Source organism: Phreatobacter sp. (genome assembly GCF_022843985.1).
GTDB lineage: Bacteria > Pseudomonadota > Alphaproteobacteria > Rhizobiales > Phreatobacteraceae > Phreatobacter.
The window spans coordinates 1-56,635 of sequence record NZ_JALHMP010000004.1; the positions used below are offsets into that span (position 1 = coordinate 1).

The following is a 56,635-nucleotide window of genomic DNA, read 5'->3' on the forward strand; positions in this document are numbered from 1 at the left end:
GAAAGTGACACCACGCCCCGTCCGCGTCGCGAGACCTTCCGCGATTAGATGATCGGCGCGCCGCTCCATCGCCGCGCGCACCTCGGCGCCGAATCCGCCATGGCTGAGCGGGGCGCGGGTCCTGGCGAGCGCCAGCCGGTCGAGCCAGGTGGCGCCGTCCGCGCCGAGCTGCGCCTCAAGCGACAGGTCCGACCGGCCGACGAGCGAGAGGACGGCGCGTCCGTCCTCGCGCGGCGACCAGAGCCGCGTTTCGACGATGCCGCCGGGCAGCGTATCGCCCGTCGCCTCAAGGTCGCGGAAGCGCAGGTGGTGGACCCGTCCGTCGATGGCGTCGATCACGGAATAGGCTTCGCCGGTGAGCTCGTCATGCAGCCCGCGCTCGACGAGCCGGCCGAGGATCGGCTCAGCGGGTGTGGCCTCTATCGCGAAGTCGGTCTGCGCGCGGTCCGGACGGCCCGCCAGCGCGCGGTGCATCGTGCGGATGATGTCGCCGCGATCGGCCATCTCGCGCAGCGTTTGCTCGAGGCCGGGTCTGAGCGCATTATTCCCCTCCGAAAGCCGTCTGGCCTGAGTGAGCCCCGACTTCGTAAATTCCTGTATGACTTTGGCGGCGGGTAATGCTGCGGGGAAGTGCGGGGCGGCTGGCGTGCCCCCACGCAACCACACGACGAACTTCCCCATCGCAAGGGGAGTCAGGACGGCGTTGTCTCAATTCAATTGGAACACCCAGTTGAATGCGAACGCCGAGCACGCTGGATCGGAGATTTAGATGTCTGAAATGGTTGTCGAAAAAATTAGATCGCCGCCGTTTGTCTCAATTCAAATGTAATGTCTCAATTGCACTGTAAATTTTCAATCAGGGCCGCCATGGACGCCGAATGGTGCGGATTGCGGAACGGACGGCGCGTCGTCAGCTGTCCCCCCTCCAGTTCCCCCGCCACGGAGTGGATCATCGAGACCTCGAGGAGTTCGGCAGCGGTCAGCGGTGGCAGGATCGAGGGCATCCGGCTCGCCAGCATCGACTTGCCGGAGCCCGGTGGTCCGTTCATCAGCAGCGCATGGCCGCCGGCCGCGGCGATCTCCAGCGCGCGTTTGGCGCTCTCCTGGCCCTTGATGTCGCGCAGGTCGGCGAGCGGCGCATCCACGGTGCGGATCCCGGGCTTCGGGCGCGACAGGACCTGGCTGCCGCGGAAATGGTTGGCGAGCTGCACCAGGTTGTCCGGTGCCAGCACCGCGACATCCTCGCCCGCCCAGGCGGCCTCAGGACCGCAGGCCGCCGGACAGATGATGCCGAGTCCGAGCGCATTGGCCGCCATGGCCGCAGGCAGGACCCCGGCGACGGGCGTGATCCGCCCGTCGAGGGCGAGTTCCCCCAGCACGACGAAGCCGCCGAGGGCGTCGGCGGGAATGGCCCCGATCGCCGCCATCAGTCCCAGCGCGATCGGCAGGTCGAAATGCGAGCCCTCCTTGGGCAGGTCGGCCGGAGCGAGATTGACGGTGATGCGCCGTCCCGGCAGGGCCAGGCCCGAGGCCACCAGCGCCGACCGGACGCGCTCGCGCGCCTCGCTCACCGCCTTGTCGGGAAGCCCGACGATGTTGAACACGATCTGCCCGGCGAGGACATGGACCTGAACGTCGACAGGCTTGGCCTCGATCCCCTCGAATGCGACCGTCGCGACCCGCTGCACCATGGCCCACCCCCTGAACCATCCTGACGCAAACAGTCATCGGAACAATCCGGGAACATACGGATGTTCCAATTTTGTTCACGCCGGAGAAGGATGGGGTTGAGGATATGGGGCGGCATCCCCCGCAGGGTCCGGTCGATGCGGGTCGTTTCGATGCGAGTCGTTTCGATGCGGGTCGTTTCGATGCGGGTCGTTGCGAATGGGCCGCGCGCCTGCCCTCCGCGTCAGGGCTCGTGCCGCTGCCTGTCCTGGGAGGCTTGCCCGAGGGTGGCCCAGCCGCCGCTGGCCTCGACGTCGGGGAGGTCTTTGCGCAGCGCGAGGTGGCGCAGCAGATAGGCCTTGGACACCAGGTGGGCGGTGACGGGCGCCGTGATGAACAGGAACAGCGTGATCAGGAGTTCGTGGAAGGAGAACAGCCCCAGGACGATCAGGAAGTAGAGCATCGAGGCGATGAGCAGCGCGCCGATGCCGAGCGTCGTCGCCTTGGTCGGCGCATGCAGCCGTCGCATCATGTCCGGCAGTTTGGCCAGCCCGAAAGAGCCGACCAGCAGGAAGAAGGCACCGACGATCAGCAGGCCGGCGATCAGGAGCTCCGCGATCCACGCCATCATCTCGGCCTCACTCGATCACGTTGCCGCGCAGCAGATATTTGCAGAAGGCCACCGTCGACAGGAAGCCGACCATGGCGAAGAGCAGGGCCGCCTCGAAAAAGATCGTGACGCCGAACCAGATGCCGAGCACCACGATCAGACCGATGGAATTGATGACCATGGTGTCGAGCGCCAGCACGCGATCGAGCGCGTGCGGGCCGACCGCCAGGCGATAGAGATTGAGCAGGAGGGAGAGGGAAATCGCCACGAAGGCGATCACGCAGGCTGTCGCGATCATGCGAAGATCTCCATGAGGCGCCGCTCGTAGCGCTCCTTGATGGCATTGACCGTGCCGTCGGGATCGTCGGTCTCGAGGCAATGGACGAGGATCGCCGTGCCGTCGGCCGAGAGATCGGCGCTGATCGTGCCCGGCGTCATGGTGATGGTACCGGCGAGAATGGTGATGGCCTCCGCATTGGTCAACGCCAGCGGAACCCGCACGAACTGGGAGCGCAGGCTGTCGCCGCGGCGGAACAGGACGAGCTGGGCCACCTGGATGTTGGAGACGACGATGTCCCAGAGCACCACGAGCGTGAAATCAATGATCCGCCAGGGGTTCTTGAAGCGCGGACGTTCCGGCCAGTAGGCCTGGGTCACCAGGGGAATGACCAGGCCGAGGGCAAGTCCCAGCACGGCATGGCCGAGAGACACGTCATTGGCCAGCGCCATCCAGACGCCGGCGATGACGAGGGTCAGGATCGGTTGCGGAAGAAAGCGGGTCCCCATCACGGCTTCCCCGCACTGGCGAGCGGGGCGGGCCCGAGAACCGCCCGCACATAGGCACCGGTATCCAGGATCTGGGCCGCCGTCAGCCCCATCTCGCGGCGCACCGGTCCGGCAAAGGCGGTGAGAGCGACGGTGGCACCGAGCAAGGTCGCGAAGACCGCCACCGGCAGCGGCCTGAGCGGCGGCACCGCGGCGGCAGGCCCGCCCTGGGGCGCCGCAGGCTTCCAGAACAGCACGCTCCCGGCGCGAGCGAAGGCGAGGATCGCCACCAGGCTGGTGGCCAGCAGCATGGCCCAGATCCAGGGGGCCGCGCCGCTGTCGCGGCTCGCCTCCATGATCATCAGCTTGCCGAGGAAACCCGAGAGCGGCGGCAGGCCGGCCATGGCGATGGCGGCGGCGAAGAACAGCCCGGACAGCAGCACCGGATGGCCGACGGCGGCGGGAACGAGACGGTCCTCCGCCCCGCCGCGCTGCGGCACGAGAATGTCGACAAGCAGGAACAGCGTCGCGCCGGCCATGGTGGAATGCAGGACGTAATAGAGCCCGGCCCCGATGCCGCCCGCATCGAACAGGCCGAAGGCGACGAGCAGCGACCCCATCGACCAGACCACGGCGAAACAGGCAAGGCTGAGCAGGCTGCGCGCCGCGAGCATGCCCAGGGCCCCGACGACGAGGGTCGCCAGGGCGGCGGGCAGCATCCAGGGCGTGACGATCCCCGCCACGGCGCCCGCATCGGCCCCGAAGATCAGCGTGTAGACGCGCAGGATCGTATAGGCACCGACCTTGGTCATGATCATGAACAGCGCCGCCGACAGGCCCGGAGCCGCCGCATAGGCCGTCGGCAGCCAGCCGTGCAGCGGTGCCACCGAGGCCTTCAGCGCGAAGACCATGAAGAGAAGCACCGCGCCGACGCCGAGCAGCGCCGTGTCGCCCGCCCCCACCGCTGCCACCTTGCGCGCCAGATCCGCCATATTGAGCGTCCCGGTCACGGCATAGATGGTTCCGACCGCGAACAGGAAGAGCGTCGAACCGATGAGGTTGATCGTCACATATTGGAAGCCCGCCTTCAGGCGTTGCGCCCCGCCGCCATGCAGCATCAGGCCATAGGAGGCGATCAGCATGACCTCGAAGAAGACGAAGAGGTTGAACACGTCGCCGGTCAGGAAGGCGCCGTTGACGCCGAGCAGCTGGAACTGGAACAGCGGATGGAAATGCCGCCCGCGCGTGTCCCAGCCGGCGGTGGCATAGAGCACGATGGCCAGGGCCAGCACGGCGAAGAGCAGCACCATGGTGGCCGACAGCCGGTCGAGGATCAGCACGATGCCATAGGGCGCCGGCCAGGCACCGACGAGATAGGGCCGCACCGTGCCGTCCTGGGCCAGACCGTAAAGGCCGATCGCCACCGCCAGCAGCGCCAGCGTCGCGGCGATGGAGACGACCCGCTGGGCCGCCAGATTGTGGCGTGCGGTCAGGATCAGCAGCGGCGCCACGAGGGCGGGCAACACCAGGGGAGCGATGATCCAGTGGTTCATGGCTGTCTGCATCACGGCCGCGCCTGGTCGGTTGTGACCTGCGCCGCGGCGGTCTCGTCGGCCGCGGCCGGGCTGTCCTCGACGGAATCGGAGCCGGTCTCCAGGAAGCTGCGGAGCGCCAGCACGACGACGAGGGCGGTCATGCCGAAGGAAATGACGATGGCGGTGAGCACAAGCGCCTGCGGCAGCGGATCGGCATAGCCGGCCGCGCCCGCGGCATAGATCGGCGGCTGGTTGACCGCCAGCCGGCCCGTGGCGAACAGGAAGAGGTTCACCCCATAGGACAGGAAGACCGTGCCGATGACGACCGGAAAGGTCTGGCGCCGCAGCACGAGATAGACCCCGACGGCCGTCAGGAGGCCGATGGCAGACGCAACGAGCACCTCCATTCAGCCCTCCCTCGGCAAGGATCCGCCGGCTTGCGGCGCGGCCTGCGGCAACCGGATATCGCTGGGCCCATCGGGAACCGGGCTGCGCTCGGCGCGGGCCTCGATCCGCGAGATCTGCGCCAGCGCCAGCAGCACGGTTCCGACCACGGCCAGGAAGACGCCGGTGTCGAAGGCCATCGCCGTGGCGAGCTCGATCTGGCCGATCAGCGGAATGTCGAAATAGCCGAAGGAACTGGTCAGGAACGGTCGACCGAACACGAAGGACCCGAGCCCCGTCAACCCGGCGATGATGACGCCCGCGCCGACCAGCGTATGACCGTCGAACCGGGCCCTCTGATGGCTCCAGGCATAGCCGCTCGCCATATATTGCATGATATAGGCGATGGCGACGACAAGTCCGGCGATGAAGCCGCCACCCGGCTGGTTGTGACCGCGCAGGAAGATGAACACGCCCACGGTGAAGACGAGCGGCAGCATGGCACGCGTCGCCACCACAAGGATCAGCGGATGGGCCTCGGCCGATTCCAGCCCCTGCCGCATGGAATCCAGGCGGCGGGCGGCAGGCCCGCGCAGGGCCGTGTCGAGCAGCGCGAAGATGGCCAGCGCCGCAATGCCCAGCACGATGATCTCGCCATAGGTATCGAAAGCGCGGAAGTCGACGAGGATGACATTGACGATATTGGTGCCGCCACCCCCCGGCTTGGACTGGGCGATGTGGTAGTCCGAGATCGTCGAGAAGTCGCGCGTCAGAATGGCGAAGGCGAGCGCCGCCACGCCGAGCCCGGCGGCCACGGCAATGGCACCGTCCCGGACTTTCCGCGCTGTCTGCGGTTCGGCAGGCGCCGTCTTCGGCAGCAGGTTGAGCGCCAGCAGCAGCAGGATGGTGGACACCACCTCGACGGAGATCTGCGTCAGGGCAAGGTCGGGAGCCGAGAACTGGATGAAGGCCAGCGAGACGATCAGGCCGACGACACTGGTAAGGACCAGGGTCAGAAGACGGTTGCCGTGCTGGATCACCACCACGCCGGCGGCGGCGATCAAAGCGCCCCAGGCCACCAGTGCCACGACATGCACGGGCAGCATGGCGCGCGTGCCGACCGCGTGCGGGAAATGGGTGAAGGCCCACAGGCCGATGACCAGCACCGACACGGCGATGATGGCGATGGACCGGGGCAGCGATTCCACATTGGCCCGAAGGGTGAACCAGCGTGCCGCGGCGACGGCGGCCGTGATGACGGCCTCGAACATCGCCTTCGCCTCGGGGCGCGGCCAGGCGCTGCGCAGCCGCGCCAGGCCGCCATGGCCCTGGAACGCCAGCACGCCGCCGATGACCGCCGCGATGCTCATGAACAGGGCCGGCGTGAAGCCGTGCCACAGCGACAGCGAATAATAGGGCAGCGGCGCGGCGCCGATGACCGCCTGGGCGGTGCGCGCCACGATCGGCCCGGCGATCAGCGCCGGCAACAGCCCGATGGCGACGACCAGCACCACCAGCAGCGCGACGGGCAGCCACATGCCGATGCCGGGATCATGCGGGTGGTGGGGATAGTCATGGCGCGCGGGCCCGGCAAAGGTGCCGACGGCGAGCCGCACCGAATAGGCGACCGAGACGAGGGCGGCGAGGGTCGCACCGACGGGAATGAGCCAGCCGAGGCCGGCGAGCGACCCGGAGACCGAGGCCTCCAGCATCATCTCCTTCGACAGGAAGCCGTTCAGCGGCGGCAGGCCGGCCATCGAGGCCGATGCGATGCCGGCCAGAACGGCGGTGACCGGCATCAGCTTGGCGAGGCCGCCGAGCCGGCGGATGTCACGCGTGCCGGCCTCGTGGTCGACGATCCCCGCCGCCATGAAGAGGGCGGCCTTGAAGGTCGCGTGGTTGAGGATGTGGAAGACGCAGGCCACCGCGGCATAGGGCGTGCCGAGGCCGAGCAGCATCACCATCAGGCCGAGATGGCTGACGGTGGAATAGGCGAGGATCGCCTTCAGGTCGTCCTTGAACAGGGCGATCCAGGCGCCCACCAGCATGGTCACCAGGCCGACGGGGACGACGATGGAAAACCACAGGTCGGTCCCGGCGAGAACCGGCCACAGCCGCGCCAGCAGGAAGACGCCCGCCTTCACCATGGTCGCCGAATGCAGATAGGCGGAGACCGGGGTCGGCGCCGCCATGGCATGCGGCAGCCAGAAATGGAACGGGAACTGGGCCGATTTGGTGAAGGCGCCGGCGAGGACGAGGGCGAGGATCAGCGGATAGAGCGGCGAGGCCTTGATCACGTCGCCCTTGGTCAGGAGGACGCTCAGCTCGTAGGACCCGCCGACATGGCCGAGTAGCAGCATGCCCGCGGTGAGCAGCAGGCCGCCGCCGCCGGTGACCACCAGCGCCATGCGGGCGCCCTGGCGGCCGGCCGCCGCATGGCCCCAGAAGCCGATGAGCAGGAAGGACGAGAGGCTCGTCAGCTCCCAGAAGATCAGCATCAGGATGATGTTGTCCGACAGGACGATGCCGACCATCGCCCCCTGGAACAGCAGCAGATAGGCGTAGAACCGGCCGATCGAATCCTGGCGGCTGAGGTAATAGCGGGCATAGACGATGATCAGCGCGCCGATGGCGAGGATCATCGTGGCGAAGAACAGCCCGAGCCCGTCGGCGAAGAAGCGGAAGGACAGTCCGATCTCGGGAACCCAGGCCGTCCCGGCAAGAACCGTCTCGCCGCGATAGACGGCCGGCGCATCGAGCAGCAGCAGGGCGAGGCTGGACAGCGTCACCGCCAGGGTCACGAGCATCGTCGTGTCGCGGCCGGAGCGGGCGAAAAGCGGCGGCAGCAGCGCCCCGAAAAGGGGGATGAGCGGCACGAGAATGAGGTTCATCGGCTGCGCGGTCCCATGGCGGCGGCAGTCCCGAGATCGTTGTGTTCAGCCCCCATCCGGCCCGCAGCTCCCCTCTCTTTCCCGATCCGCGATCTCTCTCGCGACTAAGGCGTTGCCGACTCACCGGCGTCAACCCCCGAACGGCCGCTGCTGCGCGATTGCCACAGAGTTTCGCCGCCGACGATTGTGGCATTTGGCTGCATGGCGCGACCGGGCCGCCTCAGCGCCGTTTCTCGATCGCCTCCCAGACGGTGGCGGCGATGTCCGGTCCGCCGAGCCGGCGGATGGCGCGGATCCCGGTCGGCGCGGTGACGTTGATCTCGGTCAGGTTGCCGCCGATCACGTCGATTCCGGCGAGGATGATGCCGCGCGCCTTCAGCTCGGGCCCGATCGTCTCGCAGATCTCCCGCTCGCGCGCGCTGATCTGCGTGGTCTCCGCCGCGCCGCCGCGCACCATGTTGGACCTGAGGTCGTCGGCTGCCGGCACCCGATTGACCGCCCCGGCAAAGACGCCGTCGACCAGGATGATGCGCTTGTCGCCGTCGCGCACCGCCGGCAGATAGTGCTGGATCACCCAGGGTTCGCGCGTCAGCGCCGCGAAGGTGTCGAGGAACGAGCCGAAATTCTCGTCGCCGTCGCGGATGCGGAACACCCCGGCGCCGCCATGCCCGTAGAGCGGCTTCATGACGATGTCGCCGAGCTCCTTGCGGAAGGCCCGGATCGCGTCGAAGTCGCGGGTGACCAGGGTCTTCGGCATCAGCTGCGGGAACTGGGTGACGAAGATCTTCTCCGGCGCATTGCGCACGCTCGCCGGGTCGTTGACCACCAGCGTCTTCGGATGGACGCGCTCGAGGAAATGGGTCGCGGTGATGTAATGCAGGTCGAAGGGCGGGTCCTGCCGCATCAGGATCACGTCGAATGTGTCGAGGCTGACGCGAGAGCCTTCACCGAGGGTGAAATGGTCGCCCTCGACATCGCGGACGGTAAGCGGATGGGCAAGCGCCGAGGGCACGCCGTCGCGCAGGGCCAGGCTGTCGGGGTGATAGTAGAAGACCTCATGGCCGCGCCGCTGCGCCTCGAGCATCAGCGCGAAGCCGGAATCGCCCTTGATCTTGATCGATTCCATGGGGTCGGTCTGGACAGCGACCTTGAGGCTCATCGGGCATTCCTTTCAGACATCGGCGTCGAACGCGCCCTGTATATGGCGCGGCCAGCCGCCGTGCGATACCAGGATCAGGTCGTAGCGCCTATCGCCGCCCGCATGGCGGGGATGGCGGGCGAGGAAGGCCTCGGCCGCGCGCGTGATGCGCCGCCGCTGCGCCGCCGTCAGGGCGAGTTCCGCGAGGTCCAGCGAGCCGCGCGCCTTGACCTCGACGAAGACCACCGTGCCGCCGCGCCGCGCGACGATGTCGATCTCGGCGCCGGGCATGCGCCAGCGCCGGGCGAGGATGCGGTAGCCCTTGGCGACAAGCAGGACGAGGGCGGCCGTCTCGGCGATCCGTCCGCGCCCCCAGGCGGCGGAGCGCTTCGGGTCGGCCTCGCGCCTCACCCCGGCTCCCGCGCGAGCAGCAGCGCCCGCTGGTAGAGATCGCGCTTCGGCAGCCCCGTGGCCGTCGCCACAGCCGCCGCGGCGTCCTTCACCGACCCGCCGGCCAGCGCGGCCCGCAGCATGGCCTCGATATCCGTGTCCGCCGGCGGCGGCGCTTCGCCCGGCGGGCCGACGACGACGACGATCTCGCCCTTGGGATCGGGCGCGGCGGCATAGTCCGCGGCCAGCGCCGACAGGGTCCCGCGCCGCACCTCCTCGTGCAGCTTGGTGAGCTCGCGGCAGACCGCGGCCTGGCGGTCGCCGAGCTCCGCCGCGAGGTCGGCCAGCGAAGCCGCAAGGCGCGGGCCGGTCTCGAAGAAGACCAGCGATCCCGGCACCGCCGCCAGCGCCCGGACCCGGCCGCGCCGGCCGGCCGTCTTCGGCGGCAGGAACCCGGCGAAGAAGAAGGCGTCGGTCGGCAGGCCGGCCGCCACCAGCGCCGCCATCACCGCCGAGGGCCCCGGCACCGGGATGACGCGGTGACCCGCCTCGCGCGCCGCCTCCACCAGCTTGAAGCCGGGATCGGAGACGAGCGGCGTTCCGGCATCGGAGACAAGCGCGACCGATTCGCCGGCCGCGAGCCGTGCCAGCAGTTTCGGGCGCATCTCCGCCGCATTATGTTCGTGATAGGGGACGAGTTTCACCGCCAGGGCGAAGTGATCGACCAGGCGGCGGGTGACGCGGCTGTCCTCGCAGGCGACCAGGGAGGCCGCCGCCATGGTCTCGACGGCGCGCAGCGTCATGTCGCGCAGATTGCCGATGGGGGTTGCCACCACATGCAGCCCCGGCTCCAGCGGGCGGGCCAGAAAACGCGCCCCGCCAAGGACATAGTGCCGGTCGGAGGGCTGCGGCGCGGGAATGTCGGTCATGAGCGGGTCTCTTTCCGCGACCATAGGCGGTGCCGGCACCTCGCGTCCATGCCCGCCGGACAGGCAGAAACAGGCACCGCGCAGCAGGCTGTTGCCCTTTGGTCACGCAAAAGCCGCCCTTGCGGTTTGACCTTGCCCCTCGCTCGCGGCTATTCCGGTGCAAGGGCGGGGCGTTCAGGGCGTGTGGAGGCTATCGGACATGGCGGAAGCGGCGAAACGGCGCGGTGGGACCGCGAACGCAACGACCCTGCGTGGCCTTCTGATCGGAGCGGCCGCGCTGGCGCTGGCCGCCTGTTCGGGCGCCAATGTGCAGGGGCCCATCCCGACGACCGGTCCTGGACCGGTGACCGCCGCGCCGCCCGGCACGACCATCGGCACCGGCTCGGTCAAGGTGGCGCTCCTGCTGCCCCTGTCGGCCGGCGGGGCCGCCGGCAATACGGCGACAGTCCTGCGCAATGCGGCCGAAATGGCCGTGGCCGAATTCCAGGGCCCCGACATCACCATCCTGGTCAAGGACGACGGCGGCACCGCCGCAGGCGCCCAGGCCGCGGCCCAGGCGGCGATCCAGGAGGGAGCCGAGCTCATTCTCGGACCGCTTCTGGCGGAAGCGGTGCGCGGCGCGGCGACCGTGGCCCGGCCGGCCGGCCGGCCCATGATCGCCTATTCCACCGATACCAGCGTCGCCACGCGCGGCGTCTACCTGATGAGCTTCACGCCGCAGAACACGGTCGACCGGATCGTCCAGCATGCGGCCCAGGCCGGCAAGCGGTCCTATGCCGCCTTCATCCCCGATTCGGCCTTCGGCCAGGTGGTGCAGGGCGCCTTCCAGGAGGCGGTGAGCCGCTCCGGCGGGCGTGTTGTCGCCATCGAGAAGTTCCCGCTCGATCCGAACGGTGTCAACGCCGCGGCGGCGCGCCTGTCCGGCATTGCCGGCCAGATCGATGCGATCTTCGTCCCCGATCCCTATGACGGCGCGGCGATCCAGGCGCTCTCCACCGCCGGCATTGATACCCGCAGCGTCCAGGTTCTCGGCGTCGGCCCCTGGGTCGGCAATGCCGCCGCCGCCCGCGCCGCGCCGACGGCCGTCTATGCGGCGCCCGACGAGGCCGGCTTCCGCAGCTTCTCCGAGCGTTACCGGGCCCGTTTCGGCCAGGATCCGGCGCGCATCGCCTCGCTGACCTACGACTCCGTCTCGCTGGTCGCCGCCCTGGTGCGCACCCAGGGCTCGCAGCGCTTCTCCGAGACGATCCTGACCAATTCCTCCGGCTTCAACGGCGTCGACGGGCTGTTCCGCTTCCGGGCCGATGGCACGCCGCAGCGCGGTCTGGCCGTGCTCCAGGCCGGCGGGCGGGTGGTCAGCCCGGCGCCCCGCAGCTTCACCGGCGGATCGTGATCCCGCAGGCGGGGCCATAGCGGGACTCGGTTGCAGGTGGTTGCGCGCCTAGCGCCGTGACCGCCGCTCGGTCGCCACGGCAGACAAGCCTATCTTTTCCACAAGGCCCGGAAAAAGGCGCCCAAGCCTCCAAGCGAGCCGCGCCCTGCCAGGCAGGACGATCACCGGCCTGTTTCGCTCCAGCGCGACGAGAATGTCCTTGGCGCAACTCTCCACAGGATAGGGCGGGCCGGCGAGCGCGGTGAGGAAACGTCGCGCGTCGGGGGCCCAGCCAATGCCGAGATCGCCGGGGTTCGGTGAATCCAGCAGCGGTGTTTCCACGGCCGCAGGGCACACCACGCTCACCCTCACGCCGCGCGCAGCGGCCTCGATGCGCAGGCTCGTGCTCAAACCCACCACGGCGTGTTTGGTGAGCGCATAGGGCGTGAACAGGGGGGCCGGCCCCAGTCCAGCCAGCGACGCCGTATTGACGATATGGCCGAACCCTTGGGCGCACATGATCGGGTAGGCCGCCAGCACCCCATGGAGAACGCCATAGACATTGACGTCGACGATGCGCCGCCACCCCTCGAGAGGGATCTCATCCGCCTCCCCCGCGAGGCCGATGCCGGCATTGTTGAACATGTAGTCCAAGCGGCCGTGCCGGGCGGCAAAGTCCTCGACTCGTCTCTTCACCGCGTCGGCATCGCGGACATCGAGCGCAAGGCTGCTCGCATCGGCGCCACACTCGCCCGCCACGGCTTGCGCGGCCGCTGCGTTGGTGTCGGCAACACACAGCGCGGTGCCGCGCGCGGCCAGAGCCCTGGCCAGGGCGCGTCCGATCCCCGAGCCACCGCCCGTGATGAATGCGACCCGCCGTGTTGTCGTTCCCATGCAGATCCTCCAGCAATCATGGTCTCGGGAAATCCGGAACCGGTCACCGCTGGCGATCGGTTGACGATCCCCGCGCGAACGGGCCGGAAGGCCTCCCCCGGTCGTTCTTCACGCCGGCAGAGCAGCCGTCAACGCACCACGGCACCGACAGTCGGTATGCTCAGCCCAGGGTCAGCTTCACCGCGACGCCGAGCACCGCCATCACGGCGATCAGCGGAATGAGCCCGAGCTTGACGCGGAAGGCGAGCACGAAGGCGATGACGGCAAGCGCCGCCGCCTTCCAGTCCAGCGCCAGCGGATCGACGGTCGGCAGGCGCAGGGGCCCGATGGCGAGGGCCCCCACGGCGCCAAAGAACACATGCAGGCCGAACCAGATGGCGAGGTAGAGGATCACCCCCACCACCGCCGCGGTGATGCCCTTGAGCGCCCCGGCGAGCAGGCGGTTGTGCCGGAGGTCCTCGACGAAGGGGGCTCCGGCGAAGATGAACAGGAAGGACGGCGCGAAGGTCACCCAGGTGGTCATGGCCGCCCCGAGGATCGCCGCGGTCATCGGCGAGAACGGGTCGGACGCGCGGAAAGCCGCGAGAAAGCCGACGAACTGCGTGACGAGGATGGTCGGGCCGGGCTTGGTCTCGGCGAGGCCGAGCCCGTCAGCCATCTCGATCGCGGTGACCCAGCCCTTCTGCTCCACCGCCGCCTGGGCCAGCCAGACGAGCAGGGCATAGGCGCCGCCGAAGGTGATGACCGCGAGTTGCGAGAAGAACAGGCCGATCTGGGTCAGGATATGGCCGGGGCCGAGCAGCAGCGCCGCGAGCGCCACCGGTGCCAGCCAGACGGTGCCCCAGACCAGCGTGTTGGTCACAAGCGTGGCATAGCGTCCGGGGCTGGGCCGGCTGGCCGGGACGGCCTCGGCCGGCTGGGGCAGCAGGAAGGCACCGAAGGCCGCAGCGGCGGCGACGATCAGCGGATAGGGCACCTGGAACAGCAGGATGGCCAGGAGCGAACCGGCGATGATCGCCTTCAGCACGGCGGCATCGCCCACCCGCTTCGCCATCTTGATGACCGCCTGCACAACGATGACCAGCACCGCCGCCTTGATGCCGAAGAAGATGCCGTCGACGATGGGAACGCCGCGGGCGGTCACATAGAGCATCGACATGGCGAGCACGATGAGCGCACCCGGCAGCACGAAGAGCAGCCCCGCCGTCAGCCCGCCGCGCACGCCGTGCAGGAGCCAGCCGATATAGGTGGCGAGCTGTTGCGCCTCGGGTCCCGGCAGCAGCGTGCAGTAATTGAGGGCGTGCAGGAACCGCTTCTCGTCGAGCCACTTCTTCTCCTCGACGATGATGGTGTGCAGCATGGCGATCTGCCCGGCCGCGCCGCCGAAGGACAGGAAGCCGACCCTGATCCAGACGGCGAGCGCCTCCGAGAAGGGCACCGGGGCGGCAGGTGGCGGCAAGGTTTCGTGCACTGTCATGGAGCGGGATCCGGATCGGAACGGGGCAGGCGTCTCCTAGAGCCCACCATCCATGACGAAACCATGACATCCAAGACGACGGTTGCGGCGCGCCCCCCGGAAAGACAGGCCGCAGGCCCATCGCGCCACCCCGTCGCACGGCTCCCATGCGGGTGGACCGGGACGATGTCCGGTCAAATCGGCTAGTGCTCTTCGGATGGCAACAGATGGAAAGAGGGCGCCGCAGCCGGACGCCGGCGAAGAGGGCGCGGCCGAGGTCCCGGCCGCCGCCGCCCGCGCGCGCCTCAAGGGCATCGGCCTGATGTGCGCGGCGCTGGCCTGTTTCGCCTGTCTTGATGCGCTGGCCAAATGGCTCGGCACCCATATGGACCCGATGCAGGTGGTGTGGGCCCGCTACACCGCGGCGCTCTGCATGATCCTCATCATCTTCAATCCCCTCCGCCATCCCGGGGTCTTCGTCACCCGCCGCCCCTGGATCCAGGCGATCCGCTCGGCGCTGCTCTTCGGATCAACGGCCGTCAACTTCATCGCCCTGCAATATCTGCAGCTCGACCAGACCGTCGCCATCATGTTCGCGACGCCCTTCATCGTTGCCATTCTGTCGGGGCCCTTTCTCGGGGAATGGATCGGCCTGCGCCGCTGGATCGCGGTTGTCGTCGGTTTCCTCGGCGTGCTGGTCGTCACCCAGCCATGGAGCGGCTCGCTGCACTGGGCCATGCTGCTCACCTTCGCAGGCACCTGTGTCTATGCGCTCTACAACATCCTGACCCGCATGCTGGCGGGTCACGATTCCGCCGCCACGACCTCGATCTATTCCGTCGCCTTCGGCGCTGCGGTCGCCACCGTCATCGTGCCCTTCATCTGGACGGCGCCGACCTCGCTCGCGGTGGTCCTCGCCATGATTGCCATCGGCGCTTTCGGGGCCTTCGGGCACTGGCTTCTGATCGTTGCCCACGGCTATGCCGCGCCGGGAATCCTGGCGCCCTTCATCTACACCCAGATCGTCTGGATGACGGCGCTCGGATGGCTGGTCTTCGCCCAGGTGCCGGCGGCCAACACCCTCGCCGGGGCGGCCATCGTCATCGCCTCCGGGCTCTATCTCCTCTACCGGGAACGCGTCGTTGCACGGGGCGGACGGTAACCCGGAACTGCGACAATCCGTCGCATAGGGGGTTACCGGCCGGCAACCGACACTTCGCCTGACGTTGGGTCCGGGTTGACCAGCGGGCAAGGTCGAGCCAGCCGCGGGGGATTGCGGTCATGCGGACGGAAACGGACAGGGGCGGAGACCTTTTCATCGTCGATGACGACGCCGCGGTGCGTGACGGACTCAGCGTCGTCTTCGAGCAGGCTGGCTACCGCGTCGTCGCCTTCGCCGACGCGGCCTCATTTCTCAACGCCCTCCAGCAACGCCACCCCGACGCCATCCTCCTCGATGTCTGCCTGCCGGGTGCCGGTGGCGTCGAGGTTCTGCGCCAGATCTCCCAGCGCCGTTTCGAGGGGCCGGTGGTGATGATGTCCGGCCGGGCAGACATCCCGATGGCGGTCGCCGTCATCCAGGCAGGGGCTGCCGACCTCGTCGAAAAGCCGCTGGACGGCCAGCGCGTCGTCCATCAGGTCGGGCAGGCCCTGGCCGGCCATGCCCGCCGGGCGGCGGAGCGGGCCGATCCCGTCTCGGCCCTCGGCCCTGGAGGCGCCAGCCTGCTGACGCCGCGCGAGCGGGACGTCCTGCAGGAACTCGTGCGCGGCGCCTCCAACAAGGAGGCCGGTCGCAGCCTCGGCATCAGCCCGCGCACCATCGAGGTGCACAGGGCCCGCATCATGGAAAAGCTCGGCGCCAGGAATGCCGCCGATCTGGTGCGCGTCATCTATGACGAGCGTCGCCACGACGCCCGTTAACGGGCCGGACGGGCACCAGTCCCTGGTCGCCTCCTGGCCTGAAGTGCCTGAACCCCGCAATCGGCACCAGCGCCGTGATCCGGGCCCGACCGGAGCGGCGGGACCGGAGGGCCGTGCCGGCAGGAGGCCTGCCATGGCGCCGGAACCGATGATCTATGCCCGCCTTCAGGGCGACGTCCTCGAGGTCGTCACCGACCGCCTGACCCTCCGAACGGAGACGGGAGCGCTGGTCGCCATCGAGGACCATGTGCGCCAGTTGTTTGCCCGCGTGGCCGACATCCGGATCATGACCCTCGACGAGGTGCCCTGGCCCCTGTCGCGCCATGTCATCGCCCCGCCCCTGCAGCGTGCAGCCTGAGGCCGGACCGCCCGCTGTTAGACGTCCATCAACAGTTTTCAAGAGAATAAGCAGTTCCCACAGAGCGCCGTAGTGATTTGGTTACAACTGCAATCTAAAGTAGAATTATTACAAAGGGCTTTGCCCGATAAAGGCGGGCCGATGAGACAAACGACCTGTAGATCCCCTCGTCCTCCCGAAAGAGCTTCAGCATGTCTTCCGTAACTGCCCGTGACACGCAAGGCTTCGTCGAACAGCTCGGCCGGCTCGGCGTCGAGAAGGACAGCGAGAAGCGTCTCGCCCTGCTGCGCGGGGTCGCCGACCTCTATCTGACCCATCCCGTCAGCCCGACCGTGGCGGAGGAATATCTCTTCTCGGAGATCGCGACCTCGGTGATGCGCAAGCTGCGGCCCGAGCAGCGGCCGCAGATCAGCGTGGCGCTGAGCGAGAGCGAGCGGGTCCCCCACAGTCTGGCCCTGGCCCTCGCCTCGGATGCCGATATCGCGGTCGCCAGTCCGATCCTGTCGCGGTCGCCGGTGCTGACGGAGACCGATATGGTCGCCATTGCCGAGACCAGCGGCGACGAGCACCTGCAGGCCATTGCCACGCGTCCGTCGCTGACCGCGCGCGTCACTGACGTGCTGATCGACCGCGGCAGCAACGTCGTGCTGCGCAAGGTGTCGGGCAATGTCGGTGCCGAAATCTCCGACAAGGGCATGATGAGCCTTCTCACCCGTGCCGGCGACGACGCCGAAATCGGTCTCGCCCTGGCCGACCGCGGCGATCTCTCGCCCGCCGTCCTCGACCAGCTCAACACGATCATCTGCACCCAGGTCGCCGCCGGATCTGCTGAAGGAGACGCGGGCGATGGCATCGCCGCGCTGAGAGCCCGCGCCCAGGCGCTGATCGCCGAGGAACTGCGCAAACGCAGGGCCAATATCGGCAGTACGGACCGGGTCATTGCAGCGGTCGAAGCCGGGACCATGTCTCTCGACAGCGGCGTCGAAACCCTCGTTGCCGGAGGCCGTCTGCTTGACGTCGCCCAGGTCATGGCCCACTTCCTGCGGCTTGAGCGGAACTTCGTCTTCCAGCAATTGGCGGCGGGGGACATCAACACGGTCGTCCTGACGTTTCGCGCCCTCGACATCGCCTATGCCAATCTGGAGACGACGTTGGTGATGCGTGCGAGCAAGCGGCGTGGGACCCGCGAGACCGTGTCGCGCGCCGACTATGAGGCCGTGTCCCAGGCGGATGCCCAGCGCGCCATCCGCTTCCTCAAGGTCCGCATGACCGTCGGCAAGGGCGCCCCGGCCGCGGCCGGAAGCGCCGCCTGAACACCCGGCATCGGCCGCGACGACGGCGCGGTGGCCATGGTCCATGCTTCGGTTTAAACAGAGGCCGGCGGTCAGCGCCGCCCCATCCGTGTCGACCAAGGCCAGTCCCGCATGTTTCCCAAGCCGCTCGCCAGCCTGACGCCCAATACGGCGGCCTATGAATCCCTGCCCATGGTGAAGCCGACCGGCTTCCGCGAATACGACGCCCGCTGGTTCTTCGGCGACGAACTGAACCTGATGGGTGTCCAGGCCGTCGGCATGGGGCTCGGCACCCTGATCGGCCGCATGGGCGTTCCCCGCGAGATCGTCGTCGGCCATGATTTCCGCGGCTATTCCGCCGCCATCAAGATGGCGCTCGTCACCGGCCTGATGGCGGCGGGCTGCAAGGTGCACGACATCGGCCTCGCCATGTCGCCCATGGCCTATTTCGCCCAGTTCGAGCTCGACGTGCCCTGCGTCGCCATGGTCACCGCCAGCCACAATGACAATGGCTGGACCGGCGTGAAGATGGGCGCCCAGCGCCCCGTCACCTTCGGCCCCGACGAGATGAGCGCGCTCAAGGCCATCGTCCTCGCCGCCGATTTCGACCTCGCCGGCGGTGGCTCCTACCATTTCGTCGAGGATTTCGCCGCCCGCTACATCCGCGACCTCACCACCCGCCCCAAGGTGACCCGCAGGCTCAAGGTCGTCGCCGCCTGCGGCAATGGCACGGCCGGCGCCTTCGCCCCGCAGATCCTCGCAGCGCTCGGTGTCGAGGTGGTCCCGCTCGATGCCGAACTCGACCATTCCTTCCCGCGCTACAATCCCAATCCCGAGGACATGAAGATGCTTCACGCCATGGCCGTGGCGGTGAAGGCGCATGGCGCCGATGTCGGCCTCGGCTTCGATGGCGACGGCGACCGCTGCGGCGTCGTCGACAACCATGGCGAGGAGATCTTCGCCGACAAGATCGGTGTCATGCTCGCCCGCGACCTGTGCAAGGTGCACGGCCCGTCGCAATTCGTCGTCGACGTCAAGTCGACCGGCCTCTTCGCCGCCGACCCCGAGCTGAAACGCCTCGGCGCGACGACCGACTACTGGAAGACCGGTCATTCCTACATCAAGCGCCGGGTGCGCGACCTGAACGCCCTCGCCGGCTTCGAGAAGTCCGGCCACTTCTTCTTCAACGCCCCGGTCGGCCGCGGCTATGACGACGGCCTCGTCACCGCCATCGCCGTCATCGACATGCTCGACCGCAACCCCGACAGGTCGATGGCCGATCTCTATGCCGCGGTGCCCAAGACCTGGGGCTCGCCCACCATGTCGCCGAAATGCGCCGACGAGGTGAAATATGGCGTCGTCGACCGCGTCGTGAAGCGTTTCCAGGACATGCAGGAACAGGGCGGCCTTATCGCCGGCCATCCCATCTCCAGCCTCGTCACCGTCAACGGCGTGCGCGTCACCACGCCCGACGGCACCTGGGGCCTGGTGCGCGCCTCGTCCAACAAGCCCGAACTGGTCGTCGTGGTCGAGAGCCCGGTCTCGGAGGCGCGGATGCGGGACATGTTCCACGCCGTCGACGCCGTGCTGCGCGAGAACCCGGAAGTCGGCGCCTACAACCAGACCATCTGAGCGGTCACGCGGTCAGATGGCTGAAATCTTCACCAGCCGTTAACCATGGCGTGACAGCTTCACGGCGAGACCGGGGAGCCGTCCGTGAAGCTTGTGTCCGTCAGCCAGAACATGCAGCGTCCGAACGGGCTCTCCGAACTGGAGATCCTGCGCAACGTTACCGCCGGCTTTGCCGCTTTCGGCAGTGCGGTGCGGGCCAGCGCCATTTCCGACGCGCAGAAATCCAGGGTCCTGGCCGAACTTGCGGATGCCTCCAACCGCATGATGGACGCCACCAACGCCTATCTCTTCGCGCTCGGCGAGGCCCACAAGGCCATGGATGCCAAGGCAGCGAACACGCCGCTGCTGAAGATCGCCGACTGACCGGAAATCCGCGTCGTCACCATTTCGTCGCAGCGACGTCATGGCACTGTAGAGCCAGTGCGGCACGTGATCTTCTGTCGAGACATCCGGCGATTCGGCCAGGAGGTCGCGCCCGGAGGCCCTCATGGTCGATCAGGTCACGCACAGCGCCATTCCCTTCGCCCGTCACTTCAACCCCGCGCTCTGGGCCGACCAGAGCCGCAAGATCATTCCCATCATGCGGGCCTATGGCGGCATCCGGCCGCGTGACGCCAGGGCCGCCCTGCCGCAGACACTCGGCCGCATCGGCAGCCTGGAGGTGCGCCTCGCCGCCAATGCCGCCGAGGTGCGGCGCGCCCAGAAACTGCGCTGGCGCGTCTTCTACGAGGAGATGAAGGCGATCGCCGACGGCGCCTCGCGCCTCGCCCGCCGTGACATCGACGCCTTCGACGCCATCTGCGACCACCTCGTGGTCATCGATCACGCCGTTCTCGAGCGCCAGCCCTTCGGCCAGCCGCGCCCCGCCATCGTCGGCACCTACCGCCTGCTGCGCCAGGACATCGCCGACCGCCATGGCGGCTTCTACACGACGGGCGAGTTCGACCTCTCCGGCCTGCTGCAGCGCCATGCCGGCAAGCGCTTCCTCGAGCTCGGCCGGTCCTGCGTGCTGCCGGCCTATCGCAACAAGCGCACCGTCGAACTGCTCTGGCACGGCATCTGGTCCTATGTCCTCACGCACGGGATCGACGTGATGTTCGGCTGTGCCAGCCTGGAGGGCACCGATCCGCGCGCCGTGTCGCGTGAACTGTCCTTCCTCCATCACAATGCCCGGCCGCCGGCCGAATGGGCTGCCGCCGCCCTGCCGGCGCGCCGGGTCGAGATGGGGCGGCTGTCTCCCGACGCCATCGACATGAAGAAGGCGCTCCATGCCCTGCCGCCCCTCATCAAGGGCTATCTGCGCCTCGGCGCCTATATCGGCGACGGCGCGGTGATCGACCGCCAGTTCAACACGATCGACGTGCTGATTGTCCTCCCCGTGGCAGCCATCCACCCGCGCTACATCGACCATTTCGGGCCGGGCGCCGAGCGCCACGCGGCCTGATGCAGCCCGGCCCTGTCGTCCGGGGGGCTTAACCGCCGCCGCGAGGCTGCTATCGTTCGCCCAAGAACGATAGGAAACGCCTGCCATGTCCGACATGCCCGCCCTCGGCCCCCGCCTCGCCGCCGATGGTTCGGTGATCCCCGCGCCGATGTCCCGGCGCGTCATGAACCTCGCCGACCTCTTGCATGGGACCGCCAGGCGCCTGCCGGACCGTCCGGCCCTCGTCTGGCGCGACCGGACCTGGAGCTGGGGCGAGATGGCGGCGCGGGTGACCGCCGCCGCCGTCGGCCTCAGGGCCCGCGGCATCGGCAAGGGCGACCGCGTCGTCTGCCAGGCGCGCAACAGCAACGCCATGTTCGAGGCCATGTTCGCGGTCTGGACCATCGGCGCCATCTGGGTGCCCACCAACTTCCGCAACACGCCGCAGGAGGTCGCCTATATCGCCCGTGCGGCGCGGGCCAAGGCGCTGATCTGCGAGACCATCTTCGAGGGCCATGCCGCGGCGGTGAAAGACGGCGACCCCGACCTCGCCCTGACCGTCGCGATCGGCGCGGCCCCCTTCGCCGCCATCGACTGGGAAACGCTGATCGCCGAAGGCGCGCGCCAGGGAGCCCCCGGGCCTGTCGCCGCCGTCGACTACGACGATCCCTGCTGGTTCTTCTTCACCTCCGGCACGACCGGTCGCCCGAAGGCGGCCGTCCTCACCCACGGCCAGATGGGCTTCGTCGTCACCAACCACCTTGCCGATCTGGTGCCCGGGACCACGGAGCACGACGCCTCCCTCGTCGTCGCCCCGCTCTCCCATGGCGCCGGCATCCACCAGCTGACGCAGGTCGCCCGCGGCGCCCGCACGGTCCTCATCGCCTCCGAGCGGCTCGACTGCGAGGAAGCGTTCAGGCTGATCGCGGAGCACCGGGTCACCAACATGTTCACGGTGCCCACCATCCTCACCATGCTGGCCGGACACGAGGCCGCCGACCGGCACGATCATTCCAGTCTCAGGCACGTCATCTATGCGGGATCGCCCATGTACCGGGCCGACCAGCAGATCGCGCTGAGCCGCCTCGGCCAATGCATCGTGCAATATTTCGGCCTCGGCGAGGTGACCGGCAACATCACCGTCTTCCCCACCCGCGAGCACGATGTCGACGACGCGGTGCAGGGGCGCATCGGCACCTGCGGCTACCCGCGCACCGCCATGGACGTCCGCATCTTCGACGAGAAGGGGGTAGAGCTCGCGCCCTTCGCGACCGGCGAGATCTGCGTCGCCGGCCCCGCCGTCTTTGCCGGCTATTTCGACAATCCGGAGGCCAATGCCAAGTCGTTCCGCGACGGCTTCTTCCGCACCGGCGACCTCGGCCACAAGGACCCGGAGGGCTATGTCTACATCACCGGCCGGGCCTCCGACATGTACATTTCCGGCGGCTCCAACGTCTATCCGCGCGAGATCGAGGAGGTGATCCTCACCCATCCCGCGGTCGCCGAGGTGGCCGTGCTCGGCGTGCCCGACCGGCGCTGGGGCGAGGCCGGTGTCGCCGTCCTGGTGGCCCGGCCGGGGGCCACGGTGGCCGAGGGCGATATCCTGCAACATCTCGACGGCAAGCTGTCGCGCTACAAGATGCCCCGCCAGGTCTTCGTCTGGGAGGAACTGCCGAAGTCGGGTTACGGCAAGGTGCCGAAGAAGCTCATCCGCGAAATGCTGATCGACAAGGGCGCGGTCAGTGCGGAGGGGTGAGGTTTTGCGCTGATTGGCCTGGGCACGTCCGGCCAGCTCCGCGTCATGCCCGCCCTTGTGGCGGGCATCCACGACGTGACCACCGCCGTGCGAAGGAAGTTCGTGGATGCCCGGGACAAGCCCGGGCATGACGGGCGGTGGTTCCAGCGGGCGTCCCGCGAGGCCAAGCCTGCCCCCGGGGACAACTTCACCCCCGTCCCACCATCCCCGACGCCCAACTCCTTGATCCCAAGCGCTTTTCCCGCCGCCTCCCGAAAAAGCGCAGGTTGTTTCTCCCCGTTTCCCGCACCGCCCTTATCCTCCCCGCACCTTCCGTCCTCGTCGAGGCATCGTCCGGTGGTGCGGGCGATGGGGCGGAGGGGCGGTTCCCCTTGCGGTCGGGTCACCAGCCCGTCCGCTAAGGGCGTCGCCGGGACCACCGCCCCTTCGGGCCCTTGAGGCGCTGCCGCGCCGGGGGTGACCGTTGCGCGAGGAGCATCGCTAGAGGCGGCGAGCAGGACCGGCGGGTGGGGGCGACCCTCTCCGCCGGGGGCCTCCGGGGCACGCGGGAGACCCGCGTCTCCGGCAAGGCCAGGCCACGGGCCGTCGCCGGGTCTGCCCCCCGACGGCCTCACGCCCGGGAGGCTGGCGGGGCGCCTTGGCCCCGCCCTCCCGCCCCGCTCGCCCCGGACGCGCGGCCCGGTGAACGCAAAAAGCCGCGGTGAAGCGCCGCGAGGCGCGCCGGCTCGCGTGGAGGTCGTTTCTCGGGCGACCGGGATCAAGCATCCCGGTTGTGAGGGGCCCGGATGAAGCATCCGGTTTTTTGGGCGGCCGGGATCAAGCATCCCGGCAGCCCGGATGCTTCATCCGGAGATCCAAAAGTCCCGAGGAAACGGATTCCACGCGAGCCGGCGGGCTTCGGCGATCCGAAGTCCGGTTCCGCGGGGTGACCCGCGGGGCCAGGAGGCCTCATCGCCTCCGCGCCTGACGGCGCTTCACCCCTCGCGCTCCCCTCCGGGAGCGCGGGGACCGACGGAGCAAAGCCCGGCCTTTGCGGCGCGGGAACGGGAAGGCATGGGAGGATGCGGGGCACCACGGTCAGGACCTGCACGGCAGAACGGGCCGGACGCTCCCCCACCTCTCCCCGGCGGCGAGAGGTGGGGGATGCGCGTCGTCAGACCGGGCGGCGCCTGCCGCGTACGCTCACCCGAACCGCGCCTGCAGCACCGCGAACAGCGCCCGCGCCGCCTGCATCTCGCCGCCGGCGGGGCGGCCGGGCTTCTCGGCCGGAGTCCAGCCATAGACGTCGGCATGCAGCCAGCTCTGCGCCTTCTCGACGAAGCGGTCGAGATAGAGCGCCGCCGTGATCGAGCCGGCAAAGCCCCCCGTCGTGACATTGTTGAGGTCGGCGATCTTGCTGTCGAGGCCGCTGGCATAGGGCTTCCACAGCGGCAGCCGCCAGACCGGATCGCCCACCGCGAGACCGGCGGCCGTCAGTTCCGCCGCCAGCGCGTCGTCATGGGTATAGACCGGCGGCAGGTCCGGCCCGAGCGCCACGCGCGCCGCTCCGGTCAGCGTGGCGAAGTCGGCGAGGATCACCGGCGCCTCCTCGTCGGCCAGCGCCAGCGCGTCGCAGAGCACGAGCCGCCCTTCGGCATCGGTATTGCCGATCTCGACGCTGAGCCCCTTGCGGGTGGGGAACACGTCGCCCGGCCGGAAGGCGGCCCCCGAGACGGCATTCTCCACCGCCGGCACGAGCAGGCGCAGGCGGACCGGCAGCTTCGCCGCCATCACCATATGGGCGAGGCCGATGGCCGCGGCCGCGCCGCCCATGTCCTTCTTCATCAGGAGCATGGCGGAGGAGGGCTTGAGGTCGAGCCCGCCGGTGTCGAAACAGACGCCCTTGCCGACCAGCGTCACCTTCGGATGTTTCTCGTTGCCCCAGACGAGGTCGATGAGGCGCGGCGCGCGCGGCGAGGCGGCTCCCACCGCATGGATCATCGGGAAATTCTGCCTGAGGAGGTCGGCACCGACGATGGACGTGACCTTGGCGCGATGGCGCTTGGCGAGGTCGCGGATCGCCGCCTCCAGCTCCGCCGGGCCGAGATCGTTGGCCGGCGTGTTGATGAGATCGCGGGCGAGCGTCGTCGCCTCGGCGGCCCGGCTGACCGCCGCGCCGTCAACGCCCTCCGGCACGACCAGCAGGGCGGGCTTCGCGGTCGACGCCTTGTAGCGGGCGAAGCGGTACTGGCCGATGATCCAGGCCAGTGCCGCGCGTTCGCCGTCGCCGGGATCATTGGCGAAGCGATAGAGGCCCGGCGGGATCTGGCCCGGCAGCTTGCCGACCAGCAGCGGATCGCGATGGGCGGCCGCCTCGGTCTCGATGCCGAACAGCACGGCGGCGATGGCGCCCTTGGCGTCCGGAACCACCGCGGCCTTGCCCGCCTTCGGCTCATAGCCCGTCGCGTCGAGATAGGCCTGCTGCGGCGCCTTCAGCTTCGCCTTGACGGCGGCATAGGTGGCGGCCGTGACGAAGGTCACGGGCGTGGCACCGGCAGTGCCGGGCGGCCTGAGAAGCGGGTGCATGGGAATCCTCTGCCACAGCGATGGCGGCAGGCTAGAACCGCGCGGTGGCCCCTGTCACCCCGCATGTGGCGTGACGCACCGGAGCGCACCCGTCATGGGTCACCCGCGGGTGCGACGCGGTCGCGGTCCTGGCCCTGCACAGGCGGCGTGCAGGGCGCAATGGGCCGGGGGAGCCCTCATGCCCCGCGCCCCGGCTCACGCCCGGAGCGTCCCGCCGGTCTTCTTCGTCACCTCGGCGACGATCTTCGCCGCCACGGCGTCGATCTCGGCATCGGTGAGGGTCTTGTCCCGCGGCTGCAGCGTCACGGCGAGGGCGACCGACTTCTTCGCCGCATCGATGCCCTTGCCCTCATAGACGTCGAAGACCTCGACACTGGTGATGAGCTGCTTGTCGACGCCCTGCGCCGCCTTGACGAGATCGCCCGCCTTCACCGCCCGGTCCACGAGGAAGGCGAAATCGCGCTCCACCGGCTGGAAGGGCGAGAGCACCAGCTGCGGCTTGGTGCGGGTCGGGCGCACCTTCGGCGGCGGCAGCTTGTCGAGCAGGATCTCGAAGGCCAGCAACGGCCCCTTGACGTCGAGCGCTTCGAGGACGCGCGGATGCAGCTCCCCGAAGGCGCCGAACACCGTCTGCGGACCCATCTGGAACGTGCCGGAGCGGCCGGGATGGAACCAGGCCGGACCGCCCTGCACCACCTGGATGCCGGCCATGGGCGCGCCGACGGCGGCGAGAACCGCCATGGCATCCGCCTTGATGTCATAGATGTCGGCCGCCGCCGTGCCCTGCCAGTGGCGCCCGGCGCCAGTCGGCCGTGCCAGCCCGCGGCGCAGACCGGTGGCGGCCATGAACTGGTCGTCCGGCTTGTCGCCCCTGAACACCTGGCCGACCTCGAACAGGGCGACATCGCCATAGCCGCGGTCGGCATTGCGCTGGGCGGCGGTGGCCAGCCCGACGAGCAGCGTCGGCCGCATGTCCGAGAGGTCGGAGGCGATGGGGTTGGCCAGCGCCAGCGCCGGCTGGCCGCCGCCGAACAGCTCGGCCTGCGCCTTGGCGATGAAGCTCCAGGTCACGGCCTCCACCATGCCGCGCCCGGCGAGGGTGCGCTTGGCCATCCGGGTGCGCTTCTGGATGAGCGTCAGCACCGGCTTGGGCACCGTGCCGCCACGGTCGAGCGGGGTCGAGGGCACGCGGTCGACACCGGCGATGCGCATGACCTCTTCCGTCAGGTCCGCCTTGCCGTGAATGTCGGGGCGCCAGGAGGGTGGCGACACCTTGATCATCGGACCATTGCCGGAGACGGAGAAGCCGAGCGCCTCGAGGATGCGCCTCTGCTCGCGATCGGAGCTTTCAAGGCCGGTGAGGCGCCTGGTCTCGGACAGCGGAAAATTGATGATGAAGCCGGTATCGGGAACCGCGCCCGCCACGGTCACCTCGGAAGGCTCGCCGCCGCACAGGTCCATGACCAGCCTCGTCGCCAGTTCGACGCCGGGCAGCATGAAGTTCGGATCGACGCCGCGCTCGAAGCGGTAGCGCGCATCGGTGACGATGCCGAGGTTGCGCCCCGTGCGGGCGATGTCCATCGGGTCCCACAGCGCCGACTCGATCAGCACGTCCGTCGTCGCATCGTCGCAACCCGAATGTTCGCCGCCCATGACGCCGGCGATGGATTCGACACCGTTGTCGTCGGCGATCACCGTCTCGTGGCCGGTGAAGCCATAGACGCGGCCGTCGAGGCCGAGCACGGTCTCGCCAGCCTGCGAGCGGCGCACGACGAGCGCGCCGGCGACCTTCTTGGCGTCGAAGACATGCAGCGGCCGGCCACGGTCGAAGGTGACGTAATTGGTGATGTCGACCAGCGCATTGATGGGGCGAAGGCCGATGGCCTTCAGCCGCCGCTGCATCCAGTCCGGCGAGGGACCGTTCCTGACGCCGCGCACCAGCCGCAGCGCGAAGGCCGGGCAGAGCTTCTCCTCGCCCTTGGCGAGGGCGAGCGTCACCTTCTGCGGGTTCGGGAAGGCGCCCTTCACCTGCGGCACCACGTCGGATTTCAGCTTGCCGAGACCGGCGGCGGCGAGATCACGGGCAATGCCATGGATCGAGGTGCAGTCCGGCCGGTTCGGCGTCAGGTTGATCTCGATGACCGGATCGGAGAGCTGCGCCCAGTCGGCATAGCGGGCGCCGAGCGGCGCATCCTCCGGGAGATCGATGATGCCGTCATGGTCTTCGGAGATTTCCAGTTCGGCCGCCGAGCACAGCATGCCGCGGCTCTCGACACCGCGGATCGTCCCGACGCCGAGCGTGATGCCCTTGCCCGGGATGAAGGTGCCGGGCGGCGAGAAGACCGATTTCATGCCGGTCCGGGCGTTCGGGGCGCCGCAGACGACCTGGACGGGCTCGCCCGAGCCGGTATCGACCATGCAGACCCTGAGCCGGTCGGCATTGGGATGCTGCTCGGCCGAGATGACATGAGCGATGGTGAAGGATGCGAGCTTGGCGCCGGGATCGTCCAGCGCCTCGACCTCGAGGCCGATGCGGGTGAGCGTTTCGGTGACCTCGGCGAGGGAGGCCTCGGTGTCGAGATGGTCCTTGAGCCAGGAGAGGGTGAATTTCATCGGATGTCTCCCTCAGCTCGACAGGCCGCCGGCCAGCGACGGCAGGTCGAGCGGGCGGAACCCGTAATGCGACAGCCAGCGCACATCGGCCTCGAAGAACTGGCGGAGGTCGTTGATGCCGTATTTGAGCATGGCGATGCGGTCGATCCCCATGCCCCAGGCGAAGCCCTGGTAGATGTCGGGATCGAGGCCGCAATTGCGGATGACGTTGGGATGGACCATCCCGCAGCCGAGGATTTCCAGCCAGTCTTCGCCCTCGCCGAAGCGCACCTCGCCGCCCTGGCGGTTGCACTGGATGTCGACCTCCATGGAGGGTTCGGTGAAGGGGAAGAACGACGGACGGAAGCGCATCTTGACGCTGTCGACCTCGAAGAAGGCCTTGCAGAACTCCTCGAGGATCCATTTCAGGTGGCCGATATGGCTACCCTTGTCGATGACGAGGCCCTCGACCTGGTGGAACATCGGCGTATGCGTCTGGTCGCTGTCGCAGCGATAGGTCCGCCCCGGGCAGATGACGCGGATCGGCGGCTTGTTCGACAGCATGGTGCGCACCTGCACCGGCGAGGTATGGGTCCGCAGCAGCATCCGCTCGCCGTTCGGCTTCGGATTGAAGAAGAACGTGTCGTGCATCTCGCGGGCTGGATGGCCCTCGGGAAAGTTGAGCTTCGTGAAGTTGTAGTCGTCAGTCTCGATGTCCGGCCCCTCGGCGATGGCGAAGCCCATATCGGCGAAGATGGCGGTGAGCTCATCCATCACCTGGCTGATCGGGTGGATGCGGCCGGTCTCGGTCGGGCTCTCGCGCACGGGGAGCGTCACATCGACCGTTTCGGCGGCCAGGCGCGCGTCGAGCGCGGCGCTCTTCAGCACCTCGCGGCGCTGGCCGAGGGCCTCGGTGACGCGATCCTTGACCTGGTTGATGGCCGCGCCCGCCGTCTTGCGCTCCTCCGGCGCCATCTGGCCGAGGGTGGCGAGCAGGGCCGAGAGCGAGCCCTTCTTGCCGAGGGCGGCGACCCTGACCGCCTCCAGCGCCGCCTCGTCGGCAGCGGCGGCGATCTGCGCGGTCAGGTCAGTTTCAAGCGTTGCAAGATCGGTCATGGTGAGATCACGCGTGAGGGAGCTGGGATCGTGTGGCGGCTGGGGCCGGGCGCGTCAAGCCGCGAACGAAAAAGCCCGCGCCACCCTCGGGGAGGGTCGCGCGGGCCGAATTGTCAGACTTCAGGAGGGAGAAGTCAGGCGTTCGCCGGCAGCGATCCCTTGGCCTTTTCGACCAGGGCCGCAAAACCGTCCGGCGCCGTGATGGCGAGGTCGGACAGGACCTTGCGGTCGACGGCGATGCCGGCACCGATGAGGCCGGCAATGAAGCGCGAATATGTCAGGCCGTGCTCGCGGACAGCGGCGTTGATGCGCTGGATCCACAGGGCGCGGAAGTTGCGCTTCTTGTTGCGGCGGTCGCGCGTCGCATACTGCATCGACTTGTCGACGGCAGCCTTCGCGGCGCGGATGGTGTTCTTGCGGCGGCCCCGGAAGCCGGAGGCGGCCTTGAGGACTTTCTTGTGCTTGGCGTGGGACGTAACGCCCCTTTTGACGCGGGCCATGGCTGATCTCTCTTACAATTTCGTGGGGGTGCTTCTCGAACCGGGCCGATCAGCCGTTCGGGAGGAAGTACCGCTTGACGTTGTAGGCATCGGTTTCGAACATGGCCGTGGTGCCGCGATGCTCGCGGATCTGCTTGTTCGACCGCTTGATCATGCCGTGGCGCTTGCCGGACTGGGTGTACATCACCTTGCCGGTCGCCGTGATCTTGAAGCGCTTTTTGGCGCCCGACTTCGTCTTCATCTTGGGCATTTGGCTCTCTTCATTCGTTGCGAGGCGCCCATCTGCCGGTCCGAAGACCGGCGGGGTTCCTCTGAAGGCTCAAGGGTGAGCTTTCGGGATCGCCACGGCAGCCCTGATCAGCCGGTCGATCCGAAGGCCGGGCCTATACAGGAGATGCGCCCGCCCGGCAAGAGCCCGGCGGCAGAGCGCTCAGCGGCGGGCGGAAGCCTTGGCATAGGCAGGCACCAGGACGGCCGGGACGCGGCGCCCTCGACCCGGTCCCGCGTCATTCTCCTTGGGCAGCAGCATGACGGCGACGCCCATCTGCACGCTGGCGAAGGTCAGCCCCAGGAAGAAGGTCAGCACGGAGACGGCCAGCGGCGCGATATCCGACCGGGATACCAGGGTGGCGAAGCCGCCGATGTCGAGAAGGATGAGGGCGCTGACGAAGAGGCCGGCGACGCCGAAGCCGATGACCGCGTGGACGAGAAGGAACTGCAGGAGCTTCGGCATGGAGGCCTCCCCGGGCAGGATGTGGCAAGGCCGGCATCCGCGGGTGAAACGGGGGGAACAGACTTCTGTTCCCATGAATGCTCCTACGCCACAAGCGGTGGCACCGATCACCCGGCTTGCAAGGCGGGCACGGCTGGCGGAATGGTAGCGGCCGCAACCGGAGAAGACCTCAATGCCCAAGGGATACTGGATCGCCCGTGTCGACGTTCACGACACCGAGGCCTACAAGAACTACGTCGCGAAGAACGGCATCGCCTTCGCCAAGTTCGGCGGTCGCTTCGTCATCCGCGGCGGCAGGTTCGAGACGCTGGTCGGCAGCAGCCGCGCGCGCAACGTCGTCATCGAATTCCCGAGCTACGATCAGGCCCTCGCCTGCTGGCACTCGCCCGAATATCAGGCGGCGCGCGCCGAGCAGAAGGGCGGCGCCGAGATGGATGCCATCGTGATCGAGGGTTACGACGGCCCGCAGCCAAACTGAGGGACGGTTCGCATCCCTTTCCGCCATGGCCGGGCACGGCGGCCCAGGGGCCGCCGGTCGTGGCTTGTGACCGCCGGCCATCCATGACTTGGACACCGCCGTGTGAACGCATTCATCATGCCCGGCACAAGGCCGGGCATGACGGAAAAGTCAGTCTCGGAAGGGCCTCAGCCCCCCGTCGCCTCGATGACGTCGTCGAGCGTGCGCAGGCCGGGGCGGGGCGAATTGACCAGCACCGCCATATTGCCCGGCGCGTGCTTGTTCGCCTGCATCAGCGCATGGGCGGCCGGGATCTTGTCCCAGGGGAAGAGCTCGCTCATGCAGGGATCGACGCGCCGGTCGAGCACGAACTGGTTGGCGGCGGCCGCCTGTTTCAGATGGGCGAAATGCGAACCCTGGATGCGCTTCTGCCGCATCCAGACATAGCGCGCGTCGAAGGTGATGTTGAAGCCGGACGTGCCGGCGCAGAACACCACCATGCCGCCGCGCTTGGCGACGAGGCAGGAGACCGGGAAGGTCGCCTCGCCCGGATGCTCGAAGACGATGTCGACGTCCTTCTTGCCGGTGATGTCCCAGATCGCCTTGCCGAACTTGCGCGCCTCCTTGAGCCAGACATTGTATTCATCCGTGCCCACTGTCGGCATCTGGCCCCAGCAGGCGAAGTCCTTGCGGTTGATGACCCCCTTGGCGCCGAGCTGCATGACATAGTCGCGCTTGGTCTCGTCCGAGATGATGCCGATGGCATTGGCGCCGGCAGCGGCGACGAGCTGCACAGCGAAGACGCCGAGACCGCCCGATGCGCCCCAGACGAGCACGTTGTCGCCGGGCTTCAGCGTGTGCGGCGGGTGGCCGAACAGCATGCGGTAGGTGGTGGCCAGCGTCAGCGTGTAGCAGGCGGCCTCTTCCCAGGGCAGGTGCTTCGGCTTCTCCATGAGCTGGCGCGACTGGACGCGGCAGAACTGGGCGAAGGCCCCGTCCGGCGTCTCGTAGCCCCAGATCCGCTGGGTGGTCGAGAACATCGGATCGCCGCCATTGCATTCCTCGTCGTCGCCATCGTCCTGGTTGCAGTGGACGATGACCTCGTCGCCGACCTTCCAGCGCTTGACCTTGGAACCCACCGCCCAGACGATGCCCGAGGCATCGGAGCCGGCGATATGGAAGGGATGCTTGTGGCCGTCGAGCGGCGAGATCGGCTGGCCGAGGCCCGCCCAGATGCCGTTATAGTTCACGCCGCCGGCCATCACGTAGATGAGGACCTCGTCCTCGCCCAGCGACCAGGTCGGCACGACCTCGACCTTGAAGGACTGCTCCGGCGGGCCGTGCCGGTCCTTGCGGATGGCCCAGGCGTACATGTTCGCCGGAACGTGGCCGAGGGGGGGAACCTCGCCGAACTCGTAGAGATCCTTGACGGGACGCGACTGCGGGGTAGGAGCGACGGCTGCCATTGGGTTACCTCGGGTGTCAGGCGCCTTCTCAACGGGGCGCTTCAGGACCGAGTATGTGCAGTGCAACATGGATGTGCAAGCGCGAATTGGCGGCCCCGAACCCGACATTCTAAGCCCTTTGGCTGATCCAGCCCCCTTGTCCGCGGCATTCGGAGCCCGGTCCCGGCACCTCCGCGGCGGTATTTTTTTGGCGCAGGAGGGACCTGCCGGGCATGCGGTGCGTTAGCCCTTCAGGGAGCTGATGAAGCGGGTCCCCAAGGAGAACCACATCATGCCCGTCGAAAGCCTGCTCATTCTCGTTCTCATCGGCGCCGTCGCCGGTTGGCTCGCCGGACTCATCGTCAAGGGGTTCGGCTTCGGGCTGGTCGGCAACATCGTCATCGGCATCCTCGGCGCGCTGATCGCCACCTGGCTCTTTCCGCGCCTCGGCGTCTCGCTGGGCGCCGGCATCATATCGGCCATCATCAGCGCGACCCTCGGTGCCGTCATCCTGCTGGTGATCGTCGGGTTGATCCGAAGGGTCTGAGACCGCGGCCTGACGCCTCCCGGGGGCTGTCGGGGGCATTCCCCTTTCGCTGCATTGCAATAAGCCGCCTGCCGGCACAGAATGTTCGCCAATAACCCGCTCGGGAGGCGACATTGCGCACCAAAGAGACGCGCGACAAACCCTGGCTGATCCGCACCTATGCGGGTCATTCCACGGCCGCGAAATCCAACGCGCTCTATCGCGCCAATCTCGCCAAGGGGCAGACGGGCCTCTCGGTCGCCTTCGACCTGCCCACCCAGACCGGTTACGACGCCGATCATGTCCTCGCCCGCGGCGAGGTCGGCAAGGTCGGCGTTCCCGTCTCCCATCTCGGCGACATGCGCACGCTCTTCGACGGCATTCCGCTGGACGCGATGAACACGTCGATGACCATCAATGCCTGCGCCGCCTGGCTGCTGGCGCTCTATGTGGCGGTGGCCGACGAGACCGGTGCGCCGCGCGCCAAGCTCTCCGGCACGACGCAGAACGACATCCTGAAGGAATATCTCTCGCGCGGGACCTACGTCTTCCCGCCCGAGCCCTCGCTCAGGCTCACCAAGGACACGATCCTGTTCACGACGGCCGAAATGCCCAAGTGGAACCCGATGAACGTGTGCTCCTATCATCTGCAGGAGGCCGGGGCGACGCCGGTGCAGGAACTCGCCTTCGCGCTCGCCAATGCCATCGCCATCCTCGACACGGTCAAGGCCTCGGGCGAAGTGCCCGACAGCGATTTCGGCGAGGTGGTCGGCCACATCTCCTTCTTCGTCAATGCCGGCATGCGGTTCGTCACCGAAATGTGCAAGATGCGCGCCTTCGTCGACCTCTGGGAGGAGCTCGTCGAGACGCGCTATGGCGTCACCGACCCCAAGCACAAGCTGTTCCGCTACGGCGTCCAGGTGAACTCGCTCGGCCTCACCGAGCAGCAGCCCGAGAACAACGTCTACCGCATCCTCATCGAGGCGCTGGCGGTGACCATCTCCAAGAAGGCGCGCTGCCGCGCCCTCCAGCTTCCCGCCTGGAACGAGGCGCTCGGCCTGCCGCGCGCCTGGGACCAGCAATGGTCGCTGCGCCTCCAGCAGATCCTCGCCTATGAGACCGACCTGCTCGAATTCGGCGACCTCTTCGACGGCAATCCCGTGGTCGCCGCCAAGGTCGAGGCGCTGAAGGCCGAGGCCTCCGCCGAGATGAAGCTCATCGAGGAGATGGGCGGGGCCATCGCCGCGGTCCCCTACATGAAATCCAAGCTCGTCGAGAGCAACACGCGCCGCCTCGAGGCCATCGAGAGCGGTGAGCAGGTGGTCATCGGCGTCAACCGCTTCACCGAGACCGAGGTTTCCCCGCTGACCACCGGCGAGGGCGCGATCATGGTGGTCGATCCCGCCGTGGAAGCCCAGCAGGTCGAGAGCCTGAAGGCCTGGCGCGCCGGCCGTAACGCCAGGGCCGTGGACAAGGCGCTCGCCGACCTGCGCGCCGCCGCCAGCGAGGGCCGCAACGTGATGGAGCCGTCCATCGCCGCGGCGAAGGCCGGCGTCACCACCGGCGAATGGGGCCAGGTGCTGCGCGAGGTCTTCGGCGAATACCGCGCCCCGACCGGCGTCGGCCGCGCCGCCCGCGCCGAGACCGGCGAACTCGCCCCCATCCGCGAAGAGGTGGAAAAGGTCTCGCGCCGGCTCGGCCGCCGCATCAAGTTCCTCGTCGGCAAGCCCGGCCTCGACGGCCATTCCAACGGCGCCGAGCAGATCGCGGTGCGCGCCCGCGACTGCGGCATGGAGGTCGTCTACGAGGGCATCCGCCTCACCCCCGCCGAGATCGTCAATGCGGCGCTGGAGGAAGGCGTCCACGTCGTCGGCCTGTCGATCCTCTCCGGCAGCCACATTCCCCTCGTCACCGAGGTAATGGAGCGGATGCGCGCCGAGGGGCTCGACGACGTGCCGGTCATCGTCGGCGGCATCATCCCGCCCGAGGACGAGCTGGTGCTGCGGCAGGCGGGCGTCGCGGCGGTCTACACGCCGAAGGATTTCCAGCTCAACACGATCATGGCCGACATCGTGAGGATCGTCGGCGAGGGTGCGAAACAGGCGGCGTGACCGGGATCCTGGCCGGACGGTGACGGTCGCCACTCCCCCTGCCATCACCCCGCCATCGGTCGAGATGAGCTGAGGCGCACAGAACGACGCAAACGTCAGCGCACCGCCCGCCGCCCTCCCTTGATGACCTCCGCGGCGATCTGTGCCAGCTTCGCCGCCCCCTGTGAGACCGCCCGCCATGCTCCCATCCCTGCGCGACTACGACGCCCTCGTCCGCGATTTCCGCTGGCAGGTCCCTGCCCGCTACAATATCGGCACAGATGTCTGCACCCGCTGGGCGCTCGCCGAACCGGACCGCGTCGCCATCCTCTGGAAGAAGCCGGACGGCCGGGTGGAGCCGGTCACCTACGGCCGGCTGGAGGACGCCTCCAATCGCCTCGCCAACGTGCTCGTGGCGAAAGGCGTGAAGCGCGGCGATCGCGTGGCCCTCGTCCTCGCGCAGGGGGCCGCGGCCGCCATCGCCCATGTCGCCATCTACAAAATGGGCGCCATCGCCGTGCCGCTGGCGGCGCTCTTCGGCATCGATGCCCTCGCCTTCCGCCTCGGCAATTCCGGTGCGCGCGCCCTCATCACCAATGCCGAAGGCGTCGGCAAGCTCGCCCAGATCCGCGATGGCCTCGGCGAACTCTCCGTGGTCCTCTCGGTCGACGGCGCGGCCGACGGCGTCGGCAGTTTCTACGGGTCGCTGGAGCAGGCCTCGGGCGCCTTCACCCCCGTGGACACCGCCGCCGACGACCCCGCCATGATGATCTACACCTCGGGCACCACCGGCCAGCCCAAGGGTGCGCTGCATGGTCACCGCGTCCTGCTCGGCCACCTGCCGGGCGTGGAGATGCCGCACGAGTTCTTCCCGCAAGCCGGCGACCGCATGTGGACGCCGGCCGACTGGGCCTGGGCCGGCGGGCTGCTCAACGTGCTGCTACCCTCCCTGCATTTCGGCGTGCCGGTGGTCGCCCACAAGTTCGAGAAGTTCGACGCGGACGAGGCTTTCGCACTCATGGCCGAGCTCGAGGTCCGCAATTCCTTCGTGCCGCCCACCGCCCTGCGCATGCTGCGGTCGATCGACGATCCCCGCTCCCGGCACAAGCTCGTCCTGCGCACCCTCGCCTCGGGCGGTGAGGCGCTGGGCACGCCGACCTATGACTGGGGCCGGGCCGCCCTCGGCCTGACCATCAACGAGTTCTACGGCCAGACCGAATGCAACCTCGTCCTGTCCTCCTGCGCTGCCATCGGTGTGTCCAAGGCAGGCGCCATCGGCAAGCCCGTGCCCGGCCATATGGTCGGGATCATCCGCGACGACGGCACGACCTGCGCGGTCGGGGAGCGCGGCCAGATCGCCGTGCAGAGGCCGGACCCGGTCATGTTCCTCGAATATTGGGGGCGACCGGCGGCGACACGCGACAAGTTCATCGGCGACTGGATGGTGACCGGCGACCAGGGCCTCCGTGACGAGGAAGGCTATATCCACTTCTTCGGCCGCGACGACGATGTCATCACCTCGGCGGGCTACCGCATCGGGCCCGGTGAGATCGAGGACACGCTGCTGAAACATCCCGCCGTGTCGTTGGCGGCCGCCGTGGGCAAACCCGACGCGTTGCGCACCGAGATCGTCAAGGCCTTCATCGTGCTGAAGGACGGCGTCGAGCCTTCGCCTGAACTCGCCGACCACATCCGCGACTTCGTGAAGACGCGCATGTCGGCCCATTCCTACCCGCGCGAGGTCGAATTCATCGACGCGTTGCCGATGACGACGACGGGCAAGATCATCCGGCGCCTGCTGCGCGACCGGCCCTGAGGTTCAGCGGCGCAGCAGCCGCTTGGCCAGGGCCTTGCCACCGGCAAGGCCGCGGCGGCAGGCGATCGCCGCATGGTAGCGCCAGCCCGGGCGGCCTTCCTGGACGGCGATGAAGCGCGTCGCCAGGGCCATGCGCCCCGGCCAGATGCGCTCGATCATCGGATGCCCGGGAATCGCACAGGAATCGACCAGTTCCACGCCAGGAATGGCGATGGCGGCCTGGCCGATCGCGTGGGACAGTAGAAGGCCGGGAGAATAGCGGGCGAAGGCCTCGTCATAGGTGGTCTTGAGGTACCAGGCCCGCGTGCCGGCCGACAGGACGAGCCCGGCGGCGATCGGCCTGTCGTCGAGCAGCAGCATGTCGATCCGGGCAGCGCCCGTCTCCGCAAGGCCGCCGACAGCGTCCTCGAAGAAGACCTGTGTCGCCGGATCGGTCGCCAGCGCCGTGCCGCGGCGGCCCTTCCAGCCCTCCGCCTCGAGCGCGAGGAAGGCGGCGATGGCCGCCGCCGGGTCGTGACCCGTCACCGTCGAGACGGCCACCAGGCGGCCGCGTTCACCGAGGCGGCGCGCCAGACGGCGATGCTCCTTGGACAGCGGCGGTGGAGGCGCCGTCAGCACTGCGCGGCGATGCGCATCGAGAACCTGCATCCTGTGCCCGGCGGCCCGCGCGTCGAGCGCCGCGGCGAAGGGCCCCGCATCGAGGAGCGGCGCGTCGAGGGCGGCGATGCCCTCTTGTGCCAGAAAGGCGAAGAGCGCGGCGGCGACCACCGCGGCTTCGCCCGACCGCACCAGCGGCATGCCGTAGGGCGCATAATCGTGGGTCCAGAGCGTGAAGACCGTGCGGGCGAACCCGAGCCGCCCGGCGACCAGGCCGATGGGCTCACCGTCCCGCGACACCAGCAGGGCCCCGAGCCCACGCGGCGATGCAATGCCACGGGCCGCCAGGGCGAAGGCCGGGGCGAGGAACACGTTGGGCGCGGCGGCGGCTGCGAGGTCTTCCCATTCCGGCCGGATGGACGCCCAATCCATGGCCGGGACCCAGTCCGCGCTGACGGCGCCCATGCCGGCGGAGCCGAGGTCCGGCTGCAGCGGCGCCTCGATGGCCGCGACGGGGGGAGCCGCGAGGGTGTCGGGCGACGCCGTCATGCGACAGCCGGCTTGGCCCAGAACCGGGCGGAGAGACCGAGGCGCGCGGTGGTGACCCAGATCAGCAGCACCGATTCGAGCGTCAGCGCCACGGCGGTGGCGATGGCCGCGCCCATCATGCCGAGGGGCGGGATCAGCAGGAGACACAGGATGACGGCCACGGCGAAGGCGACGCCGTAAATGAGCGCACAGGCCGTCTGATGGCCCGACATGGTGAGGAGGCGTTCCACCGGGCCGACCGCCGCGCGCGCCAGCAGGCCGACGGAGACCACGAACATCGCCGGATAGCCCTTCACGTAATCCGGACCGAACATCATCAGGAACGGCTTGCCCAGAGCCAGGATCAGGATCGTCGCCGCGAGCGAGGGGAAGAAGGTCCAGCGGATGGAGGCGCGCAGGAAATCCGCGAGCTTCTGCCGGTCGCCGGCGACGTGATACTCGCTGAACCGGTGCGCCGCCGCCGCGGCCACGGCGAAATAGACGAAAGCGACCAGCGCCAGGGTCTTCACCGCCGCCCAGTAGACGGCGACCTCCTCGGGGCCGCGCAGATATTTGAGCAGAATGACGTCGGTATAGGTGAGGGCGAGATAGAAGGTCTCGACCAGGAAGATGGGCAGGCTGGTCTTCAGCCAGAACATCGGCTCGGCCCGGCCCGGTCCGGCAGCCACCTTCACCGCGAGGCGCCGGTTGAGCAGCACGAACTGGATCATGGCGGCCAGCCACGTCGCCACCACGGCGCAGGCCATGGCCGTCACCGCCGTGCTGGCGAAGCCGGCGACATGGCCGGCGGCCATGCAGCCGAGCAGGATGACGGGACGGATGAGATAGGGGGGGCCGAGGGCGAGGTCGGTCCAGTTCCACGACCGGGCGATGCCGTCCTGGATGTCGGTGAGGACGAACATCGGCAGGCAGAGCGCCGCCAGCGCCAGCGGCATGACCATGGCGCCGGTGAGCAGATGCCCGAATTGCCAGAGGATCACGAGGCCGATGACAGCCACCGCGGTGGCGATGATGACGCCGAGGCGACGACCGCCGCCGAGGAAGCCCCTGAGACCGTCCTGGTCGCCGCGCTCGGCATAGACGGGCACGAAACGCTGGGCGGCCGAGGCGAAGCCGGCATTGGCCAGATGCCCGATCAGCAGCACCCAGACCCAGACCGAGACATAGATGCCGAATTCCGAGCCGCCCATCCAGCGGGCCATCAGCACCTGGCTGACATAGGCGATGCCGGCGCTGAGGACGCGAATCAGAAAGGCCGCGCCGGCCATGCGCTGGGCGATGGATGCATCGGAACGGTCCAGGAGAAACGAGCGGACGCGCGCGGTGATCCCGGCGGGCGACAGCAGCGTCTTGGCGCCGCGCCCCATCTGCGCTTCTTCCGAACCCATCACCGACAAGGCGGATGTCCCTGATGACGCATCGGTACGATGATCCGATCACGAATATCGAGGCATAAGGGATGGGCGCTTAAGAAACGGTTCGACCAGCGCAACCGCCGGCAATGGCGCAGGAAAGAGGCCGGCCACGGGAGCAGCCGGCCTCGTCACATCGGTGGTGGATGAGGATCAGGGCCGCGGCGTTGCCGGGGCAGCGGGCCGCGCCGGCGCCGGCGCCGGCACGAAGCGCTCGACCTGGGCTTCCGAACGCAGGCGCTGGACAAGATCAGCCTGGACGCGGCGGGTCAGGAAGTCCTCGATCTGCCCGCGCACCTGTTCGAAAGTCGGGATCGGCCGCTGGCGGCGCTCCTCGACCTTGATGATGTGCCAGCCGAACTGCGACTTGACCGGCGCCGCGGACAGTTGCCCGGCCTGCATGGCGAAGGCGGCATCGGCGAATTCGGGGACCATCTGGCCCTTGGTGAAGAAGCCGAGGTCGCCGCCATTGCGCGCACCGCCCGGATCCTTGGACTTTTCCTTGGCGATGGCCTCGAAATCGCCGCCGCCACGGATCTGGGCGATCAGCGCCTTGGCCTCCTCCTCGGTCTCGACCAGGATATGGCGGGCGCGAACCTCCTCCTCGGGCGTGATGCGGGCGCGCTGCTCGTCATAGATCTTGCGCATCTCCTCTTCCGTGACGCGGGCGCGCGTCTCGGTGTTGAGCAGGGTCTCGACCAGCAGCTTGTTGCGGTAATAGGTCATCTTCCGCGCGAAATCAGGACCGTCCTGGATGTTGCGCTGCTCGGCCGCCTTGGCGGCGAGGGTCAGGTCGATGACAAAGCTGAGCAGATAGTCGCGCTTCTGTTCGGGATTCATCTGGGCGGTGGTCTGCCCGCCGATATCCTCTTCGGCCGCATCCAGATCGGCCTGGCGGATCTCGACGCCCTGGACGCGGGCGAGAATGCCATCGGCGGGTGTCTGCAGCGCCGGCGGGGTGGCCGGCTGGGCCGCGGCGGGCGGGGTGGCCGGCGGTGTCTGGGCGGCCAGCGGCCCGGCAAGCGCTGCGGTCATGGCGGCCAGGGACAGGAACATGCGGACGGTCATGGCAGGATCGAGCCTTTTGTCACGGGAATGCGTGCTTGACGGGCACGTGTGGCGCTTTGAAGGACGGCGGTGCGACAGCACCGGGCGGAAGACGCGTGCACAACTCCTGACGGGTCTCGCCTGTCGTGGCAGCAATGCCCGTTTCGGCTTGAATTGACAACCCTTGGTACCGTCCATATCTGTCGCGGGTCGCTGGACTGCTGCGGATTTCCGCGCGTCCGTCGACCACATCCCACCGGGATCAGAGGATGGGGCGCACGGGGCGCTCCGCCCCCCGCCTAGTGGGGCTGAAGGGCTTGCGTGAACCATCGGAACGGTCGGTGCGACCAACGGTTCCGATGACTCTCTCCTCCCCCGCCCCAAGTGAAGGAACGCACATGCTCGGCGCGCTCGCCCGCAGGATCTTCGGTAACGGCAACGATCGCCGCATCAAGGGATACCGCCCGCGGATCGATGCCATCAACGCGCTGGAGCCCGAACTGGCCGCGCTGTCGGACGAGGCGCTGCGCGCCCGCACCGACGCGTTCAGGGCCCAGCTGGCCGCCGGCAAGACCCTCGACGACCTGCTGGTCCCCGCCTTCGCCACGGTGCGCGAGGCGGCCAAGCGGGTGCTCGGACAGCGCCATTACGACGTCCAGATGATCGGCGGCATCGTGCTCCACGAGGGCGCCATCGCCGAGATGAAGACCGGCGAGGGCAAGACGCTCGTCGCCACCCTCGCCGTCTATCTCAACGCGCTCGCCGGCAAGGGCGTCCACGTCGTCACCGTCAACGACTATCTCGCCAAGCGCGACGCCGAGTGGATGGGCAAGGTCTACGGCTTCCTCGGCATGACCACCGGCACCATCGTCCACGGGATGGACGACCAGCAGCGCCACGACGCCTATGCCTGCGACATCACCTACGGCACCAACAACGAATACGGCTTCGACTATCTGCGCGACAACATGAAGTACTCGGTGCAGGAGATGGTCCAGCGCGGCCATTTCTACGCCATCGTCGACGAGGTCGATTCGATCCTCATCGACGAGGCGCGCACGCCGCTGATCATTTCCGGCCCGCTCGACGACCGCTCCGACTTCTACGCCACGATCGACCGCTTCATCCCCGTCCTGAACAAGGAGGATTACGAGGTCGACGAGAAGCAGCGCACCGCCTCCCTCACCGAGAGCGGCAATGAGAAGATGGAGAAGGCCCTGGTCGAGGCCGGCTATGTCAAGGGCGACCTCTACGACGTCGAGAACGTCTCCACCGTCCACCATGTCAGCCAGGCGCTGAAGGCCCACAAGCTGTTCCAGCGCGACAAGGACTACATCGTCCGCAACGGCGAGGTGGTCATCATCGACGAGTTCACCGGCCGCATGATGCCGGGCCGCCGCTATTCCGAGGGTCTCCACCAGGCCCTCGAGGCCAAGGAGCGTGTCCAGGTCCAGCCGGAGAACCAGACGCTGGCCTCCATCACCTTCCAGAACTATTTCCGCATGTACGGCAAGCTCGCCGGCATGACCGGCACGGCCCTCACCGAAGCCGACGAGTTCATGGACATCTACAAGCTGAAGGTGGTCGAGATTCCGACCAACCGCGGCATCGCCCGCCTCGACGAGGACGACGAGGTCTACAAGACCGTCCAGGACAAGTATCAGGCGATCATCACCGAGGTCGAGGCCGCCCGCACCAAGGGCCAGCCGGTGCTCGTCGGCACGACCTCCATCGAGAAGTCCGAGACGCTGGCGGAAATGCTGAAACAAGCGGGCTTCAAACAGGTCGATCTGGAGGACCCCGCCGCCTTCGCACCGCTCTACGACGGCGACCAGGGCACGCCGGGCGAGCGCGTCTTCGCCGTGCTCAATGCCCGCTATCACGAGCAGGAGGCCTTCATCGTCTCCCAGGCGGGCGTTCCCGGCGCCATCACCATCGCCACCAACATGGCGGGACGCGGCACCGACATCCAGCTCGGCGGCAATGCCGACATGCGCATCTCCGTCGAGCTCGCCGCGCTCGAGGACGGGCCGGACAAGCAGGAGAAGGCCGAGGCCATCCGCCGCCAGGTCGGCGAGCTCAAGCAGCGCGCCCTCAAGGCCGGCGGCCTCTACATCATGGGCACGGAGCGCCACGAGAGCCGGCGCATCGACAACCAGCTGCGCGGCCGTTCCGGCCGCCAGGGCGATCCCGGCCGTTCGAAATTCTACCTCTCCCTGCAGGACGACCTGATGCGCATCTTCGGGTCGGACCGCATGGAGGGCATGCTGACAAAGCTGGGGCTCAAGGAGGGCGAGGCCATCGTCCATCCCTGGATCAACCGGGCGCTGGAGAAGGCCCAGCAGAAGGTCGAGGCCCGCAACTTCGACCTGCGCAAGAACGTCCTCAAATACGACGATGTCGCCAACGACCAGCGCAAGGTCATCTTCGAGCAGCGCATCGACCTGATGAGCCAGCAGGATCTCTCCGAGATGACGCGCGACATGCGTCATGGCGTGATCGAGACCCTCGTCCACACCTATATCCCGCCGGACGCCTATGCCGAGCAGTGGAACACCGCCACGCTCAAGGAGGAGATCTACCGCGTCCTCAACCTCGACCTGCCGATCCCGGACTGGGCGAAGGAAGAGGGCATCGCCGACGAGGAGGTGATCGAGCGCATCACCAAGGCGGCCGACGAGATGATGGCCTCCAAGGCCGCCCGCTTCGGCCCCGACATCATGCGCCAGATCGAGAAGGCGGTGGTGATGCAGGTGCTCGACCACCTGTGGCGCGAGCATATCGTCCAGCTCGACCACCTGCGCCAGGTCGTCGGCCTGCGCGGCTATGCCCAGCGCGACCCGCTCAACGAGTTCAAGTCGGAGGCCTTCCAGCTCTTCGAGGGCCTGATGGCCAAGCTGCGCGAGATGACCACCCAGCAATTGGCGCTGGTCGAGCTGCAGGAGCCGCCGCCGATGCCGGAGCTGCCGCCGATGACGGCGCACCATATCGACCCGATGACGGGGATGGACGAGTTCGCCCAGATGGGCGCCGCCTCCGGCGGATCCTTCCAGTCCTCCGCGGGCGGCGGCTCGCAGGTCGCCGAACGCAACCCGAACGATCCCGGCACCTGGGGCAAGGTCGGCCGCAACGATCCCTGCCCCTGCGGTTCGGGCAAGAAGTACAAGCATTGCCACGGGCAATATGTGTGAGACGGGAGGGCGCCGTCCGCGGCGCTCGTCCACCCGGGGCGATCCCGCCGAAAGCCGCTGCGCGGCGCGACGGACGCCTTGACCGGAATGCCGGCGCGCCCTAAAAGGCGCGCTCGCGGGCGGGGCTGTAGCTCAGATGGGAGAGCGCTGCAATCGCACTGCAGAGGTCGGGGGTTCGAATCCCCCTAGCTCCACCAGCCCGCTGTCCTGACATTGTCGACGCTTAGTACGGGCCTGCCGGCTTCCGGCGGAACACCCATTGCCCCTTTGCACCGCAGCATGAACCGGAGGGCACCTGCCGTTCGTATCCCCTGCTCTGCATCGGGGATGGGAACCATGACGTTCTTTTCGGGCTATCTGGCCGCGCTGATCGTCTTCGGCATCCTCGACGCACTCTGGCTGTCGACCATGGCCCGGCGGCTCTACCGGCCGACCCTCGGCAGCCTGCTCCTTGACAATCTGCGCTGGGCGCCGGCCGTCATCTTCTATTTTCTCTTCCCCCTCGGCGTGGTGCATTTCGCCGTCATGCCGGCCTATGCCGCCGAGTCCCTGACCCTGGCGCTGGTCAATGGCGCCTTCATCGGGCTCCTGGCCTATGCGACCTATGACCTGACCAATTACGCCACGCTGCGCGTCTGGACGCTCACCCTCACCCTCGTCGACATCGCCTATGGCACGGTCGCAACCGCCCTCGTCGCGGGCGGGGCCTTTGGCGCCCTGCGGTTTCTCGCCTCGGCCGGCTGGCTCTAGGCGCCGGCCCCGGCCGGGATCAGCGGGCCAGTTTCAGTCGGTAATGGCTGACGCCCCAGCTGTCGCCGCCGGCATGGCCGAACAGGCCGCTGGTGGCGAGGAAGAAGAGCCGCCAGCGCCGGCGCCACAGCGCCAGCTGCGCGGGCCCGTAGACGGCGCTGAGGATGGGGTCGACCTCGCCGATCCGCGCGTCGAACAGGGCGAGCCAGTCATCGGCCGTGCGGCGGTAATGCTCGCCGCTCCAGCGCCATTCCTCCTCGACGGTGAAGAGATCGCCGAACTGGCGGATCAGGCCGTGGCCCGGCATCAGCCCGCCGGTGAAGAAGTGCTGGGCGATCCAGTCGGTCTTGTCCGCCGCGTCGAAGCGGTAGGACCCGGTCCGGTGGGTGAAGACGTGAATGAACAGACGCCCGTCCGGCTCCAGCCAGGAGGTGGCGCGCTCCAGGAGGGCGCGCCAATTGGCCATGTGCTCGAACATCTCCACCGAGACGATGCGGTCGAAGCGGCCCTCGGCCGAGAAGACGTTCATGTCGGCGGTCACGATGGCGAGATTGGTGATCCCTTGCCGGGCGGCCTCGGCCTCGATGAACCGGCGCTGCCCGTTGGAATTCGACACCGCGGTGATCGTCGCTCCGGGAAAGCGGCGGGCCATGGCGAGTGACAGGGATCCCCAGCCGCAGCCGAGTTCGAGGATTCGCTGGCCATCGGCGAGGCCGGCATGGTCGATGGTCAGGTCGAGCGCCCGCGTCTCCGCCTCGGCCAGGGTCGTCTGCGGCCCGTCATAGAAGCAGGAGGAATATTTCCGCTGGGGACCGAGCACCCGGACGAAGAATTCGGCCGGCAACTCGTAATGCTGCGCATTGGCTTCGTCCGTGTGCATCGCCACGGGGAAATCCGTCATCGCAGAGGCGAATGCCGCCTCATCGGACGCGCTGTGACCGGCGAGCCGGGCATCCGTCCGGCCGACGAGCCAGGCGATGGCGGCACGCGTGAGGGCATCGGGAACGGGGGTCCGTTCCCCCCAGGAGATCAGGGCAGCGATCACGGTGTCAGGCTCCGGTCCGGCCGGGCGGCCAGGGGATGAAGGCGCTGGTCCGCGCCTGATAGGCGGCGAAGACCGCTCCGTGCTTGCGCAACATGTGGTCCTCGAGCGGGGGAATGCCGGAGATGCGGGTCAGCAGCAGGGTCATGAAGGCCGGCGCGAGCAGGGCGAACCAGCCGAAGGGATAGCCGCTCCAGGCCAGGGCCATGACCGCATAGGAAGCCCAGAGCACGCATTCGAAGAAATAGTTGGGGTGGCGGGAATAGCGCCACAGACCGACGTCGCAGATGGGCCCGCGCTTGGCCTTGTCGGCGACGAAGCTGGCAAGCTGGCGGTCGGCAATGGCGCCGCCGGCCCAGCCCGCGATGAAGACGAGGAGGCCGAGCCCGTCCTGCCAGCCGAGCGGCTCGGGCCGGTGGGCGGCGAGAACGATGCCGAGGCCAAGCGGCACGCTCGCGGCGGCCTGGATCTGCAGGAAGCGGAACATCTGCCAGGACGCATCCGCGCCCCAGTCCTGCCGCAGCTTGGCATAGCGCGCATCGTCAGTGATGCCGCGCGTGCGGCCGGCAATGTGGAGGCCGAGCCGCAGCGCCCAGGCGAGTGCCAGGGCCGCGACCATGAGACGGCGCTCCAGCGGCCCCTCGCCGAAGGGCAGGAGGGCTGCAGCGACGGCGGTGATACCGACGCCAAAGGTCCAGGTGACGTCGATCCAGCCGGAATTGCCCGTCCGTTTCTCGATCAGCCAGGCCCCCGCCATGATCACGCTCATGGCGGCGACGAAGAAGACCAGGGCCGCGAGGAAGCTCAGCCCCGTCACAGGCGGACGAAGGGTTGCAGCAGACGTCCGACGACGCCCTCGAAGCGGACATTGCCCGTCAGCGCCACGATGCAGGTGCACCCCTCGACCGGGTCGACCATCGGCGTGTGGGCGTGGCGATCGTCGGCCTCGTCGAAATCGCCCGCGGCATAGCGGCCATATTCGTGCTCATAGGCACCGGCGACGATGGTGGTCCATTCCGCGCCCGTGTGGCGGTGCGCCGGCAGGCGGGTTCCCGGCTGGGCGCGCAGCATGAACACACGGGTGTCGGAATAGGGCACCTCGACGCGCCGCAACGCGACACCGCGGCCGACACTCTTCCAGCGGCCGAGCGTGTAGGGCGCGAGAACGTGCAGCCCGGCGGCATCCGGCGGCGCGGCAGGCCGCGGCGGCAGCTCGATGCCGCGATGCGGCAGGGCCACCGACAATGTCCGCGCGTCGGCGGCCATGGGCTCCGGCTCGATCGAATCGAGCAGCGCGCCGCTGAGCGCCTCGATCTCGGCGAGGTCACGGCGGGTTTCCCGGTTGACCTCGACATGGGCGGCGACGACGAGGGCGAGGCCCTCGTCCAGCCGCCCGGCGGCGAAGGCCGCCAGGGTTTCGTCGGACGGGCGACGCGACATGCTCATCGCAGATCCTCCAGGGAGCCGCGCATGCGCGCCATGGCGAGGCGCAGGCGCGACTTGACGGTGCCGAGTGGGATGGACAGGCGTTTGGCCACGTCCTGGTGACTGAGACCTTCCATGAAAGCCAACTGGACGACTCGCAACTGATCGGGGGACAGGGATGTGAGAGCGGCCCTCACGCGGGAGTCGCGTTCGCTCCCGTCGAGAACCTGGTCTGGCTGCTCCGGCTCTTCGCCCTGGAGAATCTCGAACACGTCCGGCAGACGGGACCGCTTTTCACGACGGGCGGCGTCGATCCTGAGATTGCGGGCGATGGCCGCGATCCAGGTCGAGGCTCCCGCACGCGAGGGATCGAACAAAGCCGCCTTGCGCCAGACCATCAGCAGCGTTTCCTGCGCCAGCTCCTCGGCGAGGTCCGCCGGGGTGCCCTGGCGCATCAGCAGGGCTTTCACCCGCGGCGCGAAATGGTCGAAAAGTTTGACGAACGCTTGCCTGTCGGACGATTGGGCAATCGACTGGATCAGGGCATTGGCATCCATCAGGGCGGCACCGGCACGTCTGCGCGGCCCGCAGGAAGGCGGGGCCGACATTTCAGAATGTATCGCAAGAGCAACCATCATGTCGCCCTTTACGCCGGCCCTGCGGCACTGGATCAGTTGCAGCGGAACCAGGAAAAGCGGAGGCTCGGTCGGCGCTGAACCGTCGGGCCTGAGCCAGCGTAAAGCACCCATACAAAGAGCGAAGTCAAGGATCCGGCATGCAAGAGGGTGGTCAACGGCGGCAACGGATCGCTGTGGTGGGGAGTGGCGTTTCCGGTCTGTCGGCGGCATGGCTCCTGGCACAGGCGCATGATGTCACCCTCTATGAGAAGGACGACAGGCTGGGCGGCCACGCCCATACCGTCACGGTCCCCGGGGCCCAGGGCCAGGACGTGGCGGTCGATACCGGTTTCATCGTCTTCAACGAGGCGACCTACCCCAATTTCTGCGCGCTGCTCGACCATCTCGACGTGCCCTCCCTGGCGACCGAGATGTCCTTTGCCGTCTCGCTGGACGGTGGCCGGCTGGAATATGCCGGGACGGGCCTCGCCGGCCTCTTCGCCCAGCGCCGCAACATTGTCAGCCCGCGCTTCTGGTCGATGCTGCAGGATCTCCTGCGGTTCTATCGCAGCGCCACGCGGGATGCCGCCGAGCTGGAAAACGATCCCATCTCGCTCGGCGACTACCTGAAGGCGGGCCGCTACGGCCAGGCCTTCCGCGACGATCACCTGCTGCCCATGGCGGGGGCCATCTGGTCGGCGCCCTGCGCCGAGATCCTGTCCTATCCCGCCAGCGCCTTCATCCGCTTCCACGACAACCACGGCCTGCTCAGGCTCTCGGGCCGGCCAGCCTGGCGCACGGTGACCGGCGGCAGCCGGGCCTATGTCGCCAAGCTGCTCGCGGGCTTCTCCGGCGAGATCTGCCAGAACCAGCCGATCGCCCGCATCCGGCGCACCGCCGAGGGCGTCATCCTCGACGGTGAGGCCGGCTGGTCCCGCCCCTTCGACCAGGTGGTCGTGGCGACCCATGCCAAGGAGGCTCTCGCCATGCTGGCGGACCCCTCGGCCGAGGAACGCGCGCTGCTCGGCGCCTTCCGCTACAGCCGCAACCTCGCCGTGCTCCATACCGACGAGGCGCTGATGCCACGGCGGCGCGCCGCCTGGTCGAGTTGGAACCATATCGGCGACCGGCGCGTGCCCGATGAACCCTGTGCGGTGACCTACTGGATGAACCGCCTGCAGCACCTGCCGATGGACAAGCAGTTCTTCGTCACCCTGAACCCGCCGCGCCCGCCGCGCGAGGAGACCGTGCTGCGCACCCAGGTCTACGAGCATCCGCTCTTCGACAATGCCGCCATCGCGGCGCAGTCGCGCCTGTGGTCGCTGCAGGGCCAGCGCCACACCTGGTATTGCGGCGCCCATTTCGGCGCCGGGTTCCACGAGGATGGGCTGCAGGCCGGCCTCGCCGTCGCGGAAGAGGCGGGTGGGCTCCGCCGGCCCTGGACGGTGCCCGACGAGTCCGGGCGGATCGTGCGCCACCCGCCAGCCATGCCCATGACGGAGGTGGCGTGAACGCGCCCGCCTCCGCGCTCTATGTGGGGCGGGTGGACCACAACCGCGTGCGGCCGCGCGCCCACGCCCTGGCCTATCGCGTCTTCTGGATGCTGCTCGACCTCGACGAACTCGACGGCCTCGGCCGGGCCCTGCGCGTCTTCTCCTGCGACCGCGCCAACATCTTCTCCTTCCGCACCGCCGATTACGGCGACCGCTCCGGCAACGCCCTGCGTCCGCAGGTCGAGGCCCGCCTGTCCGAAGCGGGGATCGTGACGGAGGGCGGGCCGATCAGGCTCCTGACCATGCCGCGGATCCTCGGCTACGGCTTCAACCCGATCAGCGTCTTTTTCTGCTACCGGCCCGACGGCACGCTCGCCGCCTCGCTCTACGAGGTCCACAACACATTCGGCGAAATTCATTCCTACGTCGCAGCGGCGGACGGCGCGGCGCGACCCATCGTCCAGGACAGCGACAAGGCCTTCCACGTCTCGCCCTTCCTGACGCTGGGCCTCGACTACCGCTTTCGCCTCCTGCCGCCGGATGACAAGGTCGCCCTCCACATCGCCGTCAGTGACGATGACGGGCCGGTGCTCTTCGCCTCGCTCGCCGGCGACCGGCGGCCACTCACCGACCGCAACCTGCTCAAGCTGCTCCTGACCCATCCGCTGCTGACGCTGAAGGTCACGGCGGCCATCCACTGGCATGCCCTTCTGCTCCTGGCCAAGCGCGTCAAGCTGATCCGCCATCCCGGCCCCCCGGCCGCCGACGTCACCGTCGGACGCCAGTCGGTCTGACCCGTTCAGCGCTGGCGCAGGCTGCCGGGCGTGACGCCCTCCATGGCGCGGAACATCTTCACGAACTGCGTGCTGCTCGAGAAGCCCACCCGCGTGGCGACCTGCGCCACCGGCAGGCTGGTGGAGGTCAGCAGGCGCTTGGCCTCGTTCATCCGCAACCGCAGCAGATAGTGGTAGGGCGTGGCCCCGAAGGCATCGCGGAACGAACGGATGAGGTGGAAGCGTGAGAGCCCGACCAGTTGCGCCAGATCGTCGATGGCGACGGGACTGGCGATATTGGCCCGCAGATAGTCGTCGAGCACGGCCATCCGCGAGCCGGAGCTGAAGACGTTCTTCTCCGCAGCGACGTCGAGGCGTGACAGTTCGAAGACCCGCGCCGCAATGAACAGCGCGATGGACTCGGCCCGCAGGTCGGCGAGGCTCTCATCCTCCGTCAGGATCCGGTCGAGCCGCGTCATCGCGTCGATGAGATGCTTGTCCTCGAAGAAGAGCCGCGGCCTGACTGCTGGCGTGGCGGGGCCCCGGTCGAGATCCGGAGAGAGTTTGCGCGGATCGAAGAACAGCATGGTGATGTGGCCCGCATCCGAGGGGCCGACGGTCCAGGCCTGCGCACCGCATCCCGCGGGGATCTGGGTCAGTTTGCCCCTGAGATCGCGGAGTGATGAACTGGGAGTGTCGTCGATGCGCGTCTCGCCGTCGCGCCGCACGAAATGGTGCAGAGCGAGATAGGTCTCCGACGGACGGCTCGCATAGCTGATGCTGTAATCCGTCAGCCGGCGGCTCGTCTTGGCGACGAAACCGGGCCAGGATGCAACGACGCTGTGTTCAAACCTGCCGCCGCTGGCGGGGTCCAACGACTTCAGAATCATGGCCTATCCATTCCTTGAGAAGCAATCGGCGCGCGACTGATTCACAGGTGGGACGACGGTGTCATCATGCACGATTATTTAGCTGGCAGGAACCTGTATGCAAGCCGGATTCGTCACCGTCTGCGGGCGAGGTGATCGCCGGCCAGCGCGCGGGCCGGCTCCCGTCAGGGACGCTCCGGCCCCTTCGGCTTGCCGCCGCCCTTGGCGACGAACAGCTTGTCCTTCCAGTCCAGCGCCTTGACGATCTTCGACCCGAGGCTGAGCAGTTGTACCAGCCTTTCCGTCTCCAGCCGCTCGATGTCGTCGTACCACCCGGTGACGAGTTCGATGACGCCGTGCATCTCCTGCATCCGCTCCTGGGCGAAGCGCTCCTCCTCCGAGGCCGGGCTCTGCATCAGCAGCTCGCGCAGCACGGTGAGCGTCGGGTCGATCTCGCGGCGCTTGCGCTGTTCGACCAGCTTGCGGACGATGGCCCAGATATCGTCGAGCGTTCCGTAATAGTCGCGCCTTTCGCCTGGCACATGCTTGAGGCGGATCAGCTCCCAGCTCTGCAGCTCCTTCAGCGCCATGGCGACGTTGGAGCGCGCGACGCCGACCGCGTCGACGAGATCGTCCGCACAGACCGGCCGGTTGGCGAGGAAGATGACCGCATAGACCTGGCCGACGGTCCGGTTGATGCCCCAGCGCGAGCCCATCTCGCCGAAATGCAGAACGAAGGCCTGGATGAGCGGCGGCAGGTTCATGATGACCCGTCTGAATTTTCAGGATTTTCTGAAGTAACGGACGGCATCCGACCGGTCAACGCCGGACGGCGGGAGCACGGCGATGGCGTGTCGGGATGGAGGGAAAAGAATGGTGGGTGATGAAGGATTCGAACCTTCGACCCGCTGATTAAGAGTCAGCTGCTCTACCAACTGAGCTAATCACCCACGCCCGCACCAGCCATGGGCCGCGCGGGAGCCGGGTGACTACCAGACGTGATGCGCCCTGTCCAGAACGACGGCGGTTTTTTTGACGCGCGGGTGGCGGTGTCAGGCGGCAGGGTTACCGGCCGGCCAGAGCCAGGCGGCGCCGCGCACGCCGGAGGAATCGCCATGGGCCGCCGGGACGATGGGGGTGGTGCAGGCATCGGAGAAGACATAGGGCCGCATCGCCGGCGGCAGATCCTCGTAGAGCGAGGGGATATTGCTCATGCCGCCGCCCGCCACGATGACGTCGGGGTCGATGAGATTGACCACATGCGCAAGCCCGCGCGCCAGGCGCGACAGGTAGCGCTGGTAGGAGGCCGCAGCATCGGCGTCGCCCGCCGCCGCCCGCGCGACGATTTCCGGGGCCGGCAGCGCCGCTCCGGTCACGCGCCGGTGGTCTTCGACAAAGCCCGTCCCGGAGACCCAGGTCTCGAGACAGCCCTTGTGGCCGCAATAGCAGGACGGCGCCTCGACCACCTCCTCAATGCTCGGCCAGGGCAGCGGGTTGTGCCCGAACTCGCCGCCGATGAGATGGCGACCGCGCAGAACCTTGCCGTCGATGACGATGCCGGCCCCGGCCCCCGTCCCGATGATCAGCCCGAACACCACGCCGGCCCCTGCCGCGGCGCCGTCAACCGCCTCCGACAGGGCGAAGCAATTGGCGTCATTCTCCAGCCGGACCTCGCGGTCGAGCGCCGCCGCGAGGTCCTTGTCGAGGGGATGGCCGATGAGCACGGTGGTATTGGCGTTCTTGACGAGACCGGTGGCCGGCGACACCGCGCCGGGAATGCCGACCCCCACCGTTCCGGTGCGGCCGAGTTCGGCCTCGGCGCCGAGAACGAGCCCGGCCATAGCCGTGACGATGGCCCGATAGTCGTGGCGCGGCGTCGGAACGCGGCGACGCAGCAGCTCCCGGCCCTGGTCGTCCAGGGCCAGGATCTCGATCTTGGTGCCACCGAGATCGATGCCGATGCGCATGGCCGCTTGCTCACTCCGCCGCGACGGTGCCGTGCTGGGGATGCAGGCGCTCACGCTTGGCGATGAGCTTGTTCAGCGCCGACAGATAGGCCTTGGCCGAGGACACCAGCGTGTCCGGATCAGCCCCCTTGCCGGTAAAGGTGTTGCCGTCCGCCTGCAGCCGCACCGAGACCTCCGCCTGGGCATCCGTTCCCTGGGTAACGGCATGGACCTGATAGAGTTCCAGCACCGCCTCGTGCGGGACGATCGCCTTGATGGCGTTGAAGACCGCATCGACGGGACCGTTGCCGGAGGCCTGGACCGTCTTGTGGACGCCGTCGAGATCGAGGGTCAGGGTCGCTGCCTGCGGCCCCATCGTGCCGGCCACGACCAGGAGCGACATGACCTTCATGCGGTCCTGGCTATGGGCGATCTTCTCGTCCACCAGCGCCTCGATGTCCTCGTCGTAGATCACCTTCTTGCGGTCGGCGAGCTCCTTGAACCGGACGAAAGCGTCTTCCAGCTGGTTGTCGGACAGCTGGTAGCCGAGGTTCTTCAGCTTGTCCTTGAAGGCGTTGCGCCCCGAGTGCTTGCCCATGACCAGCGAGGTCGACTTCACGCCGACCGAGTCGGGCGTCATGATCTCGTAGGTCTGGGTGTTCTTCAGCATGCCGTCCTGATGGATGCCGCTCTCGTGGGCAAAGGCGTTCCGGCCGACGATCGCCTTGTTGTACTGGACGGGGAACGAGGTCACCGTCGAGACGAGCTTGGAGGCCCGGGTCAGCATCTTCGCGTCGATGCCGGTCTCGTAGGGGAAGATGTCGTTGCGGGTCTTGATCGCCATGACGATCTCCTCCAGCGCCGCATTGCCGGCCCGCTCGCCGATGCCGTTGATGGTGCATTCGATCTGCCGGGCGCCGCCCTGGACGCCGGCGATGGTGTTGGCCACCGCCATGCCGAGGTCGTTGTGGCAATGGACGGAGAACACCGCCTTGTCGGCATTCGGCACGCGGGCCCGCACCATCTCGAACAGCGCCTTGTATTCGTCCGGCGCCGTGTAGCCGACCGTGTCGGGGATGTTGATGGTGGTGGCGCCGGCCTTGATCGCCGCCTCGACGCAGCGGCAGAGGAAATCATGCTCGGTACGGGTGCCGTCCTCGGCCGACCATTCCACGTCGTCGACCAGGTTGCGGGCGCGGGTGACCGAGGCCACCACCATGGCCAGGACCTCGTCCGGCGACTTCTGCAGCTTGTGCTTCATATGCACCGGCGATGTCGACAGGAAGGTATGGATGCGCGGCCGGCGGGCATGGCGGACCGCCTCGCCGGCGCGGTCGATATCGTTCATGCCGGCGCGGGCGAGGCCGGCGACGACGGCGTTCTTCACCCGCTGGGCCACGGCGACGACGGCCTCGAAATCGCCGATCGAGGCAATGGGGAAGCCGGCCTCGATGATGTCGACACCCATCTCGTCGAGGAGATCGGCGACCTGGAGCTTCTCCTCCAGGGTCATGGTGGCGCCGGGGCATTGCTCGCCGTCGCGCAGGGTGGTGTCGAAGATGACGACGCGGTCCTTGGACGATGCGTGGGTGCTGGTGGTCATGGTCTCTGTCCTTGCTGCGGGCCGCGGCGGCGATAGCGCCTCACTTCGCAGGCCCCCGGTTGCGGGTTGCGGTGATGGGATCCCCTGAGCGCCAAGGCCGGAAGGCCCTGCCGGTGCTCAGGGGCGGATAAGCAGAAGGAGGGACAGCGAGGGCGTGGCGCTGAAAGCGCGCAGGCAGATCGGTGCGGATGCACGGACGATCGGCACGGACGGTCCTCGGACAGGCGCGGTCTGGTACCGCAGATGATCCTGCGTAACCGATCCGGTGGCCGGAGCGCAAGGGAGAAGTCTGAAACGGGCCTGGCGGCGCGCTCCGGTTAACCTGTGCAACGGGCCGGGAACGGACCATGACCGAATCGCGGGTGCCGGCAGGTTGCCCCTTTGGTCCCGGGCCGGACGCGGCCAATCCGGAGCTTGTGGGCACGGCCCCGGCCCTGCGGATCCCGGCGCCGGTCTGAACCCGGACATCGGTATTAACCGCACCGTCCCGAAAGGGGACCGGCAGCCTCCCTCACGTGCGCGGGCGCGATTCCGCGTAGATGTTGATCAGCACCCCCGCCACGACGATGGCGGCGCCGAGGAGCACGGCGGGCTCGGGCTGTTCGCCATAGACCAGCCAGCCGACGACGCCGATCAGCGGCACCCGCAGGAAATCGATCGGCGTCACCACGATGGCATCGCCGTGGCGGAAGGCGTTGGTGAGGCAGTAATGGGCGGTGAAACCGCAGACGCCGATGCCGATGAGCGGCAGCCATTGCGCCAGGTCGAGCTTGCCGAGGAACCAGGCCGGCTCGCCCATCACCACATTGGCGGCGAGATTGAGCGGCAGCTGGACCACGTTCATCCACAGCATGATGGTCCAGGTCGAATTGGTCGCGGTCAGGAACTTGGTCGTCGTCTGCTGGACGCCGAAGCAGATGGCCGCCGCCGCCACAGCCAGGGCCTCGGGCCGGAAACTGTCGAAGCCCGGCCGCAGGATGACGAGGACCCCGAGAAAGCCGAAGACCAGCGCCGCGACACGCGAACGCGTCATGCGCTCGCCAAGAAAGAGCACGGCGAAGATCGCCACCCAGGTTGGCGTGGTGAACTCGATGGCGAAGACGGTGGCGAGCGGCAGGACCGTCAGGCCATAGGCCCACAAGGCCTGTCCGCCGAAATGGATGGTGTTGCGCATCGCATGGATGAAGGGCTCGGCCGGCCGGATGCGCTGGCCGGGATCGGGGGCGAGGACCATGATCGCGGCGAGGATGATCAGCCCGCCGATATTGCGCAGGGCGAGGATCTCGAACACCGTCAACGTGCCGTGCAGCGCCCGGATCGACAGGGCGATGGCGGAGAAGGACAGCAGGGTCCCGGCCATCCAGACCACGACGAGGACAAGGTTGCGCTGCGGCTTGGACGACATCGGGCCTCGGGAACCGCGCGGGAGACGCCCGCGACGAGATGGGTCTTCCCTTCTACTGGGCCAGGCATCGACCCACCCGTGCGAATTTCGCAGACGGGCCCGCTGCGTGGTTGACTGACCGAAACCGCGCGACTATACACGCCGATCCGTGGCGGCCCCGTGTCGCCGCACTCGTTTTCTTGTGCCCCGATCACCCGGGGCCAGCCGCCGGGACAAGACCCATGGCCAATACGGCTTCTGCAAAAAAGGCCGCCCGCGTCATCGCGCGGCGCACGTCCGTCAACCAGGCCCGCCGCTCGCGGATGCGCACCTTCCTGCGCAAGCTGGAAGATGCCATCGCCTCCGGCGACAAGACCGCCGCCGCCGCGGCGCTCCAGGCGGCCCAGCCGGAGATCATGCGCGCCGCCCAGAAGGGCGTCCTGCATAAGAACACCGCCTCCCGCAAGGTCTCGCGCCTCGCCACCCGGGTCGCCAAGATCGGCGCCTGATTGCTGCCACGGCGCTACCGCGCCCCTGCAACCTTTTCGGGAGCCCGGCCTAGCGCCGGGCTTTTTCGTTGTGCGGCCCTCCTGTCGCGGGGTGACGCCGGGGAGCCGTTGCGATTCCGCAACAGATCGGCGTCAACCCTCTTTTTTTATCCGTCCCCCTTCCGTGCCACGAAAGGGACCGTGATCCGGCTAAAGGGGCGTCAGAAAAACAACCCCGATTTCAGTTGGTTAGCCGGGGGACGGATCGTTACGGCACCGAAATGCGGCTGGCATGGACATCGGCTGACCTGCCTCTCCACCCCCCTGCGCCCTGCCGGGCCCCAGGGTACTGGCCAAGGGAATTTGAAATTTGCCGATTCATCAGGGGGTTGAAACGCCGGGCCGCCGAAACCGAAATCCGGGGGGAGTCAAGCGCCCCGCCTTAACCATTTATTAATGGAAATCCGTTGCCGGGTCCGAAGCCCCTGTGTATCAATCGGGTCACTCGGGGGGGCCACCTCGGGCTTCAAGGAAGAGATGACGCGCGCAGCCCGCAACATAGGGCAGAGGAGTATTGTGTCTCGTACGAGACGCGGTGTCTCCTTGAGCAACGTCAGTTTTCTGATGGAAGCCTTGGGGTGAAGACTTCAGGCTGCTGTCGCTTGACGGCGGTCGGGGCACTCTTCGAAATGAAAAACCTTGGAACAATTGAGGCGCGCGCCCAGACATTGGGTGTGTGAGCGAACCATGGCGCATGCGCAAGAGGCCGGCTACGCCGGTGACACGACACCCGAAGACAGCCTTGCGAGTCTGACGCGCGACGCCTCCGCCCAGTTGGTGGATGTCCGCACCACGGCGGAATGGGCCTATATCGGAGCGCCCGACCTGAAGGCCGCCGGACGCGAGGCCATCCGCGTCGAGTGGCAGATATTCCCCGCCATGGGCGTCAACCCGGATTTCGTCGCCAGCCTCGCCGCCAAGCTCGCGGAGCGCGGCACCCCGAAGGACGCGCCCCTCTATTTCCTCTGCCGCTCGGGCGTCAGGTCCAAGGCGGCGGCGATCGCCATGACGGCGGCCGGCTACACCCAATGCTTCAACGTCACCGGCGGCTTCGAGGGCCCCCATGACGCGGAGGGACGTCGCGGTACCAAGGCCGGATGGAAGGCGGCCGGCCTTCCCTGGATCCAGCCCTGAGA

Annotated in this window: 50 protein-coding genes, 2 tRNA genes and 1 pseudogene; 20 read left to right on the top strand and 33 right to left on the bottom strand. The window is 68.1% G+C overall.

From position 1 onward, the window contains the following. The 11 genes and pseudogenes from Q0C57_RS03520 to rsmI form a co-directional block, all read right to left on the bottom strand. Positions 1-681 (bottom strand): DUF3363 domain-containing protein (locus tag Q0C57_RS03520; protein WP_296572151.1); only part of this gene is annotated, 681 nt, incomplete at its 3' end. A 173-nt stretch (positions 682-854) separates the two neighbouring features. After that, positions 855-1,691, bottom strand: a pseudogene (locus Q0C57_RS03525) (magnesium chelatase domain-containing protein); the annotation flags it as partial. Positions 1,692-1,912: 221 nt separating this feature from the next. Next, the gene (locus Q0C57_RS03530; protein ID WP_296572154.1) at positions 1,913-2,296 is read right to left on the bottom strand and encodes a Na+/H+ antiporter subunit G; all 384 of its coding nucleotides are present in this window, start codon (positions 2,294-2,296) and stop codon (positions 1,913-1,915) included. Positions 2,297-2,306: 10 nt separating this feature from the next. After that, positions 2,307-2,576 (bottom strand): K+/H+ antiporter subunit F, encoded by a 270-nt coding sequence (locus Q0C57_RS03535; RefSeq protein ID WP_296572157.1) that lies wholly within the window; start codon positions 2,574-2,576, stop codon positions 2,307-2,309. Then, the gene (locus tag Q0C57_RS03540) at positions 2,573-3,064 is read right to left on the bottom strand and encodes a Na+/H+ antiporter subunit E (protein ID WP_296572160.1); all 492 of its coding nucleotides are present in this window, start codon (positions 3,062-3,064) and stop codon (positions 2,573-2,575) included. Before Q0C57_RS03540 ends, Q0C57_RS03535 begins: the two co-directional genes overlap by 4 nt. Then, entirely contained in the window at positions 3,064-4,596 is a 1,533-nt protein-coding gene (locus Q0C57_RS03545) for a monovalent cation/H+ antiporter subunit D (protein WP_296572668.1), read from the bottom strand. The genes Q0C57_RS03540 and Q0C57_RS03545 overlap by 1 nt, the downstream gene beginning before the upstream one ends. Before the next feature lie 11 nt (positions 4,597-4,607). Then, positions 4,608-4,985 (bottom strand): Na+/H+ antiporter subunit C, encoded by a 378-nt coding sequence (locus tag Q0C57_RS03550; RefSeq protein WP_296572163.1) that lies wholly within the window; start codon positions 4,983-4,985, stop codon positions 4,608-4,610. Continuing rightward, positions 4,986-7,853, bottom strand: coding sequence for a monovalent cation/H+ antiporter subunit A (locus Q0C57_RS03555; RefSeq protein WP_296572165.1), 2,868 nt, complete (start codon positions 7,851-7,853; stop codon positions 4,986-4,988). A 220-nt stretch (positions 7,854-8,073) separates the two neighbouring features. Next, positions 8,074-9,012, bottom strand: a complete 939-nt coding sequence (gshB, locus tag Q0C57_RS03560; RefSeq protein ID WP_296572167.1) for a glutathione synthase — start codon at positions 9,010-9,012, stop codon at positions 8,074-8,076. A gap of 12 nt (positions 9,013-9,024) precedes the next feature. Next, positions 9,025-9,402 (bottom strand): YraN family protein, encoded by a 378-nt coding sequence (locus Q0C57_RS03565; protein ID WP_296572169.1) that lies wholly within the window; start codon positions 9,400-9,402, stop codon positions 9,025-9,027. Then, positions 9,399-10,310 carry a 16S rRNA (cytidine(1402)-2'-O)-methyltransferase gene (gene rsmI / locus Q0C57_RS03570; RefSeq protein ID WP_296572172.1) on the bottom strand — a complete coding sequence of 304 codons (912 nt, stop codon included), beginning with the start codon at positions 10,308-10,310 and terminating at the stop codon, positions 9,399-9,401. Before rsmI ends, Q0C57_RS03565 begins: the two co-directional genes overlap by 4 nt. Before the next feature lie 199 nt (positions 10,311-10,509). Between rsmI and Q0C57_RS03575 the strand changes: the two genes are divergently transcribed. Further along, positions 10,510-11,703, top strand: a complete 1,194-nt coding sequence (locus Q0C57_RS03575) for a penicillin-binding protein activator (RefSeq protein WP_296572175.1) — start codon at positions 10,510-10,512, stop codon at positions 11,701-11,703. A gap of 48 nt (positions 11,704-11,751) precedes the next feature. Here Q0C57_RS03575 and Q0C57_RS03580 read toward each other — a convergent pair whose 3' ends face one another. Both Q0C57_RS03580 and chrA read right to left on the bottom strand, forming a co-directional pair. Beyond that, a complete protein-coding gene (locus Q0C57_RS03580; RefSeq protein WP_296572178.1) occupies positions 11,752-12,576 on the bottom strand; it encodes an SDR family oxidoreductase in 825 nt (274 codons plus the stop codon). 160 nt (positions 12,577-12,736) lie between these two features. Further along, entirely contained in the window at positions 12,737-14,053 is a 1,317-nt protein-coding gene (gene chrA / locus Q0C57_RS03585; protein WP_296572181.1) for a chromate efflux transporter, read from the bottom strand. Positions 14,054-14,249: 196 nt separating this feature from the next. On the opposite strand from chrA, the gene Q0C57_RS03590 reads away from it, so the two are divergent. From Q0C57_RS03590 to Q0C57_RS03625, 8 genes are all read left to right on the top strand, one after another. Further along, a complete protein-coding gene (locus Q0C57_RS03590; RefSeq protein WP_296572184.1) occupies positions 14,250-15,194 on the top strand; it encodes a DMT family transporter in 945 nt (314 codons plus the stop codon). A 119-nt stretch (positions 15,195-15,313) separates the two neighbouring features. After that, positions 15,314-15,952: a response regulator gene (locus Q0C57_RS03595; protein ID WP_296572187.1), complete on the top strand. Its 639-nt coding sequence runs from the start codon at positions 15,314-15,316 to the stop codon at positions 15,950-15,952. Positions 15,953-16,085: 133 nt separating this feature from the next. Continuing rightward, complete coding sequence (locus Q0C57_RS03600; RefSeq protein ID WP_296572190.1) at positions 16,086-16,310, top strand: hypothetical protein; 225 nt, start codon at positions 16,086-16,088, stop codon at positions 16,308-16,310. 191 nt (positions 16,311-16,501) lie between these two features. Continuing rightward, a complete protein-coding gene (locus Q0C57_RS03605; protein WP_296572193.1) occupies positions 16,502-17,623 on the top strand; it encodes a DUF2336 domain-containing protein in 1,122 nt (373 codons plus the stop codon). A gap of 111 nt (positions 17,624-17,734) precedes the next feature. After that, positions 17,735-19,234 (top strand): phosphomannomutase/phosphoglucomutase, encoded by a 1,500-nt coding sequence (locus Q0C57_RS03610; protein ID WP_296572196.1) that lies wholly within the window; start codon positions 17,735-17,737, stop codon positions 19,232-19,234. Positions 19,235-19,318: 84 nt separating this feature from the next. Continuing rightward, complete coding sequence (locus Q0C57_RS03615; RefSeq protein ID WP_296572199.1) at positions 19,319-19,597, top strand: hypothetical protein; 279 nt, start codon at positions 19,319-19,321, stop codon at positions 19,595-19,597. Between the two features lie 217 nt (positions 19,598-19,814). Beyond that, on the top strand, positions 19,815-20,678 hold the full coding sequence (locus Q0C57_RS03620; RefSeq protein ID WP_296572671.1) for a GNAT family N-acyltransferase: 864 nt from the start codon (positions 19,815-19,817) through the stop codon (positions 20,676-20,678). Between the two features lie 94 nt (positions 20,679-20,772). Continuing rightward, the gene (locus Q0C57_RS03625; RefSeq protein WP_296572673.1) at positions 20,773-22,413 is read left to right on the top strand and encodes an acyl-CoA synthetase; all 1,641 of its coding nucleotides are present in this window, start codon (positions 20,773-20,775) and stop codon (positions 22,411-22,413) included. Between the two features lie 1,182 nt (positions 22,414-23,595). Here Q0C57_RS03625 and Q0C57_RS03630 read toward each other — a convergent pair. The 6 genes from Q0C57_RS03630 to Q0C57_RS03655 all read right to left on the bottom strand — a co-directional run bounded on the left by Q0C57_RS03630 (position 23,596) and on the right by Q0C57_RS03655 (position 29,919). After that, complete coding sequence (locus tag Q0C57_RS03630) at positions 23,596-24,978, bottom strand: M17 family metallopeptidase (RefSeq protein ID WP_296572201.1); 1,383 nt, start codon at positions 24,976-24,978, stop codon at positions 23,596-23,598. Positions 24,979-25,173: 195 nt separating this feature from the next. Beyond that, on the bottom strand, positions 25,174-27,591 hold the full coding sequence (pheT, locus tag Q0C57_RS03635; protein ID WP_296572204.1) for a phenylalanine--tRNA ligase subunit beta: 2,418 nt from the start codon (positions 27,589-27,591) through the stop codon (positions 25,174-25,176). 12 nt (positions 27,592-27,603) lie between these two features. Continuing rightward, positions 27,604-28,686 (bottom strand): phenylalanine--tRNA ligase subunit alpha, encoded by a 1,083-nt coding sequence (gene pheS / locus Q0C57_RS03640; protein ID WP_296572208.1) that lies wholly within the window; start codon positions 28,684-28,686, stop codon positions 27,604-27,606. 134 nt (positions 28,687-28,820) lie between these two features. After that, entirely contained in the window at positions 28,821-29,186 is a 366-nt protein-coding gene (rplT, locus tag Q0C57_RS03645) for a 50S ribosomal protein L20 (protein ID WP_106749513.1), read from the bottom strand. 49 nt (positions 29,187-29,235) lie between these two features. After that, positions 29,236-29,436: a 50S ribosomal protein L35 gene (gene rpmI / locus Q0C57_RS03650; RefSeq protein WP_106749514.1), complete on the bottom strand. Its 201-nt coding sequence runs from the start codon at positions 29,434-29,436 to the stop codon at positions 29,236-29,238. A 180-nt stretch (positions 29,437-29,616) separates the two neighbouring features. Further along, positions 29,617-29,919, bottom strand: coding sequence for a hypothetical protein (locus tag Q0C57_RS03655; protein ID WP_296572214.1), 303 nt, complete (start codon positions 29,917-29,919; stop codon positions 29,617-29,619). 172 nt (positions 29,920-30,091) lie between these two features. Between Q0C57_RS03655 and Q0C57_RS03660 the strand changes: the two genes are divergently transcribed. Next, on the top strand, positions 30,092-30,397 hold the full coding sequence (locus Q0C57_RS03660) for a DUF1330 domain-containing protein (RefSeq protein WP_296572217.1): 306 nt from the start codon (positions 30,092-30,094) through the stop codon (positions 30,395-30,397). 167 nt (positions 30,398-30,564) lie between these two features. Here the strand turns inward: Q0C57_RS03660 and ccrA are convergent, their stop codons facing one another. After that, a complete protein-coding gene (gene ccrA / locus Q0C57_RS03665) occupies positions 30,565-31,842 on the bottom strand; it encodes a crotonyl-CoA carboxylase/reductase (protein ID WP_296572220.1) in 1,278 nt (425 codons plus the stop codon). A 271-nt stretch (positions 31,843-32,113) separates the two neighbouring features. Between ccrA and Q0C57_RS03670 the strand changes: the two genes are divergently transcribed. The 3 genes from Q0C57_RS03670 to Q0C57_RS03680 all read left to right on the top strand — a co-directional run bounded on the left by Q0C57_RS03670 (position 32,114) and on the right by Q0C57_RS03680 (position 36,253). Next, positions 32,114-32,368, top strand: a complete 255-nt coding sequence (locus Q0C57_RS03670) for a GlsB/YeaQ/YmgE family stress response membrane protein (protein WP_296572223.1) — start codon at positions 32,114-32,116, stop codon at positions 32,366-32,368. A gap of 113 nt (positions 32,369-32,481) precedes the next feature. Next, positions 32,482-34,458: a protein meaA gene (locus Q0C57_RS03675; RefSeq protein WP_296572226.1), complete on the top strand. Its 1,977-nt coding sequence runs from the start codon at positions 32,482-32,484 to the stop codon at positions 34,456-34,458. 178 nt (positions 34,459-34,636) lie between these two features. After that, positions 34,637-36,253, top strand: a complete 1,617-nt coding sequence (locus Q0C57_RS03680) for an AMP-binding protein (protein WP_296572229.1) — start codon at positions 34,637-34,639, stop codon at positions 36,251-36,253. Between the two features lie 3 nt (positions 36,254-36,256). Here Q0C57_RS03680 and Q0C57_RS03685 read toward each other — a convergent pair whose 3' ends face one another. The 3 genes from Q0C57_RS03685 to Q0C57_RS03695 form a co-directional block, all read right to left on the bottom strand. Next, a complete protein-coding gene (locus tag Q0C57_RS03685) occupies positions 36,257-37,399 on the bottom strand; it encodes a GNAT family N-acetyltransferase (RefSeq protein ID WP_296572232.1) in 1,143 nt (380 codons plus the stop codon). Next, entirely contained in the window at positions 37,396-38,787 is a 1,392-nt protein-coding gene (locus Q0C57_RS03690) for a lipopolysaccharide biosynthesis protein (protein WP_296572676.1), read from the bottom strand. The genes Q0C57_RS03685 and Q0C57_RS03690 overlap by 4 nt, the downstream gene beginning before the upstream one ends. Positions 38,788-38,964: 177 nt before the next feature. Continuing rightward, positions 38,965-39,879, bottom strand: a complete 915-nt coding sequence (locus Q0C57_RS03695; RefSeq protein WP_296572235.1) for a peptidylprolyl isomerase — start codon at positions 39,877-39,879, stop codon at positions 38,965-38,967. A gap of 377 nt (positions 39,880-40,256) precedes the next feature. Here Q0C57_RS03695 and secA point away from each other — a divergent pair, with 377 nt between their 5' ends. The 3 genes from secA to Q0C57_RS03710 all read left to right on the top strand — a co-directional run bounded on the left by secA (position 40,257) and on the right by Q0C57_RS03710 (position 43,799). Further along, complete coding sequence (secA, locus tag Q0C57_RS03700) at positions 40,257-43,049, top strand: preprotein translocase subunit SecA (protein WP_296572238.1); 2,793 nt, start codon at positions 40,257-40,259, stop codon at positions 43,047-43,049. A 121-nt stretch (positions 43,050-43,170) separates the two neighbouring features. Then, a tRNA-Ala gene (locus Q0C57_RS03705) sits at positions 43,171-43,246 on the top strand. Between the two features lie 139 nt (positions 43,247-43,385). Continuing rightward, on the top strand, positions 43,386-43,799 hold the full coding sequence (locus Q0C57_RS03710; RefSeq protein WP_296572241.1) for a DUF2177 family protein: 414 nt from the start codon (positions 43,386-43,388) through the stop codon (positions 43,797-43,799). A gap of 19 nt (positions 43,800-43,818) precedes the next feature. Here the strand turns inward: Q0C57_RS03710 and Q0C57_RS03715 are convergent, their stop codons facing one another. From Q0C57_RS03715 to Q0C57_RS03730, 4 genes are read right to left on the bottom strand one after another with little or no spacing between them, the layout of a single operon-like run. Next, positions 43,819-44,844: a cyclopropane-fatty-acyl-phospholipid synthase family protein gene (locus Q0C57_RS03715; RefSeq protein ID WP_296572243.1), complete on the bottom strand. Its 1,026-nt coding sequence runs from the start codon at positions 44,842-44,844 to the stop codon at positions 43,819-43,821. A 4-nt stretch (positions 44,845-44,848) separates the two neighbouring features. Continuing rightward, positions 44,849-45,658 (bottom strand): DUF1295 domain-containing protein, encoded by an 810-nt coding sequence (locus Q0C57_RS03720; RefSeq protein ID WP_296572246.1) that lies wholly within the window; start codon positions 45,656-45,658, stop codon positions 44,849-44,851. Beyond that, positions 45,655-46,287, bottom strand: a complete 633-nt coding sequence (locus Q0C57_RS03725) for a ChrR family anti-sigma-E factor (protein WP_296572249.1) — start codon at positions 46,285-46,287, stop codon at positions 45,655-45,657. Before Q0C57_RS03725 ends, Q0C57_RS03720 begins: the two co-directional genes overlap by 4 nt. Next, the gene (locus Q0C57_RS03730; RefSeq protein ID WP_296572252.1) at positions 46,284-46,823 is read right to left on the bottom strand and encodes a sigma-70 family RNA polymerase sigma factor; all 540 of its coding nucleotides are present in this window, start codon (positions 46,821-46,823) and stop codon (positions 46,284-46,286) included. The genes Q0C57_RS03725 and Q0C57_RS03730 overlap by 4 nt, the downstream gene beginning before the upstream one ends. A gap of 218 nt (positions 46,824-47,041) precedes the next feature. Here Q0C57_RS03730 and Q0C57_RS03735 point away from each other — a divergent pair, with 218 nt between their 5' ends. Together Q0C57_RS03735 and Q0C57_RS03740 are read left to right on the top strand one after the other, a co-directional pair. Next, the gene (locus Q0C57_RS03735) at positions 47,042-48,394 is read left to right on the top strand and encodes an FAD-dependent oxidoreductase (RefSeq protein ID WP_296572255.1); all 1,353 of its coding nucleotides are present in this window, start codon (positions 47,042-47,044) and stop codon (positions 48,392-48,394) included. Beyond that, complete coding sequence (locus Q0C57_RS03740) at positions 48,391-49,170, top strand: DUF1365 family protein (RefSeq protein ID WP_296572258.1); 780 nt, start codon at positions 48,391-48,393, stop codon at positions 49,168-49,170. The genes Q0C57_RS03735 and Q0C57_RS03740 overlap by 4 nt, the downstream gene beginning before the upstream one ends. A 5-nt stretch (positions 49,171-49,175) precedes the next feature. Here Q0C57_RS03740 and Q0C57_RS03745 read toward each other — a convergent pair whose 3' ends face one another. The 6 genes from Q0C57_RS03745 to Q0C57_RS03770 all read right to left on the bottom strand — a co-directional run bounded on the left by Q0C57_RS03745 (position 49,176) and on the right by Q0C57_RS03770 (position 54,972). Then, on the bottom strand, positions 49,176-50,039 hold the full coding sequence (locus tag Q0C57_RS03745) for an AraC family transcriptional regulator (protein WP_296572262.1): 864 nt from the start codon (positions 50,037-50,039) through the stop codon (positions 49,176-49,178). 164 nt (positions 50,040-50,203) lie between these two features. Then, entirely contained in the window at positions 50,204-50,782 is a 579-nt protein-coding gene (locus Q0C57_RS03750; protein ID WP_296572266.1) for a GbsR/MarR family transcriptional regulator, read from the bottom strand. Positions 50,783-50,892: 110 nt separating this feature from the next. Continuing rightward, positions 50,893-50,968 (bottom strand) — tRNA-Lys (locus tag Q0C57_RS03755). Between the two features lie 102 nt (positions 50,969-51,070). After that, positions 51,071-51,985 carry an ROK family protein gene (locus tag Q0C57_RS03760; protein WP_296572269.1) on the bottom strand — a complete coding sequence of 305 codons (915 nt, stop codon included), beginning with the start codon at positions 51,983-51,985 and terminating at the stop codon, positions 51,071-51,073. Positions 51,986-51,995: 10 nt separating this feature from the next. Beyond that, positions 51,996-53,567, bottom strand: a complete 1,572-nt coding sequence (locus Q0C57_RS03765) for a 2-isopropylmalate synthase (RefSeq protein WP_296572271.1) — start codon at positions 53,565-53,567, stop codon at positions 51,996-51,998. A gap of 511 nt (positions 53,568-54,078) precedes the next feature. Next, positions 54,079-54,972 carry a DMT family transporter gene (locus Q0C57_RS03770; protein ID WP_296572274.1) on the bottom strand — a complete coding sequence of 298 codons (894 nt, stop codon included), beginning with the start codon at positions 54,970-54,972 and terminating at the stop codon, positions 54,079-54,081. Positions 54,973-55,193: 221 nt separating this feature from the next. Between Q0C57_RS03770 and rpsT the strand changes: the two genes are divergently transcribed. Next, positions 55,194-55,460, top strand: a complete 267-nt coding sequence (gene rpsT, locus Q0C57_RS03775; protein ID WP_296572277.1) for a 30S ribosomal protein S20 — start codon at positions 55,194-55,196, stop codon at positions 55,458-55,460. A 726-nt stretch (positions 55,461-56,186) separates the two neighbouring features. Continuing rightward, on the top strand, positions 56,187-56,633 hold the full coding sequence (locus Q0C57_RS03780; RefSeq protein ID WP_296572279.1) for a rhodanese-like domain-containing protein: 447 nt from the start codon (positions 56,187-56,189) through the stop codon (positions 56,631-56,633). Positions 56,634-56,635 lie beyond the last annotated feature (2 nt).

What these genes read in the sequence shown, in the direction of transcription:
- Q0C57_RS03530 (WP_296572154.1), bottom strand. Translation starts at nt 2,296, where the DNA reads ATGGCGTGGATCGCGGAGCTCCTGATCGCCGGCCTGCTGATCGTCGGT.
- Q0C57_RS03535 (WP_296572157.1), bottom strand. Translation starts at nt 2,576, where the DNA reads ATGATCGCGACAGCCTGCGTGATCGCCTTCGTGGCGATTTCCCTCTCC.
- Q0C57_RS03540 (WP_296572160.1), bottom strand. Translation starts at nt 3,064, where the DNA reads ATGGGGACCCGCTTTCTTCCGCAACCGATCCTGACCCTCGTCATCGCC.
- Q0C57_RS03545 (WP_296572668.1), bottom strand. Translation starts at nt 4,596, where the DNA reads ATGAACCACTGGATCATCGCTCCCCTGGTGTTGCCCGCCCTCGTGGCG.
- Q0C57_RS03550 (WP_296572163.1), bottom strand. Translation starts at nt 4,985, where the DNA reads ATGGAGGTGCTCGTTGCGTCTGCCATCGGCCTCCTGACGGCCGTCGGG.
- Q0C57_RS03555 (WP_296572165.1), bottom strand. Translation starts at nt 7,853, where the DNA reads ATGAACCTCATTCTCGTGCCGCTCATCCCCCTTTTCGGGGCGCTGCTG.
- gshB (WP_296572167.1), bottom strand. Translation starts at nt 9,012, where the DNA reads ATGAGCCTCAAGGTCGCTGTCCAGACCGACCCCATGGAATCGATCAAG.
- rsmI (WP_296572172.1), bottom strand. Translation starts at nt 10,310, where the DNA reads ATGACCGACATTCCCGCGCCGCAGCCCTCCGACCGGCACTATGTCCTT.
- Q0C57_RS03575 (WP_296572175.1), top strand. Translation starts at nt 10,510, where the DNA reads ATGGCGGAAGCGGCGAAACGGCGCGGTGGGACCGCGAACGCAACGACC.
- Q0C57_RS03580 (WP_296572178.1), bottom strand. Translation starts at nt 12,576, where the DNA reads ATGGGAACGACAACACGGCGGGTCGCATTCATCACGGGCGGTGGCTCG.
- chrA (WP_296572181.1), bottom strand. Translation starts at nt 14,053, where the DNA reads ATGACAGTGCACGAAACCTTGCCGCCACCTGCCGCCCCGGTGCCCTTC.
- Q0C57_RS03590 (WP_296572184.1), top strand. Translation starts at nt 14,250, where the DNA reads ATGGCAACAGATGGAAAGAGGGCGCCGCAGCCGGACGCCGGCGAAGAG.
- Q0C57_RS03595 (WP_296572187.1), top strand. Translation starts at nt 15,314, where the DNA reads ATGCGGACGGAAACGGACAGGGGCGGAGACCTTTTCATCGTCGATGAC.
- Q0C57_RS03600 (WP_296572190.1), top strand. Translation starts at nt 16,086, where the DNA reads ATGGCGCCGGAACCGATGATCTATGCCCGCCTTCAGGGCGACGTCCTC.
- Q0C57_RS03605 (WP_296572193.1), top strand. Translation starts at nt 16,502, where the DNA reads ATGTCTTCCGTAACTGCCCGTGACACGCAAGGCTTCGTCGAACAGCTC.
- Q0C57_RS03610 (WP_296572196.1), top strand. Translation starts at nt 17,735, where the DNA reads ATGTTTCCCAAGCCGCTCGCCAGCCTGACGCCCAATACGGCGGCCTAT.
- Q0C57_RS03620 (WP_296572671.1), top strand. Translation starts at nt 19,815, where the DNA reads ATGCGGGCCTATGGCGGCATCCGGCCGCGTGACGCCAGGGCCGCCCTG.
- Q0C57_RS03625 (WP_296572673.1), top strand. Translation starts at nt 20,773, where the DNA reads ATGCCCGCCCTCGGCCCCCGCCTCGCCGCCGATGGTTCGGTGATCCCC.
- Q0C57_RS03630 (WP_296572201.1), bottom strand. Translation starts at nt 24,978, where the DNA reads ATGCACCCGCTTCTCAGGCCGCCCGGCACTGCCGGTGCCACGCCCGTG.
- pheT (WP_296572204.1), bottom strand. Translation starts at nt 27,591, where the DNA reads ATGAAATTCACCCTCTCCTGGCTCAAGGACCATCTCGACACCGAGGCC.
- pheS (WP_296572208.1), bottom strand. Translation starts at nt 28,686, where the DNA reads ATGACCGATCTTGCAACGCTTGAAACTGACCTGACCGCGCAGATCGCC.
- rplT (WP_106749513.1), bottom strand. Translation starts at nt 29,186, where the DNA reads ATGGCCCGCGTCAAAAGGGGCGTTACGTCCCACGCCAAGCACAAGAAA.
- rpmI (WP_106749514.1), bottom strand. Translation starts at nt 29,436, where the DNA reads ATGCCCAAGATGAAGACGAAGTCGGGCGCCAAAAAGCGCTTCAAGATC.
- Q0C57_RS03655 (WP_296572214.1), bottom strand. Translation starts at nt 29,919, where the DNA reads ATGCCGAAGCTCCTGCAGTTCCTTCTCGTCCACGCGGTCATCGGCTTC.
- Q0C57_RS03660 (WP_296572217.1), top strand. Translation starts at nt 30,092, where the DNA reads ATGCCCAAGGGATACTGGATCGCCCGTGTCGACGTTCACGACACCGAG.
- ccrA (WP_296572220.1), bottom strand. Translation starts at nt 31,842, where the DNA reads ATGGCAGCCGTCGCTCCTACCCCGCAGTCGCGTCCCGTCAAGGATCTC.
- Q0C57_RS03670 (WP_296572223.1), top strand. Translation starts at nt 32,114, where the DNA reads ATGCCCGTCGAAAGCCTGCTCATTCTCGTTCTCATCGGCGCCGTCGCC.
- Q0C57_RS03680 (WP_296572229.1), top strand. Translation starts at nt 34,637, where the DNA reads ATGCTCCCATCCCTGCGCGACTACGACGCCCTCGTCCGCGATTTCCGC.
- Q0C57_RS03685 (WP_296572232.1), bottom strand. Translation starts at nt 37,399, where the DNA reads ATGACGGCGTCGCCCGACACCCTCGCGGCTCCCCCCGTCGCGGCCATC.
- Q0C57_RS03690 (WP_296572676.1), bottom strand. Translation starts at nt 38,787, where the DNA reads ATGGGTTCGGAAGAAGCGCAGATGGGGCGCGGCGCCAAGACGCTGCTG.
- Q0C57_RS03695 (WP_296572235.1), bottom strand. Translation starts at nt 39,879, where the DNA reads ATGACCGTCCGCATGTTCCTGTCCCTGGCCGCCATGACCGCAGCGCTT.
- secA (WP_296572238.1), top strand. Translation starts at nt 40,257, where the DNA reads ATGCTCGGCGCGCTCGCCCGCAGGATCTTCGGTAACGGCAACGATCGC.
- Q0C57_RS03710 (WP_296572241.1), top strand. Translation starts at nt 43,386, where the DNA reads ATGACGTTCTTTTCGGGCTATCTGGCCGCGCTGATCGTCTTCGGCATC.
- Q0C57_RS03725 (WP_296572249.1), bottom strand. Translation starts at nt 46,287, where the DNA reads ATGAGCATGTCGCGTCGCCCGTCCGACGAAACCCTGGCGGCCTTCGCC.
- Q0C57_RS03730 (WP_296572252.1), bottom strand. Translation starts at nt 46,823, where the DNA reads ATGGATGCCAATGCCCTGATCCAGTCGATTGCCCAATCGTCCGACAGG.
- Q0C57_RS03735 (WP_296572255.1), top strand. Translation starts at nt 47,042, where the DNA reads ATGCAAGAGGGTGGTCAACGGCGGCAACGGATCGCTGTGGTGGGGAGT.
- Q0C57_RS03745 (WP_296572262.1), bottom strand. Translation starts at nt 50,039, where the DNA reads ATGATTCTGAAGTCGTTGGACCCCGCCAGCGGCGGCAGGTTTGAACAC.
- Q0C57_RS03750 (WP_296572266.1), bottom strand. Translation starts at nt 50,782, where the DNA reads ATGAACCTGCCGCCGCTCATCCAGGCCTTCGTTCTGCATTTCGGCGAG.
- Q0C57_RS03760 (WP_296572269.1), bottom strand. Translation starts at nt 51,985, where the DNA reads ATGCGCATCGGCATCGATCTCGGTGGCACCAAGATCGAGATCCTGGCC.
- Q0C57_RS03765 (WP_296572271.1), bottom strand. Translation starts at nt 53,567, where the DNA reads ATGACCACCAGCACCCACGCATCGTCCAAGGACCGCGTCGTCATCTTC.
- Q0C57_RS03770 (WP_296572274.1), bottom strand. Translation starts at nt 54,972, where the DNA reads ATGTCGTCCAAGCCGCAGCGCAACCTTGTCCTCGTCGTGGTCTGGATG.
- rpsT (WP_296572277.1), top strand. Translation starts at nt 55,194, where the DNA reads ATGGCCAATACGGCTTCTGCAAAAAAGGCCGCCCGCGTCATCGCGCGG.
- Q0C57_RS03780 (WP_296572279.1), top strand. Translation starts at nt 56,187, where the DNA reads ATGGCGCATGCGCAAGAGGCCGGCTACGCCGGTGACACGACACCCGAA.